Source organism: Parasutterella muris (genome assembly GCF_009767915.1).
Lineage (GTDB): Bacteria > Pseudomonadota > Gammaproteobacteria > Burkholderiales > Burkholderiaceae_F > Parasutterella > Parasutterella muris.
This window is the reverse complement of sequence record NZ_WSRP01000004.1, coordinates 56,304-106,738: the sequence shown is the minus strand read 5'-3', so window position 1 is coordinate 106,738 and position 50,435 is coordinate 56,304. Positions and strand designations below refer to the sequence as shown.

Here is a 50,435-nt window from a genome sequence, read left to right as displayed (position 1 = left end):
AAATCCCAGTCATCTTCCGACGTTCTGGGAATTTAAAATGGTGGAGGCGGCGAGAATCGAACTCGCGTCCAAAAGCTATCAGCAACAGCCTCTACGTGCGTATCTAATTCATTTAGATCTTACCGACAACCCTGCAAACTAGCGATGCCAGTTGCCGGCCAGTTGCTTTGTTTCGCCTCCGACGTCACAACTCCATCGGAGACTAGCTCTTATGCTATGTCGCTGCTGTCGGTTTCCCGACCCGGTCTAAGAGCAAACCGGTTGCAGCGTCTCACCGGACTTAGGCGGCGAGAGCGAAACGCTCATCGTTGGCGTTTATATTTTTGTAAGTGGTTTAGCGAGGAAACTACACCTCGGCACGCGTCCAATTACCTCATTGCCCCTGTCGAAACCATGTCGCCCCCACAGGAATCTTTCATTTTACATAAAATTCATCGCCCTATCAATTTTGAAGACCCAAAGCGACCCCGGGAACCTTTGTGTCGCCTTTTTGATCCTGCGGAGAAACGATAAACAAACGATCCGGATTGATCTTCTCAACATTGATCAGATAGTTCCTGACCGCATCCGCGCGCCTCTGCGCAAGCGATACATAATCCGCGGTCGCAACACGCTGATGCTCCAGCAGGAACTGATGCATCTGCTGTACGTCCGTAAGCTTTGGCTTGTCCGGAATTTCCGATTCGCTGTAAAGCGCTTTAATCGCTTGACTAATCTGCACCGGCGTAAGCTGCTTCATGTCTGTTGCGGCAGTTGAATCCCGATAAATGGCATAGCGCATCGAACGCATCAGCAGGCTCTCCTTCAGCCCCTGAGTGTCCTGCTTGTCATCGGCGATACCCATGATCTGAATCTTGATGCCCGGGCGCTCACTCATCGCTTTGGCCACAACCTTCAATGCGTCAACCGTCTTCGGACTCAGTTTGGCTGTGCCGGCGTCAAAGGCGAGATTATGAAGGTCTGCGTCACCGCCGCCAAACATCGAACCAATCAGAGCGAACGGCGCAGTCACCGCTTTGGTAATCAAGTTGGCAATGACTTTGACAATGATTCCGCCAATCGAGAACTCCGGATCATTCAGAGATCCGCTTACCGGAATGTTCAAGTCAATCTGACCGCTTCTGTCCTGGAGCAGGGAAACTGCCAGCCCGACAGGCATCGTGTTCTTGGCATTCGGTATCTCATTGCCGAATTCCAGTTTGTTGATGACCATGTTGTTCTCTGATTTCACTTCATCTTTGTGAACATCAAGGGAACCGTTGTAGGTAATCTGCCCCCGGACAATCGGGTAACCGGTAAATTCAGCAGAGAACGGAGAGAAGGTGGGAAGCGACAGCGACTGTACGGAGCCCTGCATCGCGACGGTCAGATTGGATGCAAACGGATTTACCGTGCCTTTCAGAGTCATCGGGGTTCCGTTTAGCGAACCATGTACGTCAACGTTCGCTTTCGAGTTCTTCGCTGTCGAGAAACCGGTCATGCTGCCGTCGATCTTGTTGGCGGTAATGTTAAATACCGGTGAGACGGAATTATCTGTAAAGCGAACGCGACCGGCGCTCAGAACCACTTTGCTAATGGTCATTGCGGGCAGATCGGCAGTGGGCGAAGAGAACTTAGCCTTTTTGCCGGTTTTCTTGGCGGGTTTTTCTGCGGGTTTGGAAGCAGGCGCCGCTTTTCCGCCCGGATCCGCTAAAGAGGCAAGATTGATTGCGCCGTTCTTCGCTCTGACAATCGTGACGCTCGGATTAGACGCCGTCAGCGAATTAATGTTGATTTGAAGCGGAGAAAGGCCGCTGATGCTGACGCCGGAAGCACTGAGCTTGGTAAGCGATGCGGCCGGTTCACCCTTTGCCGTCGTGACGTTAAGATTGCTTACGTCGCCTGAACCGTTGTAGCTGAAGCTGATCGGATCAGTTGCGGTGGAAAGCGTGACTTTGCCCTTGTTGGAGAAGGTGCCTTTGGTCACGTGGGCGCCGGAATACTGAGAGATATAGGGCGTCAGATCGGCAATGGACAGCGCGCTCGTAGTGACGTCCAAACTGGTCTTGAACGGGCTGATCACCAGATTTCCGCTCGCGCCGATATGCCCGCCGATAATGTTCATGTTCGCGCTGACCGCGGTCTGCGCAGATAAATTGTTACTGATCGGACCGGCCGAGGCGTTGATCGCGGAGATGACTTTGTGGAATCCGTTCGTTGCATCGGTAAAGTCGACAGAGCCTCCGCTCAGGCTGATCCTGCCGATCTGCCAGCCAAGCGGAGCTGATGAAGACGAAGAGGCTTTGGCTGGCGCCGGTTTCACCGCAGCAGCAGAGGCGGAAGGCTTTCTGCCCGGCTCGGCAAGCGTCATTAAGTTGATTGAATTGTCTTTTTCACGAATAACCTTGACGTTCGGACTTGCGATATTGATATCAGCAATCTTGACGTTGATCGGCGAAAGGCCGGAAACGTCGATGCCTTTGACTTCGGCACTCGCGACGGAAAGCGCTTGAGAGCCGTTCGGCTCATGAATCACAGCGCCGCTCAGACCTGCCTCACCGCTGTAATTGAACTTCAGCTCTTCATTCATGCTCAGGCTGAACTTGCCGCTGCTCGAGAATTTACCGCCTGCGATCTTGGCGGCGGAGAACTCCTGAATGTAGGGCGAGAGCTTCGGAACGGAAAGATCTTTTGTACCGAGATTCAGCTCAAGATCAAGAGGCGTTAAATCAAGCGTACCTTCGGCGGTAATGCTGCCCTCAAGCACATCAAGAGAAGCCTTGATGTCGCTCTTGTTTCCGGGCTGCGCGTTCAGCGAAGCCACTGAAGCGTTGATGTTTGTGACGTCATGATCAAAGCCGTTCGTCTTGTCAGAGAAATGGACCGTGCCTCCGCGAATGCTCGCTTTCTCAACACTCCACTTCCAGCCGGGGTCCTCCTGCGCGTTAGGTCCTTTGTCCGCGATGGATGGTTTGTCATGATTTACGTCTGACTGAGCTTCCTCACTCTTGGGCTCGATTTCATTCGGCGTGGGAGCTTCAGTCGGAACGGCTCCTGCACCAGTACTGCCGGATTCGGAGGTTTCCGCTGTCTTGCTCGATTCCGCGCCGGCAGTGGGTGCCTCAGGTGTTGATTCGGCAGCGTGAGCCGAACGCATCAGCATATTCAGAGCCGCTTCCTTCTGAGGCGTCATTTCTGTCGAGCTTTCTGAAGCCTTCTCAGGCAAAGCTTCTTTAGCTTTTTCCTCAGGCTTCGCGGGTTTCGTCTGCGCTGTCTCCGGCGGTGTCTCAGTCGGTGCGGCCGCATTGTTTTCTGTCGGTTCTGCCTTGGTTTCTTCCGACTTAGCGGCTTCAGGTTTTACTTCCTTGCCCGCAGCTGTCGGTTTTGCCTCAGGAGCCTTTTCCTCGCTGACGGCTTCAGAGTTGGCAGCTCCGGCGCTTTCTTCGGGTTTTGCGTCTTTCAGAATATGAGTGGCAAGCTCAGCCGCATTAATGCCTTTGGCCGTACGGATAATTTCAAATTTCGGTTCCTGAAACTGTACTTCGCCAAGCTCAAGAATCTGCCTGAATAGAGAGAACTCTTTCAGATTGATGTTGATTTCACGGAAGTTCGCGATCTGATAGCCGTTGGCGTCAAGATCATCCTGAATCGAAAGGTTCAGAATCTTTAATGTGCCTCTGAGTCTCAGATAGCCTTCCTGCTGATCGACAGTCTTGGCAAAGTCAAGATTCAAGGCGGCATCCATCGTGCCGGATGTGACCTTCGCGTTCAGCGGTATCGGATTAAAAGAAGCGGCGTTCTCAAGGTTGAGCCCTCTGAGAGTGAAGTCGACACCGGTCTTGAGCGAGGGAACAAAGAGTTCGCTTGAAGCGTTAATCGAGAAGGGCTCGCCGTTAAAGTTGAACTGAAGCTTCGGCTGCGTCGGGTTGTCCACCTCGGTCTTGAAATTCGAAATCAGAGGAACCGCTAAGTTGATGTCGGTGAATTTGTCGACCTTATCTCTGAACTTGTCATCGAGCGTGATGGAGGAATTGATCAGAGAAACATTATCAATTTCAAATCTGACCGGATCATCATCCTTTTTCTTGTCCTCATCTTTGTCTGAGGGCATTTTGGCGATCTTGTTGATGATGTCGCTGAAATTAAAAGTGTCAAGGCCCGTGCGGATGATGTTGGCTTCAAAACCGTCGAGCGTGACATGATCCACAATCGGAGAGAATTTGACGAGCGATTTCCAGTTGAGCTTTGTGTCAAGGGACTTCAGCGCCATAAAGGCCTGCGGTTCTCCTTCTTTTTGGATCCTCAGGCCGTTGGCGGTCAGCTGCAGTGTAAAAGGATTGAATTTGACCTCGTCAAGCGTGATTTTGCGGTCGGTAAACGGCTCTGCATACTTCTTAATAGCCCACTGTATGCCCGAAGGAACGCCCCAAAAACCGCCTGCTGTGTAGACAGTCGCCAGAGCCGCGGCCACGCCGGTCGTAATCCAAATCTTTTTACTCATACTTCTTATCCCTCGTGATAAAAAACCAACACGCAGAATCTTGCTAGTTAGAAGTATGAATGACGCTAGATGTTAATTTCCAAGATTTGACTCGGATTGCGCACGATCGCATCCGCTTTCCACTCCTCGACACCAACGGGAGAGCCGAGATAGCCCCATTGAGCGGCAATGGAAAATACATGAGCGGAATTCGCAGCCTGAATGTCTCTCAGGTCGTCTCCGACATATACCGCAGATTCGGCCGGTTTCTGAAGAAGACGAAGCGCGTGAATGATCGGCTCCGGATGCGGTTTGCTCACACTGAGCGTGTCGCCGCAGACTACCGCGCCGGGCGTAAGTTTGAGATGCTCAATCAGCGGCAGCACAAAACGAGCGTGCTTATTGGTGACGATGCCCCAGGCAAAGCCCTTTGCCTCAATCGAATTGATGAGCTCGAGAATGCCTGCAAAAAGCTCTGCGTGGTCCGTCATATGTTCCTGGTAGTAGTCCAGAAATTCGTTTGCGAGCGCTTTATAGCCGGGATCTTCCGGTTTGATGCCGAAGGCCGCGCCGAGAAGCCCGCGCGCGCCGCTCGAAGCGGTCTTGCGAAGCACTTCAAAGGGAAGCGGCTCAAGATGCCGAACTTCTCTGAGATGGTTGGCCGCCGCGGCAAGATCAGGCGCGGAGTCAAGCAGGGTACCGTCTAGGTCAAAAAGATAGGTCTGAGGTGTCATGACAAAAATAAAGGGGCCTAAAGGCCCCTTTTTCACAAGTGAATTAGCAATTACTTGTTGCGTGTGCCCTTAACTTCGATAACGGCACGACGGTTCGGCTGCAGGCATTCAACAAGCTGTTTGAATGTCTTGATTTCGCCCTTGGCGGACGGGTTCGGGCAGTTGACGACAGGGTCAGCCTGGCCTTTGCCTTCAGCGTGGATGCGAGCGGCAGGAACACCGTGTTCGGCAAGGAATGTCTTAACAGCGTCAGCACGGCGCTGAGACAGTTTCTGGTTGTATGCAGCACCGCCGATACGGTCAGCATAGCCGTCGATCATGACGACGTCGAGTGTCAGGCCGGACATGCGGCTTGTGAGTTCTGTCAGTTTGGCAACGCCTTCGGGTTTCAGAACGGCTTTGTCAAAAGCGAACAGTGTGTCAGCGGAAAGAGTAATTCTTTCAGCGCCGGCTTCGCATTTGATGATGTCAGTGTCGCACTGGCAGTTCTGGCCAAGAGCGCCCTGAGCTTCGGCAAGAGCCGGAGTCCAGTAGCCTGTGCGGACGCACAGACCGAAGTTAGTCATAAGAGTTTGTCCGGCTGCCTGAACATAGGGGTTGGCAGGGGCAACAGCTGCGCAAACAGCTCCGGAAGCGGCCATTGCAACAGAAGCAACGAGCAGTCCCAATTTTGTCTTTGTATTCATCATTTTCCTCTTTTGATGCAGATAAAACCACACAATATGATACGGCATTTTCAGGAAACGGCCGTAATGCGTTCCGAGTGCTTACCACCGGAACGTCATCGAGAGCCGTCCTGTAGTATCTCACACACCCTATTCTGCCACGACATTAAGTCACTTTTTGTCAGTAACTCGCCGAGATCAGATTTTTGTGCGGATTTATGTTGTTTTTTCACAACACATCCGCCTTTAACCCAAACCTGATATACGCATTGTGCTTCAACCGCGTAAACAAGGCAGGATAAAACATCCAAAACGGGCACGGTTACAAACCGTGACAAGTCAATGGCAATTAGGTCGGCATCCTTCCCGATCTCGAGAGAGCCGACCCGCTCATCAGATTTTAGCGCTTTGGCCCCGTTTATTGTTGCCATTTCGATAATTTGATTTACATTCAGCGCGCACGGATCCTTGGAAAATCCTTTGGCAATCATCCCGGCTGTGCGCATCTGCTCAAACATGCTTAACGTGCACGCGCTGGCGGCTCCGTCTGTGCCAAGCGCCGTATTGACGCCCGCTTCAAGCAGTTTGGCGACCGGGCTCGCGCCGCATCCAAGCCGCATATTGCTTACCGGACAATGGATAACGCTTGCACCTGATTTGCTCAAAATCTCAATATCACGATCTGAAAGACTTACGCAGTGAACCGCTGCCGTGCTCTCATTTAAGCAGCCGATCCGAGATAAGTATTCCACCGGTGAGCATCCGAACGCTTTGATGGCGTTTTCGCGCTCTTCATCGGTCTCCGACAGATGAATCTGCCATGTGGTGTCAAGCGTTTGCGCAAGTTGCATCGATGCCTGAAGCGCTTCTTTGGAAACAGAGTAGGGCGCGTGCGGCGCTAAATTAATACTGAGAAGATCATCGTCGGCGGCTGACGCAAAGAGCTTTTCCGCGCCCTGAAGACACTGCGCCTCTCCGCTGTACTCTTTGGACGGAAAGCCGATCACAAACGCGCCTTCGACAACGCGAAGCCCGTTTCCCCTTAGGCCTCTTGCGGCTTCAGCGCCGTAAAAATACATGTCGTGGCACATGGTCGTGCCGCCGTGAATCATTTCCGCTCCGCCTAAAAGCGCACCCTGATAAACAAATTCCGGACTCATCAGTTTGCCTTCAATCGGCCAAATGCACTCGGTTAGCCACTGCGGAGTGGTCAGATCGGGCCCGACACAGCGAAGCAGATTCATCGAAGCGTGCGTATGACAATTAATTAAGCCGGGCATCAGAGCGCAGTTTTCAAGCTGCTCAATTTCGTCAGCTTCAAAATCCGCTAATTCCGAGATCGGAGCGATCGCTGAAATCCGACCGTCCCGGATCGCCAGAAAATGTCCTTCAAGAACTGCGCCTCGGGGCACGACCGGAATTATCCAGCGAGGAATAAGAATTTTGTCAGCTTTCATCGTTTGTCTCGGCTGCCGGGTTGAACGGCTTAATGTGTCTAAGTTCATCCTCGATGAGAGGACGCGTCCTGCTTAGCTCGTAGGAGGCCTGAGCCACTAAAAAGAAATTATCGTCTAATCCGAAATAGCGCGACAGGCGCAGCGCCGTGTCCGCGCTCACGCTTCGTTTTTCCGCAAGTATCTGACTGATGCGCGTCTGCGGCACGCCGATGTCTTTGGCAAGTCGATAAGGCGTGATGCCGAGCGGCTCTAAAAACACTGTTTTTAAAATCGTCCCGGGATGAATGGAAGATAAATCAATCATTAGTAACGTAATACGATAGTATCGTCTTACAATATCACATAAAAATCGATCAAAATAAGTTTTAGCATCGTTTTCGGTATTATTTGGCGTTTCGTCACGTAAAATTGACAGGTTAATTTTTGATGTCATAAAAGGATTTACAGATGGCTGACAACGATCAGAACGAAGACACAAAAGAAAAGCCGGAAGGCGAAGAAGGCAAGCGCCGTCCCCGCGGCCGCAAGACCGACCGCAGAGGCGAACCCGATTGGGCGCTGATTCGTGAGCAGGTTAATAAAGCGGAACGCGTTTCGCTTGAAGAGGAAATGCGCCGCTCTTACCTGGATTACGCGATGAGCGTCATCATGGGTCGCGCGCTTCCGGACGTGCGAGACGGCCTGAAACCGGTACACCGCCGTGTGCTGTTCGCGATGCATGAGCTGAACAACACTTACAACAGCGCGCATAAGAAATCCGCTCGCGTCGTCGGAGACGTGCTCGGTAAATACCATCCGCACGGCGACTCCGCCGCCTACGAAACGATCGTTCGTATGGCGCAGAGTTTCTCCATGCGCTATCCGCTGGTTGACGGGCAGGGCAACTTCGGCTCAATCGACGGTGACGGCGCTGCGGCGATGCGTTACACCGAAGTTCGTTTGGCAAAGATTTCTTCTGAAATGCTTGTCGGTCTCGAAGAGGACGCTGTTGATTTTGTACCGAACTACGACGGTAGCGAAAAAGAGCCGACGGTTCTCCCGACGCTGCTTCCGGAGCTGCTGGTCAACGGATCGGCCGGTATCGCGGTCGGTATGGCGACCAATATTCCGCCGCACAACCTCTCTGAAACAGTCAACGCGTGTCTGCTGATGCTTGAGCATCCGGATGCGACGATTGATGAGATCATCAAGGTTCTTCCCGCGCCGGACTTCCCCACAGGCGGTATTCTTTACGGTCTTGCCGATGTGCACGAAGCCTACAGAACCGGTAAAGGCAAAGCGGTGCTTCGCGCCAAAACGCATATTGAAGAATGGGATAACGGCAACCGTGAATCCATCATCATCGACGAAATCCCTTATCAGGTGAATAAGCGCCTGCTGCTGGAGAAGATTTCTCAGCTCGGCAGTGAAAAGAAAATCGAAGGTATTTCCTACGTTCGCGACGAATCCGATAAAACCGGTATGCGCGGCGTTATCGAGCTCAAACGCGGCGCCAACGCCAACGTTGTTCTCAATCAGCTTTATAAGAACACGCAGCTTCAGGATTCCTTCGGCATTAACTTGGTCGCTCTGGTGAACGGTCAGCCGAAACTGCTCAATATCAAGGAAATTATTCAGGAATTCCTCTTCTTCAGAAGAGAAGTGGTGAACCGCCGGACACGCTTCCAGCTCGATAAGGCGATTTCCAAGATCTATTTGGTGGAAGGCCAGGCGGTCGCGCTCGCCAACCTCGATGAATTCATTGAGATCATCAAGACATCAGCCAACGGCCAGGAAGCCGAGGCTCGTCTGCTCGCGCGCGAGTGGCCGGCTGAAATTGCCGCTCAGCTGATTGAACGAGCTCAGATGGATAAGAGCGAAATGCGTCCGAAGGGCGAGGATCTCAATCTTGGTCTCACCGATCAAAAGACTTATCGACTGAGCTCGCTTCAGGCAAGAAATATTCTTCAGATGCGCCTGCAGAGCCTGACCGGTCTCGAGCAGGACAAGATTCGCGGCGACTATCAGGCACTTGCCGATCAGATTGTCGATCTCAACGATATTCTGAGAAAACCCGAGCGCGTGACACAGATCATTGCCCAGAGTCTGAGAGATATTCAGGCTCAGTACGGCGACGAACGTCTGACAGAGATCGTTCCGTTTGCCGAAGGTGTTAAGACGAAAGATCTGATTCCGCTTCGCGAAATGGTGGTCACCATGACCGATACCGGCTACATCAAGAGCCAGGCTTCGACCGAGTACCGCGCTCAGAAACGCGGCGGACAGGGTAAGAAAGCGGCTCAGATGCGCGAGGGCGATCTGATTAACCAGCTCTTTGTGGCGACTACCCATGACGTGCTGCTCTGCTTCACGAATAAAGGCCGCATGTACTGGCTTAACGTCTGGGATGTTCCGGAAGGCTCTTCGGCTTCCAAAGGCAGACCGATCGTTAACCTCCTTGAACTCGTGGAGGACGAAAAAGTCACGGTTGTCCTTCCGATCTCCGACGAGGACTACGACAAAGACTGGTACATCTTTATGGCAACCGCCTCGGGTACCGTTAAGAAGACTCCGATCGGCGACTTTAGAAATCAGCGCAGGGCGGGCATTATCGCCATCAACCTGCTTGAAGACGACGTGCTGATCGGCGCGGCTGTCACTGACGGCAGGCACGATGTGATGCTCTTCAGCGACGACGGCAAGGCGGTACGCTTTGCCGAAGACGAAGTCCGCAGCATGGGCCGCGCTGCAACCGGTGTCCGCGGTATGCGTCTTGAGTTCGGACAGAAACTGATCGCGATGCTGGTCGCGGGCGACGATGACATGACAGTCCTTACCGCTACCGAAAACGGTTACGGCAAACGTACTCCGATTGCGGACTACACCCGCCACGGCCGCGGCACTAAGGGCATGATCTCTATCCAGACGTCGGAACGCAACGGCAAGGTGGTCGCAGCGCTCCTCGTCAAGGATGAAGATGAAATCATTCTTCTTACCTCCGAGGGCAAACTCGTGAGAACACGCGTCAGCGAAATTCGCGTGATGTCGCGCAACACTCAGGGCGTCACACTGATTTCTATGGCTTCCGACGTTCACCTGGTCGGCCTGGAACGCGTGACGGAGAACGATGACGGAGATGCCGCTTCGGATGAAAACGCCGTAGAGGCCGAAGTCATTTCCGAAACAGCGGCAGAAGAAAAAGAGATCGAAGAGAAAGACCGCGAAATCATCGAGGAAGAAAAAGATGACGAGAATTTATAACTTTGCCGCCGGCCCTTCGGCCATGCCGCTCAGCGTGCTTGAGCAGGCGGCAGCGGAAATGACGGATTGGCACGGCTTAGGTCTGTCCATCCTCGAAATGAGCCACCGCAGCAAAGACTTCATTGGTATCTACCGTGAAACAGTCTCTCTGCTGCGTGAGCTTTACGGCATCCCTGATGAATACGAAGTCATGTTCCTTCAGGGCGGCGGTCACTTAGAGTTCGCTATGGTCCCCATGAACTTCTCCGTGGGCGGCTGCGGCAATTATGCGGTGAACGGGGTCTGGAGCAAGAAGGCCTTTAAGGAAGCTCAGAAGATCGGAGAAGCGGCCGAAGCGGCCTGCGTCGATCTCAGAGCGCCGCGTCAGGACGAAATCAAGCTGACGGAGAACGCTTCCTACCTGTACTACTGCTCTAATGAAACGGTTAACGGTATCCGCTACTGGTATACGCCCGAAGTGTCTGTGCCCCTGATTGCGGACATGTCAAGCGACTTTCTTAGTCAGCCGGTCGATGTCCGCAAGTTCGGTCTTATCTTCGCGGGCGCTCAGAAGAACTTCGGACCGGCGGGGCTCACCGTCGTCATCGCGCGCAGAGATCTGCTCGGAAGAGCCGATCCCTCGACACCGACGATGCTCGACTACGAAACCTACGCAAAGAGCGAATCAATGTACAACACGCCGCCCACCTTTGCGATCTACATCGCCAATCTGGTCGCGCGCTGGCTGCTCGATCAGGGCGGTGTCAAGGAAATGCAGCGCCGCTCTGTCATTAAGAGTCAGATCCTTTACGATCTGATCGATCAGTCCGAGGGCTTTTATTACAACAACGTGGAGAAGATTTCCCGTTCACGCATGAATGTCGTCTTCAACCTCAAAGACGAGTCACTAAATGACGAATTCGTACGTCAGGCCTATGAGAAGCGTCTTGCCAATATTAAAGGGCACAGAATTCTCGGCGGCATGAGAGCTTCTCTGTACAACGCCGTCAGTATCGAGGCGGTGGAAGTGCTTGCCGACTATATGAAGAAATTTGCCGAAGCTCACAGCTAAGGAGAAGACTCAGAATGAACATTGATGAAGAGCTAAAACCCCTTCGCGCTCAAATCGATGAAATCGACGCTCAGATCGTTGAGCTTCTGAATCGAAGAGCTGAAGTTGTAAAGAAGGTCGGTGCGGTTAAGGGAAGCACTAATGCGCCCGTTTATCGTCCCGACCGGGAGGCCGAAGTGCTGCGCAAAGTTTGGGCGCAGAGCAAAGGCGCTATGACGGAAAAGGGCATCAGCAGCATATTTAAAGAGATTATGAGCGCCTGCCGCGCGCTGGAACATAAGGCGCGCGTCGCTTACCTCGGGCCTCAGGGCACGTTCAGCGAGCTTGCGATGCTTCGTCAGTTCGGAGCGGGTGTGGACGGCATTGCCTGTGAACGCATTGATGATGTGTTTCATGCGGTGGAAGCGGGCAGCGCCGACTACGGTATCGTCCCGATCGAAAACTCGACTGAGGGCGCGGTCAATCGCTCGATGGACTGCCTTCAGCTCACGAATCTGACGATCATTGCGGAGACCTCAATCCCGATCAACCATAATCTTCTGACAACGTCCGGCTGTATGGACGGCGTCAAGCGCGTTTACTCCCATCCACAGTCGCTCGGACAGTGCGTGAGCTGGCTGAACCGCCACTATCCGCAGCTTGAGCGGGTCCCCGCGGCAAGCAACGGCGAAGCGGCTCGTCTCGCTTCTTTGGATCCGGAATCCGCCGCGATCGCAGGCGAAGCGGCTGCTGAGCATTACGGACTGAAGATTGCTTATCCGAGCATTCAGGATCAGTCCACCAACCGCACGAGATTTGTGGTGCTCGGTAAAGAAGGAACGTCACCCTCTAAGGCGCCGGGAAAAGACAAAACATCCCTGATTATTTCCGTACCGCATAAAGCCGGAGCGCTCTTTCAGGCGCTCAAGCCGCTCTATGACCACGGCGTTTCAATGACGCGCTTTGAGTCGCGCCCGGCCAAACGCGGTTCATGGGAATATTTCTTCTACGTGGATATTGAAGGTCATTGCGATGATCCCAAGGTACGCAGCGCACTGGATGATTTCCGCAGCAGCTGCGCTTCATTTAAGAATTTAGGCTCTTATCCGATTGCCAATGAAGAAAGCGGATCAGAAGACAAAGGAACAAAGTTATGAGCGAAGAACAAACAATCCAAACCCCGCTCTGGGTTCAGGAACTGGATAAATACAAGGCGAGCAAGCCGATTGAGGACGTTGCTGCGGATCTCGGCCTGAAGCCGGAAGATATTATCATGCTGGTCGCCAACGAAAACCCGAACGGCATGAGCGACAAGGTTAAGGAAGCGGTCTCTAAGGCGGTCTTCAGCCTGAACCGTTACCCGGACGCGGACTCCTACCATCTGCAGAAGGCGATTGCCGAGAAGTACGGCGTGCCTCAGGATTGGGTTGTGATCGGAAGCGGCTCGAGCGAGCTTCTCGGACTGGCGGCACAGACGGTGCTCTCCGTCGGCACAACTGCGATTTATCCGCAGTACTCCTTCTCGCTTTATCCGATGGTGGCGCGTCTTTGCGGTGCTGAAACGATTGAAGTGCCGGCAACAGACGACTACAACGCGGATCTGCAGGCGATGCTTGACGCGATTGACTCGAGAACCCGCCTGATTTTCCTGACCAATCCGAATAATCCGACCGGAACGTATTTGGCCGAGGACGACATCCTGCAGTTCCTGGATCAGGTTCCGCCGAATGTTATGGTGCTCTTTGACGAGGCGTATGTGGAATTTTTAGAGCCTGCGCTTCAGTGCGATTCTGTCGAAATGGTCCGCAGACACCCCAACGTGATGATCGCAAGAACTTTCTCCAAGGCATACGGGCTGGCGGGCGCCCGCGTTGGGTACGGTATTGCGCAGCCCGAGCTTCTTTCTCTGCTCAACCGCGTGCGTCATCCCTTTAACGTGAATGATCTATCTCAGATCGCCGCTCTTGCCGCGCTCAAGGATCAGGATTTTGTGAAGAAGACGCTCGAAGTTAACAAAGAGGGCATTAAATTCCTGACCGAAGCGTTCGATCAGCTTGAACTGCCTTATATGGGGCTTCATGCGAATTTCATCACAGTCCGCATCGGCAGCCATGCCGATGAGATTGTCGATTATCTGCTGAAGAAGGGCATTATCGTGCGCCGTATGCGCTCTTATGACCTTCCTGAATGGGTTCGCGTCACGGTCGGAACACCCGAGCAGAACGAGAGATTCCTCGAGGTTCTCAAGGAAGGTCTGAACAAGTTCGGAGAGTAGCTTTGGCAACAATGTCTGTATTGGGCTGCGGACTGATCGGCGGATCCGTAGCCCTGAGCTGGAAAAAGGCGGGTCTTGTCGATCATGTAATCGCCTTTGATATCAATGAAGAGAACCTGAAAACCGCGCTTGAGAAAAAGGTCGCTGACGAATGTACCCTCTCCCTTCGCGAGGCGGTTGAGAAATCCGATATTATCGTCGTGTCCGTGCCTGTCAAGGCGATGGAAAGCGTTTTTGCCGAAATCGGCAAGTACCTTAAAAAGGGCGCGGTGGTCACTGATGTCGGTTCCACCCGCGGCTCGGTCATTGCGGCCGCGCGCAAGGGGCTCGGAGATAAATTCAATCAGTATGCGCCCGCGCATCCGATCGCGGGCGGCGAGATGCCGGGCGTCGAGTACGCCGATCCCGATCTCTTTCTGAATAAGGTTGTGATCTCCACGCCTGCCGAGGGTATGGATCCGAAGGTTGTCGAACTGATTACGGAGAACTGGAAAAAAGCGGGCTCCAAAGTTCAGGAGATGACGCCCGAGGAGCATGACAGAATTTTTGCGTCCGTCAGCCACCTTCCGCATGTGCTTGCTTATGCGCTTGTTGACATGATCGCGAAGGAGCCTTCCGCGCACGTCAAATTGAAAATGGCGGGTGCGGGATTTAGAGACTTCACCAGAATCGCGGCGAGCTCACCTGTGATGTGGCGCGATATCTGCATCAGCAACCGCGACGCGATTTCCGAGGAGCTCCGCAGCTATCGCAAAGAGCTTGACGCGCTCCAGAAATATATTGATGAGGGCGACGCTCAGGCCATTGAACGCGTGTTTGAGAACGCGATGCGTAATCGCCGCGGACTGGTTTTCCCCGGCAAATAGCAGTAAAAAGGATTCTATTTATGAATGAATGTCTCAGAGTCAGTCCGATTTCAGCGGTTAGAGGCTCGGTGAGTCTTCCGGGTTCTAAAAGTATTTCCAATCGGGCGCTTCTCCTGTCGGCTTTATCCGACGGCGTCACTGAGGTGCGAAACCTTTTGGTGGCGGAAGATACCGAAATGATGCTTGGCGCGCTGCGCGGGCTCGGAGTCGGATTTGAGCAGAATGAAGACGGCATGATCGTTAAGGTGACGGGCTGCGGCGGAGCATTCCCGGTTAAAAAAGCCGATCTCTTTCTCGGCAACGCGGGAACCGCTATGCGTCCTTTAGCCTCTTCGCTCGCTTTCAGCGGCGGGGAATACACGCTTGACGGGGTTGCCCGCATGCGTGAGCGTCCGATCGCGCATTTGGTTGAAGCGCTCAACGCACTTGGCGCGAAAATTTCATATTTAAACGAAGCAGGTTTTCCACCGATCAAAATTGAACCGGCGTTTCACATTCGAGGAAACCTCGCGCACATTCGCGGAGATGTCTCCAGTCAGTTCCTCTCAGGACTTCTGATGGCTGCGCCTCTGCTTGCGCCGGAGGAAGGCCTGAGGATACGCGTAGACGGCGAACTGATCAGCTCGCCGTACGTCTCGCTGACGTGTCGTCTCATGGAGAAATTCGGTGTGACGGTAAAAACAACGGAGAAAGACTTCCTTGTTCCTCGTGCGCGCTACAAATCGCCGGGCGTTTTTGAAGTGGAAGCAGATGCTTCGAGCGCATCGTATTTCCTCGCGCTTGGCGCTCTTGTCGGACCTCTCAAAGTGGAAGGGGTCGGACAGGACAGCGTTCAGGGAGACGCTGCTTTTGTGGAGTATCTGGCAAAGATGGGCGCATCGGTTACCCGCGGTGAAAATTGGATCAAAACCGCACCGAATCCTTATGCGAAAAAACTCCACGGGATTGACGCGGATGTGAGAACCATTCCGGATGCGGCAATGACGCTTGCGGCTATTGCGCCGATGTGCGACGGCGAGACGACGCTCAGAGGAATCGGCAGCTGGCGGGTTAAGGAAACCGACCGTATCGCCGCGATGGAAAAAGAGCTGAGCAAAGTCGGCTGCAAGGTGGAAAGCGGCGAGGATTGGATTCGTATTACACCGCCAGAGAAACTGCAGAGCGCGACGTTTGACACTTACAAAGACCATCGCATGGCAATGTGCATGTCCCTGATCGCGGCGGGCGGTGTTCCTGTATTTATTAATGATCCGAAGTGCGTCGCAAAAACTTTTCCGGATTATTTCACTCGCCTTTCAACAGTGGTGGAGAATTAAGAATGGCAGATATTATCGCGATTGACGGACCGGTCGCTTCGGGCAAAGGCAGCGTTTCGGCCGGTGTCGCCAAAGTTTTAGGTTTTCATGTTCTGGACAGCGGCGCGCTTTACCGACTGGCGGGGACAGCCTGCGTGAAAGAAGGTGTATCGCTTGACGATCAGGCTGCCGTGACGAAAGTCGCAGAAAATATGAAACCGCTTTTTAAGGACGGCAGAATTTATCTGAACGACGAAGATGTGACAGATGTTATCCGTACTGAAGAAGCGGGATTAAACGCGAGTCAAATCGCGGCCTATCCTACGGTTCGGGACGCGCTTTTTCAGCTACAGAGACGCTGCGCGCAGGAGCCGGGGCTTGTGGCTGACGGCAGGGATATGGGCGCAGTGGTGTTCCCGGATGCCTGTCTTAAAATTTTTCTTACAGCTTCGGCCGAATCTCGTGCAAAGAGACGTTATAACCAGTTGAAAGAAAAAGGAATTGATAGTAAAATCGACGACCTTGTTTCTGACTTGAAGGAGAGAGACCGACGCGACACTGAGCGCGCGGTAGCCCCGCTCAAGCCGGCGGAAGGCGCGAGGATATTGGATTCCTCTGAACTTACGCTTCAGGAAACCATAGATAAAGTTCTCTCATGGTATCGGGAGATTAGGCCCTAAAAAGCCCTTTAATTTTGATGCCCCTATCGTCCATGGTGGCCGATGGGAATTTTTAACCGCTTTATTTCGATAAAGCAAACCATTTACATTCATGACCAACACTACAACCAAACCTACCGAAAGTTTTGCTGAGTTATTCGAGCAGAGTATCGCTAAGCAGGAAATGAAACAGGGCGAAGTCATCCCTGCAGAAGTTGTCCGCGTTGATTACAACTACGTTGTTGTTAACGCCGGCCTGAAGAGCGAAGCCTTCATTCCTGTTGAAGAATTCAAGAATGACCGCGGCGAAGTTGACGTCAAGGTAGGTGACTTCGTTTCCGTCGCTATCGAAAACCTCGAAAACGGCTACGGCGACACCATCCTGTCCCGCGATAAAGCTAAGCGCCTTGCCGCCTGGCTCAACCTTGAAAAAGCCCTCGAATCCGGCGAGCTGGTTACCGGTACCGTTACAGGCAAAGTTAAGGGCGGCCTGACAGTGATGACCAACGGCATCCGCGCATTCCTGCCGGGTTCCCTCGTTGATACACGTCCCGTTAAGGACACCACACCCTACGAAGGCAAGACCCTTGAATTCAAGGTTATCAAGCTTGATCGTAAGCGCAACAACGTTGTTCTTTCCCGCCGCGCGGTTGTCGAAGCCTCTATGGGCGAAGAAAGAGCCAAACTTCTTGAAACACTCAAGGAAGGCGCTGTTGTTAAGGGCATCGTTAAGAACATCACTGACTACGGTGCATTCGTTGACCTTGGCGGTATCGACGGTCTTCTGCACATCACCGACCTCGCATGGCGCCGCGTACGTCATCCGAGCGAAGTTCTTGAACAGGGCCAGGAAATCACAGCCAAGGTTCTCAAGTTCGACCAGGAAAAGAATCGTGTTTCTCTCGGTATCAAGCAGCTTGGCGAAGATCCCTGGATCGGTATCGCCCGCCGCTACCCGCAGGGTACACGTCTCTTCGGCAAAGTCACCAACATCACTGACTACGGTGCTTTCGTTGAGATCGAATCCGGTATCGAAGGTCTTGTCCACGTTTCCGAAATGGATTGGACAAACAAGAACGTCGATCCGAAGAAAGTTGTTGCTCTCGGCGACGAAGTTGAAGTCATGGTTCTCGAGATCGACGAAGAACGCCGTCGTATCTCTCTCGGCATGAAACAGTGCAAGCCGAATCCTTGGGAAGAATTCGCTGCTTCTCATCAGAAGGGCGACATCGTCAAGGGCCAGATCAAGTCCATCACTGACTTCGGTGTCTTCATCGGCCTCGAAGGCGGTATCGATGGTCTTGTTCACCTCTCTGACCTCTCCTGGACAGAACCCGGTGAGGAAGCTGTTCGCAAGTACAAGAAGGGCGAAGAACTCGAAGCTATGGTTCTCACCATCGATGTTGAACGCGAACGCATCTCCCTCGGTGTTAAGCAGATGAGCGGCGACCCGTTCACCAACTTCTGCTCTGCTCACGAAAAGGGCACTGTTGTGACAGGTACTGTCAAGAGCGTTGACGCCAAGGGTGCTGTTATTGACCTCGGCAACGACACTGAAGGCTATCTGCGCGCCAGCGAAATCGGCACAGATCGTGTTGAAGACGCCAGAAACGTTCTTAAGGAAGGCGATGAAGTCACCGCCGCCATCGTTAATATCGATCGTAAGAACCGCTCCATCCAGCTCTCCGTCCGTGCTAAGGACCAGGCTGAAACGCGTGAAGCGATGGCTAAGATCGGCAGCGATGAATCCAACTCTGGTACGACTAACCTCGGCGCTCTTCTCAGAGCAAAACTGGATCAGTCTAAATAATTACCAGAGAGCTTTAAGAAATGACCAAATCTGAACTCATCGCACTGTTGGCAAACGACCCCATGGTTATTGCCAATCGTCTGACGGTCAGGGATGTTGATGATGCGGTTAACTCCATCCTCAACGCCATGACTGCAGCTCTTGCGCAGGGCAGTAGGATCGAAATCCGCGGGTTCGGAAGTTTCTCGTTGAATTACAGACCGCCTCGTATCGGTCGTAATCCGAAAAGCGGTGCGACCGTTGAAGTTCCCGCAAAAATCGTGCCTCACTTCAAAGCAGGCAAGGAAATGCGTGAACGAGTGGATAACTCTGTTACTGAAGAGTAATGAGTAAGCGATTTCAATAAAGCGCCCGGCCCGGCTGAATAAGCCGGGCCTTTTTTTTGCCGAATATTTTGTTCTTTGTCCCGATATAAACATCATTAGCGCTCAGCGAGGTAATGAGAATTACAATGGCAGGACAGTGAAAGCTCCCTCGTGGAGCACAATGACAGATAGATTATTAGACAGAGTGCGTAAAGTTATGACAACTGAAAATACGGTCAATGATCCGCAAAAAGTTTTGGATGAAGCCGCGCAGCTGCGCGGACAGGGCAAATTCTCCGATGCGATAGGTCTGCATCAGCAGTTAAGCGTTGATAAGAATATCCCTCTTCAGGTTCGCATCGATGCCCTGAAAGAACTGGCGATTGATTTTCTGAAAGCGGGGATGTTTGATCGAGCGGAGGCTGCTTATGAAGAACTCGCCGATCAAACGGAAGAGCTTCGTATCGAGGCCGATAAACAGCTTCTCAAGCTTTATGAAATGACGAAGGATTGGAATAAGGCGGTCACTAAGGCTGAAGAGCTTCAAAAAATTACAAAAGAGCAGTATCAATCCCGTATTGCACAGTTTTACTGTGAACTTGCCGCCATCAGTCTGAAGTTAAAGAAACCCGAAGAAGCGGAAAAAAATGTCCTTGAAGCGTTAAAAGCGGAACCGACAAGTGTTCGCGCGCGAATCCTGCGGGGCGATATTCTGAAGGCTAAGGGTGAGACCGACGCGGCAGTTAAGGCCTGGCAGGAAGCGGTCAAAGATTCTCCTAATCTTGAGAGTCTCGTCGCAGTTAAGATCTTCCCGACGCTCGCACTTCAGGGCAAAATGCAGGAAGCGGTTGGATATGTGCTTCAGGCCGCTCAAAAGGATCCTGCAATCTTGAATTTGGCCGCCTTTATGATCGTAAAAGCGGGTAAAGGCGAAGATGCTGTCTCAATGCTTAAAGCCGTGCCGGCACAGGGGCCGGCTGCCAACGCGATTTCTGCGCTCATCAGCGCGGTTGAACAAACCTTGAAGCGGCAGGCTGCTGCCGGAAAGAATCCACTTATTCCGACCGGACTTTCCGAATTTAAGTGCAAAGAATGCGGCTTTAGAACCCACAGTTATTTATGGCGTTGCCCGGCTTGCGGAGCATGGGATACGATGGACTTGGAAAAGAAATAGGCGCCTGCGGGGGGATTTTTTAAAAAAGAGCAAAATTGGAAACAATTTATCATTCTTTTTTATGACAAAAATTCCTCTCAGTACCCGATAATAGTGGGATAAACATAACCTTTTTTAACCGAGGATTGATCAGTAGATATGTTAAAAAGAATAGGCTTTTTCCTTCTGACCAACTTAGCTGTTCTCGTCGTACTTGGCGTTGTCCTGAACATCGTTTCAGCTGTGTTCGGAATTAATTTCGCCAATGTTGCAGGCGCAGGCCAGAACTTAGGCACGCTTCTTGTCTTTGCCGCCATTGTTGGCTTCAGCGGCTCCATCATTTCTCTTCTGATGAGCAAAATGATAGCTAAACGCACTATGGGCGTTCAGATGATCGATGTCCAAAATCCGGCCAACAAGCTTGAAGCCTGGCTGGTCAATACTGTGCATTCACATTCTCAGAAAGCCGGTATCCCGATGCCGGAAGTCGGTATTTACGAAGGCGAAGCAAACGCCTTTGCGACCGGTCCGACAAAAAATTCTGCCATGGTTGCGGTTTCCACCGGTCTTCTTTCGAGCATGAATAAAGAAGAAGTCGAAGCCGTGCTTGCACACGAAATCGCGCACGTTGCAAACGGCGACATGGTCACTATGACTCTGATTCAGGGCGTGACCAACACATTCGTAGTCTTCCTTTCCCGAGTGATCGGTAACTTTGTTGACCGCGGCGTTCTGCGCAACGAAGACGACGCTCCCGGCATCGGCTATTACGTGACTTCGCTTGTCCTGGATATCGTGCTTGGATTCCTTGCTGCGATGGTTGTGGCTGCCTTCTCTCGTCACCGCGAATTCCGTGCTGATGCGGGTGCTGCTCAGATCATGGGTTCTTCTGCTCCGATGATCAATGCGCTTGCCAGACTCGGCGGTGTTCCGACCGAGGAGCTTCCGGCTGCAGTTAAAGGCTTCGGCATCATGGGCAACATCGGTGAACTCTTAGCGAGCCATCCGCCGATTGAAGCTCGTATCGCAGCGCTTCGTGAAATGCGCTGATCCCTGTACTAAATCAGCAGATAAGACAACGGCCGCGTAAGCGGCCGTTGTGCTTTTCAGTTACGGATTATTCCGTGTATTCCAGCTCTTCCCAGACATAGACTGAGGGAAGCTCTCCTGTGTATTTAACAACGTCAACCAAGCCGGAGGAGGCGATATTGCCGCAGGCGAGGTTTGATGTCGGAACGTCCATACTCAGCGTATTGGAGTTGCCGTGGATATCGAGCAGAGTACCGTCTTTCATCTTCTTCGGTGCGTACCATGCGCCGTGATGCAGAACGACAGCATCCTTGCGGACTCGATCCGTGACATAGGCGCCGGCCAGAGCCGCGCCTCGGTCGTTTTTGACCATGACGATGTCACCGTTCTTAATGCCTCGGGCAGAAGCGTTATCCGGATGAATCCAGAGCGGTTCACGGCCTCTGATATCCGCAAAGTAATGGCCGACAGCGCCGTCAAGCTGGCTGTGCATACGATAGCGGCTCTTGCAGGCCATATAGGAAAGCGGATACTTGCGGTTCGGAGTATTAAGGCATTCCGTCGGTTCGAGATAACTCGGATGACCTAAGCAGTCTTTGTAGCCGTAAGAGTGGATCTTCGGGCTGAAGATCTGAATCTTGCCGCTTTCCGTTGAGAGGTCGTTTGTTTCAGGATCCGCTCTGAAGTCGGCAAAGGCGACGAAGTCTCTGTCGGCCGGTTTCACGTCATAGAGGAAGTAGCCTTTCTTCCAGAAGTCTTCAAAACTCGGGAGCGCTACACCCATCTTGGTTCCAAGCTGACGGGATTCCTCGTAGACACGTTTAATCCATCCCATTTCGTCAAGACCTTCTGTGAACTGCTGTTCGCATCCCATGCGTTTAGCAAGCTGAGAGAAGATCCAATAGTCGGGTTTGGATTCCCACTGCGGTTCAATCGCCTGCTGCATCGCGACAAGACCATCATTGGAGTAGGTACCGATGTTGGTGATGTCGTTGTGTTCAAACTGCGTGGTTGCGGGCAGCACGATGTCCGCATGACGTGCAGTAGCGGTCCAGACGTTGTCTGTGACCACAACGGTTTCAGGTTTCTTCCAGGCTTCGGCAAGCTTATTGGTCTGAGGCTGATGCGCAAACGGATTGCCGCCTGCCCACATAACCATTTTCACTTCCGGATATGTGACCTTAGTGCCGTTAAAGTCGATAGTCTTGCCCGGGTGCAGGAAGCATTCAACAAATCGGGCAACCGGAATGACTTTGCTTCCTTTCCAATTCTGGTTAAAGGGAAGAACCGGCTTAACCGCGCCCGAGATACCGCCAAGGAACGGACCGTAAGCCACCGGCGAGCCGCCGTTGGAGTACTGATAGTTGGTTCCGATGCCGCCGCCGGGCAGACCGATCTGACCAAGTACGCTTGCAAGCGTAAAGCCCATCCAGTGCGGCTGTTCGCCGAATTGGATGCGCTGAATGCCCCAGCCCATCATGATCATGGTGCGGTTTTCCTGCAGCTCATGCGCCAGTGAAACGATCTTCTCAGCAGGAACGCCGGTGATCTTGGCTGCCCATTCAGGAGTCTTCGGAGTGTTGTCGCTCTTGCCGAGCACGTAGTCGAGGAATTTATCGTAGCCGGAAGTGTATTTCTTCAGGAATTCCTTATCCGCTTTACCGCTCTTTTCCAGTTCGTAAATCATACCGAGCATCAGGGCGCAGTCAGTGCCCGGAACCGGAGCGATCCATTCGCTGCCGAGGTATTCGCCGGTATCGGTGCGGATCGGATTGATGTCAATGGTTTTGATGCCGGATTCTTTAAGCGCACGGAAGTAGCCTGCGCCGTTATGAAGCGTAGTCAGCCAGTCAATGTCATTGGTGACGAGCGGGTCACACCCCCAGAGCACGACGCGTTTGCTGTTCTTGAGTACATTGTCCCAGCTTGTAGAGCGGGGATCGGCAACACCGATAACATAAGGAAGAATGCGGCCGATAGCAGCGGTCGAGTAGCTGTTGATGCAGCCGATAAAACCGCCGCAGAGATTCAGTAGACGCTGCTGCAGGTTGATTGCAGCATTGATCTTGCCGGTAGACATCCAGCCGTAGGAGCGGCCGAACATTGAGCTTGGACCGTAATCCTTGTAAACGCGCTTCATCTCTTTGGCAACAAGATCCAAAGCCTGATCCCAAGTGACGCGGACCCAACGATCGTTTCCGCGCTTATCGCGGGAGGCGGGGCCGTTTTTAAGATAACTTTCTCGAACCATCGGGAAACGAATGCGGCTCGGAGAGTAGGGTAGCTCGCAGAGGCTGTTCATGTTCGGAGTGGGCGCGTAGTCGTACTCGAAGGGCAGCAGAGCGACCATTTTGCCGCCTCTGACCTGAGGACGCACAAGCCCCCAGCGGCAGGCGGTAATGCACGATCCTTCATTAATCGGTGATTTTCCAAGACTGAATGTTTCTGTCAGCGCAAGATCGGGCAGCGGCTGCGGATTTGCTGCATACTGGGCAGCGCTTCCTGTGGCGGCCGGATAGTTGGCGGCGTTATTTTGTGTCGGTGCAGTCGGTTCGGCCGCGTGGGATGTGGCGGCTCCGACCCCTGCTGCCATGGATGCGGCAATGAATGTACGACGGGAGAGTTTCGTCATGCATTTCTCCTATGATCTTTGGGTTAAGATTAAAGGACTTCACGGTCCGATCTAAATGATAATGATTTTCGATTAGACTGGATATATAGTAGTTTTCTGAATTGTCTTTTTCTTATTTTTTTATTTATTTTTCAATATATTGGGTGATATATGAGAAAGAGCCTTTGTGCCGCAGCGCTTCTGTGTTTTGCCGCATCCGCATCAGCGGCTTATAAAGATGGAACCTATGTCGGTGTTGGAAACGGCAAAGGTGGAAGAACGAAAGTCAGCGTTGTGGTAAAAGACGGAAAAATCTCTGATGTCAAAATTCTGAGACACTCCGATACGGACGCAATTATGGCAGGACCTGCCGCGGAGCTTCCCGCAGCGATGGTCAAAAACAATACGCCTGACGTCGCGGATGTGGGCGGAGCGACGGAATCTTCTCACGGAATCAAACAGGCGGTAAAAGACGCGCTTTCCAAAGCGCAGTAAAAATAAAGGAGGCTCTTGGGCCTCCTTAACTTTTTTAGCGGATCCAAACCGGCTGACCAAGCTCCTTCTTTTTGGCCACACGGACCGCGAAGATGCCGACAATAGAACCTGAAAGAATCAGACCTCCCGTGATCGCAGACCAGTAGCCCGCAGCCCCGAGCGGCTCCGGTGTCAGATAATCGGTAAACGCCAGAATGCTTCCAAATCCCAAACCGAAGCCCCACAGGAAGACGCCGTAGAGCACCATCGGCAGTACTGTAATTCGATAGCCGCGCATTGCAAAGCTTCCGACACAGTTAATGGCGTCAAATACGTGGTAAATCGAGCAGAACGCAATCAGGGAGGCTGCAACAGCGATGACTTCCTGATCCTTGGTATAGAGACCGAGGAAGAAATACTTGAAGAAGTACAGCAACAGAGCGACGCAGACCGCCAGACAGATAGCAAATTTCAATGTTCTCTTGGTGGCTAGACGCGCATTCTGAGGACTGTTTGCTCCGATCGACTGCGCAACCAGCACCGAGCTTGTGACACCGATAGCGAGAGGCGCCATGTAAAAGAGTGAACTGAGGTTGGACACGATCTGGTGCGCTGAAACGATATCTGCGCCAAGACGAGAAATGAAAATCGTCATGAACGTGAAAGACGTCACTTCAAAGAAGGAAGAAAGCCCGATCGGAATACCGAGCCGCAGCAGATTGGCAAGCGCCTTGAGGTCCGGTTTGCAGATTCTTTCCTGACGCATCTTTGCGTAGAAGCTGTCATAGTGCCAAATGGCCCAATAAAGCGTGCAGCTGAGAAACGCATTAATGGTCGAAGAAATCGCGCATCCTGCGCCTCCGAATCCCGGAATGATCCACCAGCCGAAAATAAACGCGTAGTTTGTCGGGATCTTAAACAGCAGCATCAGAAGTGCAATCCACATCGCCACTTTCGGGCGAGAGACCGCGGCGTTAAGCGCCATGTAGGCTCTGCCGCACATCGCTGCAGGAAGTCCGATGGCGTTGATGATCAAAAAGCTTGAAGCGACTTCGGCGACGCGCCCTTGAGCATTGGTGAGAGTCATCCAAAGCGGCGTATATGTCATCAGCGCGATCGCAATGACCGAGAGACACATAGCGAGCCAAATGGTCTGATGAAGCTCATAGCCGATTCGTTTATGGTTTGCGGCTCCGAAATGATGTCCTGCAATCGGAGATAAGCCCTGCATGACACCAACCAGCGCAATAAATACGGAAACCGTAACGGCCAGGCCGATGGCTACGCCGGCAAGGTCCTGTGCTCCTAAGTGGCCGGTCATCAGTGTGTCAATTGTGGCGCCGCCTACAATCGCCAAGTTGGAAATCCAAATTGGCAAAGACAGCCTCAGGATTGACCAGTAGCTCGTGTCCGGCGGCTGCAGCCGCGGCAAAACTCGTGTTGTCATACCCTCCGGCCTCAGTCTGCGACTTTCTGAAGAATAAGGAACTGCTTACCGCTTCTCGGTCTGCCTTCAATGACTTTGACCGCTCGGTAGTCTGAGAGCGACTCTGGGGCTTCTTCAGAATCAGCGTTTACGCTTGCAACAACCCATTCGGGCTGTTCTTCCTCGTTAAAGGAAATGCCGCCCCAATAGTTGAATGCGGCGATATCGCTCTTGGTAAGGTTGTACTGCGCGACAGTTCCGCTTTTTGCGCCTTCGGCTGCGAGTGCCTTAGCGGCGCTGTCAGCAATTGGCTGCATGGAGCTTGCGCCGTCAATCAGGCTGACAAAGAGACTCATGACAATAACCCAGACGGCAGTAAGGCCGGCTCCGTTCAAAAGAGCTCCGCGCCAAATATAGATGGGACGACGGAATAAGCGCCAGAAAACCAGCGCAAGCCAGGCGACAGTCATCACAAGGGCAAGAATCAGCAGAATACCGCTTGTTCCGTGTTCGGTAATGTTGGGCGCCAGACGAGTCAGAGAGTAGGCCATCTTCTCAGGTTCTCCCTGAGTCCACGCATAGAAGTAGAACCACACAGCGCCGATCGCCAGTGTGTAGACGACGATGGCATAGGTATCCAGTACGTTTTCTTCCGAATGTTTGAGGCTCACAATGCCGAAAGCAGCCAAAATAGCGAGCGAAGGCACAATGCAGAGGATCGTGCTGTTGGCTTCCGTTCCTGTAAAGAGGACCGAGCAGAGCGCGACCAGGAAGAAGGAAAGCGGAATGGCTACAGGAGCCTGATGAATCTGATTGCGCCAGGAGTACACACCCCAAATCGCCAAGGGCCAAAGCGGGAACGTCAGCCAGATCAGGTTTTTGATCAGCCAGGGATAATCCGTGAGCGCAAGCGGAGCAAACGCACTGGTGCTGAGACCAAGCCAGGACCCGAACCAGTGATAGCCCTCGGCGGGATAGGCGAGGAATACCAGAGCCGGCCATATCATGGCGGTCGAAAAGGCGGACGCGAGCGTAACGATCGTACGCTTGGTGCGGCTGGTGTAATCCGGAGTGCAGATAATTGCGACCCATGCTGCAAGCGCACACCACAGACCGACGCCGGGGCTGCTGCAAAGCGCGATAGCGCCGAGCGAAAGTCCTGCGAGAATGGAACCCGTCCAAAGATAACGCAGCGAAATAACGACGCAGAAAAGTACGAAAGAGGAAAACGCGAGAACCGCTGTGACCACGGATAACTCGTGGAAGGCCGCGATCAGACCGTAGGTTCCGACTGTCATCAGTACCGCGATATCGGCTAACGCTCTTGCGTAGTCCCTTTGGTGAACTTCAGAGGCAAATACAAATTTAAGCGGAAGTGCTTCGTCTCGGCTCGCCAGAGAATAGGCTGTGTACCAGATGGAAGCGGTGGTAATCGCAAACCACAGACCGGCCGCGATGTGATAAGCGGCGACATCGCCGAAGATGCGGCCGAATAAGAGGATGCTGATCGCTTCAAGCCAATAGGAAAGAGGGCCGGCGTCAGCTACCGGAACGTCATTAATATTCGGCATCAGCCAGTCGGAGAAAGAGCCGTTCGCCATGTTCCAGGCGACACCGAACGAGGAAAGTGAGCGGCCGCTCCAAACGTCTGAGGAGAAGAACAGCGGCAATACAAAGGCGATAAGAACCGCGAAAAGAAGCCAGCGGGGGAGTTTGCGTGCCTCCGACTCATTGACGGAGGCCGGAGATGAATTTGTTGTAATCACATCAAACCTTTGTATGAGAATGGATAAATAACGACTAAATTCTAACGATAAAAAGAAGGGCAGCTTATCGCTGCCCACTCATTACAAGCGCTTACGTTTGAATTCGCAAGCGCTGCTGTCGAATATTTGCTATTACTTAGCCTTAGCTGCTTTAGCGGCTTCTGCGCTTGCCTTGAGGGCGGCAGACTTGGCAGCAAACTTCTGACGGAATTTTTCAACACGGCCGGCTTCGACGATACGAGTCTGGGCGCCAGTGTAGAAAGGATGGGATTCGCTGGATGTATCAAGCTTAACCTGCGGATAGGTAACGCCGTCGATTTCGATGGTGTCACGAGCTTCTGCGGTAGAGCGGATGATGAAGGTCTTACCGATGGACATATCGGTGAAGGCGACTTCACGATACTGCGGATGAATATTCTGTTTCATGAAAGTTCCAAAAAAATTGTCGGTCGCCACCAACCTTGCGTGACTGCCTGCCGGTGCAGGTCTTATGTCAGGCATGTCGGAACGTGCCTAAGTTAAAACAAGGGCGACATTATGCCCTAAAAATCGTTTGAAAGCAAACGGATAGATTAAGAAGAAACCGGCTTCTTCTGAAGCCGGCTGATGTCCGGGGACGGTTAGCGTCTCATCATTTCGAAGAATTCTGCGTTGTTCTTCGTGGGTTTCATCTTGTCGAGGAGGAATTCCATCGCCTGGATTTCGTCCATGTCGTAGAGGAATTTTCTCAGGACCCAAATCATCTGAAGTGTCTTCGGATCAAGCAGCAGATCTTCGCGTCGTGTGCCGCTCTTGGCCACGTTGATGGCCGGGTAGACACGTTTTTCAGCAAGACGGCGGTCAAGATGGATTTCCATGTTGCCGGTGCCTTTGAATTCTTCATAGATGACGTCGTCCATACGGCTGCCCGTTTCGACGAGAGCTGTACCGATAATGGTGAGTGAGCCGCCTTCTTCAAGATTACGCGCGGCGCCGAGGATGCGTTTCGGGCGCTGAAGCGCATTGGAGTCCACACCGCCTGTTAGGACTTTGCCGGAGGCAGGAACAACGGTGTTGTAGGCGCGGGCCAAACGTGTAATGGAGTCAAGCAGAATGACAACGTCTTTCTTGCTTTCAGCAAGGCGTTTGGCTTTTTCGATCACCATTTCGGCAACCTGAACGTGGCGAGTTGCCGGTTCATCGAAGGTGGAGGCGATGACCTCGCCTTTGACGGAGCGTTCCATTTCGGTCACTTCTTCAGGACGCTCGTCGATGAGGAGCACCATCAGAATGACATCGGGATGATTGGCGGTAATCGCATGCGCGATGTGCTGCATGAGAACCGTCTTACCGGATTTCGGAGAAGCGACCAAAAGGGCGCGCTGTCCTTTGCCGATCGGGGCGATGATGTCAATCAGTCGGCCGGTCAGGTTTTCTTCCGAAGAGATGTCGCGTTCGAGCTTGAGCATCTGATCGGGGAAGAGCGGTGTGAGGTTCTCAAAAAGAATTCTGTGTTTGAGCGCTTCGGGAGGCAGGCCGTTGACCTTATCCACTTTGACAAGCGCGAAATAACGTTCTCCGTCCTTAGGAATGCGGACTTCGCCTTCAACGGTATCGCCGGTATGAAGATTAAAGCGGCGAATCTGTGAAGGGGAAATATAAATATCTTCCGTGCTGGCTAAATATGAAGACACCGGAGAGCGAAGGAAACCGAAACCGTCAGGAAGAATTTCCAGCGTACCGTCACCGAAAATCTGTTCGCCCGCTTTCGCGCGCTTTTTAAGAATGGCGAACATCAGTTCTTGCTTGCGCAGGCGGCTTGCGTTTTCTACGTCGAGTTCGAGTGCGATATCCAGCAGCTCGGAAACGTGCTTAGACTTTAGATCGGAAAGATGCATAAGAAATATCGACAATCGGGAGATTAATAGCAAAAATGCTTCACCGATTGGGCTTAATTAAATAATAGGGAGGGAGAAAAAGAGAGGTGGGAAGTCTCGGTCGGAGCCGACCGAGACGATTCGAACAATTAGCCGATAAACTTCTGAAGGAACGCTGCGAACTGAGCAGTGTTCATAACGCCGGCCTGCTGAGCCTGAAGCTCGCCGTCTTTGTAGACAGCCAGTGTCGGCACTCCGCGAACGTTCAGCTGCTGAGCAACGCTCTGACTTTCGTCAACGTTGTACTTTACGATCTGAACGCCTTCCGGCAGCGATTCTGCGGCCTTTTCCAGAACCGGCCCAAGCATGCGGCAGGGACCGCACCAGGGGGCCCAGAAATCGACAACAACGACGCCTTTCTGATTGAGAACATCATCAACAAAGGACGCGTCCGTCACATTTTTCAAAGCCATTTTTTTAAATCTCCTATCAAAATTGGAATGCTCTGACAGAGAACTCTGTCGGAGCCCAACAGGGAAAATACTAACACCGAGGCAAATAGGAGCCGCCGGGTATTCCCCAAAAGGGGATTCTGTTGGGATTCATGTAACTATACACAGTTTGCATACTGCATGATATTGAATAGAACTGGATTTTACGCCGAGCGGTATCCAATTGTTAAGAGCCGCTTCCTATTTTTGTCTGTTCATATATAATTCTGCCTGCGAGCCCCCTCGCATATGGAAACCGTGAATCTGGTCAGGTCGGGAACGAAGCAGCCATAGCGGAGGAAGTAGTGCCGAGGTGTGGTTCGCTTTTTCTTTTTGTTTTCCGAAGTGACCGTTGATGCCGATTATCCTAAAATCGGACAGCTTGCCTTAATATAATTTTCTTCAGGAGAAAGGCACTCTTACAGCCTTGTCGGAGATTCTTCATGTCATATCAGGTACTGGCGCGTAAATGGCGTCCTCATGATTTCTCGTCACTGCTTGGGCAGGACCACGTCGTTCGGGCTCTGACTCATGCGCTGACTGAGAATCGACTCCATCACGCTTATTTATTCACGGGCACTCGAGGCGTCGGCAAAACGACGATCTCCCGTATTCTAGCCAAGTGTCTGAACTGCGTCGGGGAAGACGGCAAAGGCGGAATCACCGCCGAGCCCTGCGGAAAGTGCGAAGCCTGCCGCGCGATCGATGAAGACCGCTTCGTTGATTACATTGAAATGGACGCGGCAAGTACCCGCGGCATCGACGACATGGTCTCACTGCTCGAAAGAGCGAAATATGTTCCGACCAGCGGCCGCTTCAAGGTCTATATGATCGACGAAGTGCACCAGCTGACGAGCGCGGCGTTCAACGCCATGCTGAAAACGCTCGAGGAGCCTCCGGAATACGTGAAATTTATTTTGGCGACAACAGATCCGCAGAAGGTTCCCGTTACGGTGCTTTCCCGCTGTCTGCAGTTCAATCTGAAAAGTCTTTCTCCGCAGCTGATTTCCGATCACATGGCTGAACTTCTGGTGAAAGAGGGCGTCTCATTTGAAAAGCCCGCGCTGCGACTTCTTGCGAACGGAGCCCGCGGTTCCATGCGTGACGGACTTTCACTTTTGGATCAGGCGATCGCCTACAGCGCCGGCAATCTGACGCTGGATTCGGTGCGCGAAATGCTCGGTACCGTCGACTCCACAACTTTGGTTCGCCTGCTTGGCGCGCTTGCCAATCACGATGCTAAATCCATTATGGCGGTCGCTGATGAGATCGGCGCGCGAAGCCTTTCTTATAACCAGGCCATGAAAGATTTGGCAGTGCTTCTGCATCAGATCGCAATGGCGCAGCAGCTGCCCGATACCCTCAATCCGGAAGAGCCGGATGCGGCGGATTTGGCGAAACTCGCACAGGCATTCTCTCCAAGCGAAGTCCAGCTTTTTTATCAGATCGCGATTCACGGCCGCAACGAAATGCATTTGGCGCCGGACGAGTACGCGGGCTTTACGATGGCGATTCTGCGCATGCTCGCCTTTGCACCGTTTGAAGGCAATAAAGTTCCGGCGATACCGGCTCCGATCACGGAAAAGCAAGCGGCTGCGGCTCCGCTCCCAAAATCTGAGCCGGCGAAGGCTGAACCGCCGGCTAAAACAAACGTTCAGCCGGCTGCAGCGGAGTCTGCAGTTTCTCCTGTCGTTTCAGATCCGAAACCTCAGAAGGCAGAAGCGCCCGCATCGATGATCCCTCAGGGAGATCTGCCTCCGTGGGACATGTCAGAAAAGCGCGAAGTTGTTTATGTCGAAGGAATTCTCGCAGCTCGAGCACCGGCGCAGAAAAAAGCGGCTGTGAAAGAAGCGTCCGCACCCGATGCGACGGATAAGAGGGTCGCAGCGGTTCCTGCTCCTGCGGCGCCGGCAGCCGTCCCGAACGAATCGGACTGGGGAAATGATGACGGAGCGGCGTGGACTCCGACGGATTCAGATCTGAACTACGATGATTTAGTAGCGGCTGACCCCGTCGGGAGCAGTCCTTTTCCTTTTGATGACGTCTCGGCTCCGGATTTTCCGCCCGCAATGGACGACATCAGTTTTTCGGACGTCCCGTCAGCTCTGAAGTCCCTGCCTCGCAGAGCACGTGAAGAAGAAAAGCGTGAAGTCATCCCAGAGGAGCCGATTCAAATGAATCCTTGGCTTGAGGCGGCAGAAGCAATTCAGCTGGAAGATTCTGCTCAGCCGCTGGTGACGAGCGCCGAACTTGTCAGCTTTGAGAACAATCACATGGAACTCAAGGTGGATCTGGAGAAACTGACAGATCGGAATATGGTTGATAAACTTACCGCGAAATTGCGGGAGCGTTTCGGCGATAGTTTTACACTTTCCGTTTCAGTGGCCCGCAGCAGCGGACAGAATCTGCGCATGCTTTGGGCGCAGAAACTGAGAGACGAAAAGCGGGCGGCGTTCGCTTCGGTTAAGAACGAACCGCTCGTGAAGAAGGCTCAGGAGCTGTTTGGTTTTCAGGCGACTGCTGATGATCTCGAGCTTCTCGATGAGAACGGACAGGTCAGAAAGAATTAACTTTTTAAAAAGGATAGATAAATGAAAGGTTTTGGCGGAATGGGCCAGATGGGCCAGATGATGAAACAGGCTCAGCTCATGCAGATGAACATTCAGAAAGCTCAGAAAGAGCTTGAAACCATCGAAGTGACCGGTGAAGCCGGCAACGGTATGGTCAAAGTCACAATGACCTGCAAAAACGTCTGCCGTAGCGTTTTGATTGATGAAAGTCTGGTCGGCGCAGACGGCGATGTGGAAACACTTCAGGACCTGCTGCTTGTCGCTATCAATGATGCCAATAAGCAGGTTGAAGCAGAAACCAACAAGAAGATCAGCAAGGCAACCGGCGGCATGAAACTGCCGTTCTAATTGAATGGAACAGCCAGGTGCTATATCTGAGCTGATCGATGCGCTGAAGCGGCTCCCCGGTATCGGACCGAGAGCGGCTCAGCGCATTAGTTATCAGCTTCTCAGCGGAGATAGATCCGACGCGACTCGATTGGGCAGGGCTTTGCTCGAGGCAGTCGACTGCGTTCATAAATGTCCGAGATGCAACAGTCTTACGGATAAGGATCTCTGCATTTTCTGCTCGTCACCCAATCGTGACGACAGCCAGCTCTGCATCGTTGAAACCGTCGCCGATCTGATGGTCATTGAGCAGAGTCTTTCTTATAACGGCAGATACTTCGTACTTCAGGGCAGGCTCTCTCCGCTCAACGGCATCGGTCCGCACGAAATCGGACTGGACAAGCTGATTCAGAGAACCGCAGAGGACTCTTTGAAGGAAGTCATTATCGCAACTTCTTTTACCGCTGAAGGTGAGGCCACTGCGCTCGCGATCACGGATCTGCTGACCAAACATCATCCTCAGCTGCGTTTAACGCGTATCGCTAAAGGCGTTCCTGCCGGTGCGGAGCTTGAGTATACCGACGTGAATACCGTCGCTCAGGCGATGCTCAATCGTCGAGTGCGTGAACTCTAAACAGCATTCTTTTCTCATAAAACCGGATTTTCTGAAAATTTCTTTCGAGATTAAGGAAAATACTTATTCGATTTTTCGCGCAGAGCAAAGATAAAAGGTATTCTTATTTTGTAACGTTAATCAGCGGAAGAGAAAGTGAATACATTTCCAGGCCATCGAAATATGACAGCCCCGGTTAAAAAACCGGCGACTGCTGTTTCTTTTGCCTCTGTTTCTCTTCTCGGTCTTGCTCTGGGCCTGGCCCTGCCCCTGCTGCGACTGCGCCTACTTGCGTGAGCGGACTGTTTTTGATTAGCAAAAAAAGTTTCAGAGAAGTTTTAGTAAACAAGAACGGTCCGTAATCCAAAACGGGCCTTTTTTTATGGGGAAAACAATGATCACCTTTACTCGCAGAACTGTCATCGCCGCCGCGTTCGCGGCCGCAGCGATGATTGCCGCTCCGACAAGCTTTGCTCAGGCAGCGCCGGAAAAAACAGATGTCACCATCGCCGTCGGCGGTAAAAGCCTTTATTACTATCTTCCCTTAACTATTGCCGAGCGCCTCAACTATTTCAAAGACGAAGGTCTCAATGTCAAGGTTGTGGACTTTCAGGGCGGCTCCCGCTCTCTTCAGGCGGTTGTTGGCGGCAGTGCCGATGTAGTTTCCGGTGCTTTTGAACACACCCTTTCCATGCAGGCCAAGAATCAGCCGATGGTTGCCTTTGTGCTCCAGGGCAGAGCTCCTCAGCAGGCGCTTCTGGTTTCGAACAAAAAGATGAAGGATTACAAGCAGATTTCCGACTTGAAGGGCAAGAAGATCGGCGTTACTGCGCCCGGCTCTTCCTCTCAGGCGGTTCTGACTTACATCCTTGCTCAAGGCGGTCTCGGACCTAAGGATGTGGCGTTCATCGGAGTCGGCTCTTCTTCCGGTGCGGTTTCCGCACTGCGCAGCGGTCAGATCGACGCGCTCATCAACCTTGACCCGGTTGTCACAATTCTTCTGCAGAACGGCGACGCCGAAATGGCCGTGGATACCCGTAAAGTCAGTGAGGCTGAAAAGATCTTTAACGGCGACCTGGTTGCCGGAACGCTTTACGCTCCCGAAGCTTTTGTGAAGAAGAACCCGAACACGGTTCAGGCGCTGACAAACGCGATGGTTCGCGCCAATCAGTGGCTGACTAAAGCGAGCGCCGAAGAAGTCGCCAAGGTGGTCCCGGAATCCTACCTGATGGGTAACCGCGAAGTGTATCTCGCCGGATTTGAGGGCAATCGCGACGCGCTTTCTCCGGACGGAAGATTCCCCGACGGCTGCGCCCAGATCTCTCTTGATGTGCTCCGCAAGGTGAACGACAAGCTTGATCCGGCCAAACTTGACCTCGGCCGCGTCTACACCAATAAATTTGTTGACGAAGCCTTAAAAAAATATCCGCTCAGCAAATAAAATAGCGAATGTGGAGCTCGGGTTCCGAGCTCCGTCCTGTTTATTAGATAAGAACGAATAAAATGACTCAACCCGCATTGGAATTTACTGACGTAACCTGCAGTTTTGTCTCTGATGACAATAAGCACTACACAGCAGTCCGCGATGTCAATCTGACGATTGGCGACGGAGAATTCGTCAGCGTAGTCGGTCCGACCGGCTGCGGCAAATCAACGATTTTGAATATGGCCGCAGGCCTGCTTTCCCCGTCAAAAGGCACGGTCAAGGTTTTCGGAGAAGAACTGCAGAGCCTTAATAAAAGAGCAGGCTACATGTTTCAGGCCGAAGCCCTGATGCCCTGGAGAACCGCGATTGACAATGTCTCCGCAGGCCTTCAGTTCAAAGGAGTTGCGGAGAAAGAACGCCATGAGATGGCCAAGCACTGGCTTTCCCGTGTGGGCTTGAGCGGTTTTGAAAACAGATACCCGCATCAGCTCTCCGGCGGTATGCGCAAGCGCGTCGCGCTCGCTCAGACGCTGATTATGGATCCGGACATCATTTTGATGGATGAGCCGTTCTCAGCGCTCGATATTCAGACGCGTCAGCTGATGGAAAACGAAGTGCTTGAACTCTGGGCACAGAAGAAAAAAGCGGTACTTTTTATTACCCACGACCTTGATGAGGCGATCTCTATCTCCGACCGAGTCGTCGTCTTCTCGGCCGGCCCGGGTTCTCACCCGATCGGCGAGTTCTACATTGACATCGCTCGTCCGCGTGATGTGGCAGAAGTTCGAGTCACGCCGCGCTTTATAGAACTGCATAACGCCATCTGGGCCGACTTGAGAGAAGAAGTGCTCAAGGGCTATGAGAACATGAGAAACAGGGTGAAATAAAATGACAAAACATACAACCATTCTTCAGTCTCGTACCAAGCTGGTGACTTGTCAGCTGTTTCTTTTAGTTGCGATTTTCTTCTTCTGGTGGCTGATGACCAAGCCGGGTCTTGTTCCGCCCTTCATGTTTGAGGATGAAAATCAGGCCGCTTTCTTCTTTGGCGAACCTGTTCAGATCTTTAAGGTGATTTGGGATTGGTTCTTCGTAAACTATGAAATCTATCCCAATCTTTGGGTCACGCTGACAGAAACCGTTCTGGCGTTTGCGTTTGGTACCATTGCCGGCCTTTTCATCGGACTTTGGCTTGCGCTTGCTCCCACAGCCGCGGCGATTGCGGATCCCTATATCAAGGGTCTGAACTCGATGCCCCGCGTGATTTTGGCCCCGATCTTCGGCGTATGGTTCGGCTTGGGCATTGGCTCTAAGGTCGCGCTCGGTATTACGCTCGTATTTTTCATTGTGTTCTTTAACGTTTATCAGGGCGTGCGTGAAGTCAGTCCGAACGTTTTGGCGAGCGCGAGAATGCTCGGCGCCAATAAGAGTCAGCTTCTGCGCTACGTTTATCTTCCGAGTGCGACAAGCTGGGTGTTCTCTTCACTGCATTCTTCCGTCGGTATGGCTTTCGTTGGTGCGGTGGTCGGCGAATACTTAGGCTCTGCCAGCGGTGTCGGCTATCTTATTCTTCAGGCCGAAAGTACCTTCGATATCAATACCGTTATGGCGGGTATTCTGGTGCTGACCGGCTTTGCTTTGGTGCTTGACTGGGCGGTGTCGCTTGCTGAGCATCATTACATGAGATGGCAGCCTAAGGGCGGTAAGAGCGAAAAACTCTAACTCGTGTAAATTCACAAAAAGAGCATGAATGGCCAAAAGCCGCTCATGCTTTTTTTCTGTCTGCAAGCTTCACTTTATTGCGTAGCGCACGGAATCTGTTCGAAGAGATTTCAGACCGTTTTGTTTGAATTTTGAATAAAAGAAAAACTAAATTCTTAGGAATATGGCGCAGAAAATATAAATATATAACGTAAATACGCTATTAATAGAATTACTTGTCATTATATTTACTAAGGTAAACACTAAAAACGGGGATATTCTTTTTGAAAGAATTAATTACAATTACCCGTACTAATACCAAATTCTTGTATTAGTTGAAAACGAAGCTTATGACCACTTAGAAGCTTTGATTATTCAATCGTTTAGAGGAGAACACAATGTTATTAAAAACTATTGCCGCCGCATCTTTAGCCGCTGTCTGTGCGGCCGCTGCCGCCGCTCAGCCTGAAGTTGCTGTTTACGCCACAGGCGGTACGATCGCAGGTCAGGCCAAGGCCGCTGATCAGACCAGCTACTCCGCAGCTAAAGTCGGTGTCAATGCGCTGGTTCAGGCCGTTCCGGAACTTGCGAACGTCGCAAACGTTTCCAGCGAACAGGTCGCTCAGATCGGTTCACAGGATATGAGCGATCAGGTTTGGCTCACACTTGCTAAGAAAATTAATGCCGAATGCGCTAAAAAAGATGGTTTTGTAATTACACACGGCACAGACACGATGGAAGAAACCGCTTACTTCCTGAACCTGACCGCTAAGTGCGACAAGCCGATCGTTCTCGTTGGCGCGATGCGTCCTTCCAACGCCCTCTCCGCTGACGGTCCTGCCAATCTCTACAACGCGGTTGCCGTCGCTGCTGATCCTACCGCTAAAGGCAAAGGCGTGATGGTTGTGATGAATGACCGAGTTCTGGGTGCCCGCGATGTTATGAAGACCAACACAACCGGTGTAGAAACCTTCCAAAGCCCGAATGCCGGTCAGCTCGCTACGATCCACAACGGCAAAGTTCTTTGGGACGCAGCTCCTGTGACAAAACACACAACACAGACTCCGTTTGATGTCAGCAAGCTCGACAAACTGCCGAAGGTCGGCATCGTTTATCAGCACGCCGGTGTTGAAGGCGTTCAGGCCCAGGCTCTGGTAGACGCCAAGTACGACGGTATTGTGACCGCCGGTGTCGGCAACGGCAACCTCCATCAGTCCACTTTCCCGATCATCGAGAAAGCGGCTAAGAACGGCATCGCGATCGTTCGTTCTTCTCGTGTTCCGACCGGTTCCACAACTAAGGACGCAGAAGTTGATGACGCGAAGTACGGCTTTGTTTCTTCCGGCTCTCTGAATCCTCAGAAAGCTCGTGTTCTCCTGATGCTCTCTCTGACTCAGACAAAGGATCCGAAAGAAATCCAGAAGAACTTTGACCAGTACTAAGACTGGAAATCCGGCCGGATAAGTGCTTAAAGGAGGGCTCCCGCACAGTTTCGGCTCGATTCTGAAATCAAAAAAAGGCCGCTTGCCAAAATTGGCAGCGGCCTTTTTCAAGAAAGAAAAGATTATTCGTCCGCTTCGACATCCACAGGTTTTGTGTTGATATCGGCTTCAAGATGACGGCTGACAACACGAACCGTTTCAATGGCGCGAATCGCATTGATGATCTTGGAGAGATGATTCGTGTCTTTAACCAGCACCGTGATCTCAACTTTGGCACTGTCGGGACTCGGAGTCGACATGGAGAAACCGGTAACGCTCGATCCCTGCTTGGCGATCGTGCCGGTGATCTGTTCCAGTGTCGAATGAATATCCGTAATGTCGATATCAAGCTTGATATGGAAGCCCTCGTGATACTGGGGATTCCATTGGAAATCCGACCAGGTTTCCGGATCGCTTCTCAGACCTCTCTGAACGTGTGAGCAGTCCTTGCGATGGATGTGTACGGTGTTGGTCGCTTTAATATTGTGACCGACAATCGCGTCATCGCGCGCCGGAGTGCAGCAGGGCGAAAGTTTGCAGGTTCTGCCCCTAAGATTCAGCACCGGATCAAGCTCTCTTTGCTCGGGCGATTCGCCCTTGCTCCGCAGCGAATGACGGGCAGTGAGCTGATGCACCAGCAGCAGACTGTCTTTCTGACCGCTTCCGATTGCTTCGAGCACCGCGTTCTTATCAGCAAAACCGTTGGCCTTGCAGACGCGTTCCCAATCTTCATCCGTAACCTTAGAGATCGGCAGATGGTGTGTCTTGGAAAGACGCGCGATCAGTTCTCGGCCAAGTTCGATCTTGCCCTCAGCAGAGAGCGAGCGCATGTACTGACGAATCTCGGCTCGGGCTCGGCCGGTTCTGACGCTGCTCAGCCAGGAAGGATTGGGAGTGGGCTTGTCGCCCTTGATGATGTTGATCATCTCGCCGTTCTTCAGCTGCTGAGTGAGCGGCGCTCTTTCTCCGTTGATTTCACAGCCGACGCAGCAGTTGCCCAAATCCGAGTGGATCTGATAGGCGAAGTCAACCGCGGTCGCGCCCTTCGGCAGCTGAATAATTTTGCCCTGCGGAGAGAATACATAGACTCGGTCGGGGAAGATGTCGACCTTGATGTTCTCCATGAATTCAAGCGAAGTTCCGCTCTGCTTCTGAATCTCCAACAGACTGTTCAGCCAGTTGGTAGTCGAGCGCTGAAGTGCTTCGGCCTGGGAACGGTCTCGATAGAGCCAGTGGGCGGTGATGCCGTCTTCACAAATGTGGTGCATCTCCTCGGTGCGGATCTGAAATTCCACCATCAGTCCGCCGGGACCGATAACCGTGGTGTGCAGACTCTGATAGCCGTTCGCCTTCGGAATCGCGATAAAGTCCTTGACGCGGCCGGGAACCGGCTTGAAGAGTTCATGAATCACGCCAAGCGCACGATAGCAGTCGTCTCGAGTTGAAACCAGTACGCGGAAACTATGCACATCCAGCACTTCGCTAAAGTGGATGTGGCGCTCTTTCATCTTGGTGTAAATGCGCCAGAGTGCCTTGCTCTTGCCCTGGACTTCGCCGGAGATCTTGCGTTCGGCGAGTTTGTCGCTGGTTTCATGGAAAATCTGATCAAGCTGATTTTTCTTACGAGCCCGAGCATCCTCAACTTTTTTCTCCAGAACTTTGTATCGAATCGGATACATGTAGGAGAAACTCATGTCGGTGAGTTCCCGGTAGACCGAGTACAGCCCGAGTCGGCTTGCGATCGGCGCGTAAATGTCCATCGTTTCTTTGGCGATGCGGAATTTCTTATGCGGCTTGACCGCGCCGAGCGTACGCATGTTGTGCAGGCGGTCCGCTAGCTTGATGAGAATGACGCGGACGTCCCTGGACATCGCGAGCAGCATCTTGTGAAAACTTTCCGCCTGGGCCTCTTCGTTGGAAGAGAATTTGAGCTTGTCGAGCTTTGAGACACCGTCAACGAGATCGGCGACCTTAACGCCGAATTTTTCGCTCATCTCGATTTTTGTGATGCCGGTATCTTCAAGAACGTCATGCATAAGGCCCGCTTCAATGGCCTGTGCGTCCAAATGCCAGGAAGCAAGAATTTCCGCGACAGCGATCGGATGCGTAATGTAGGGGGCGCCTGAGTTTCTGAACTGACCAAGGTGTGCCTCGTCCGCATAGCGGAATGCTTCTCTGATTTTGTTGACGTCGGCAGTAGAAAGGTAAAGACGGCAGCGCTCAGCAAGTTTGTTTGCAGAAGCGACCGGACTCAGTTTCTCGACGACGAGCGCTTCGGAAACAGGTTTCTCCTCCTTCTGAACTGCCGGCTTTTCTTCTGTAGTAAGCCCGACAGCTGACTTAAATAAATTTGCAGCTCTCTTGGCGACACTCTGTCGCTGCGGCTTGCCGGTTTGATCCATGGGCTGCTCTCCTGTGCTGGAAGTGTTGTTTTCTTATATTCTGCACCAATTGACCAATAAAAAAGGGTTCGGCCTCTTGCCGAACCCTTGGCGTCGATGCAGATAAACCCTTATTTTATCTGACTCAGCATCTCCAATCCTGTTACGCCTTCTGCGATTTCACGCAGCGCCGCAACACTGGCCTTGTCCTTGCATTCGATCTTGGGCGCATGTCCCTGAGAAAGCTGACGGGCGCGGACGGAAGCCACAAGAACCATCTGGAAACGGTTCGGGATCTTCTTTAAGCAATCTTCAACTGTAATACGTGCCATTTAATTCATCCAATGTTCAGCCGGGAATACCCAACTGGATAAAAACATCACGACAACGAGCCGCCTGCTTATCAAATCGCAGTCGGCTGGCTGTAACGATGGCGCTGAATTCCTTCAGCGCGTCTTCAAAAACTCTATTAATTATAACGTAATTGAATTCTGAGGCATGAGCCATCTCTGCGCCCGCGCCCAAAAGGCGTTTTGTGATGGTAGTCTCGGAATCCTGACCTCTCTTGTGAAGGCGGTCTTCCAGCGCCTGAATGGAGGGCGGGAGAATAAAGATGCTGACCGCTTCCGGGAAATGCTTGCGCACTTGGCGAGCGCCCTGCCAGTCGATTTCCAGGAGCACATCGCCGCCCGCGAGCATGCGGTCTTCAATCCATTTGCGGGAAGTGCCGTAATAGTTTCCGTGAACCTCGGCCCATTCTAAAAATTCGTTTCTGTCGCGTGCGGCGAGGAAATCCTCAACCGTTGAAAAATGATATTCGCGCCCGTTCACTTCGCCCGGGCGCGGCGCGCGGGTTGTGGTTGAAATCGATAAAGCGATGTCGGGCATTTGAGCAAGCAGAGCGTTGACCAACGAAGATTTGCCGGCTCCGCTCGGCGCGGAAACCAGAAACAGCGAGCCGTAGCCGCTCGCCGGTTCTTTCCGAGATTGTTCTGTCAATTCAGTCTCCTCAATACGAGCATCGCTGTCTTAATTTGCCCACGCTTTGCCGCGGGCAGCTTCAAGGCTGCGAAGAATTTCTTTGAGCTTCATGGTGTCTTTCATGAAAGCTCGGATACCTTCGTCAAGTTTGAAGGACGCCATTTCGTCCTCACACATGGCGAGACGCCATTGGGATTCGGTCATCGGTTTGCGGCAGAGCGGCTGTACCTTGGCTTTGTCAAGCTGCGGCTCAAACGCTTCTTCACTCTCAGAGAGCTCCTGAATGAGCGCAGGAGAGATCGTCAGCAAGTCGCAGCCCGCGAGCGCGATGATCTGATCCTTATTGCGGAAGCTCGCGCCCATGATCTGAGTCTCGGATCCCATGCCTTTAAGCAGATGGAAGATGTTTGTCACGCTCTTGACGCCGGGGTCGTTCACGCCGCGGTTTTCGGATTCAACCCAGCTTTCGCCGGCTTTTTTCTTGTACCAGTCATAGATGCGGCCGACAAATGGCGAAATCAGAGTCGCTTTGGCGTTTGCTGCGATTTCAGCCTGAGCGGCCGAGAAAATCAGCGTCAGGTTGCAGTGGATGCCTTCCTCTTCGAGAACCTTGGCGGCCTGCACGCCTTCCCAGGTTGCAGCAATCTTAATAAGTACGCGTCCTCTGCCGATGCCTTTTTCCTGATAGAGCGCGATAATGCGGCGCGCTTTCGCAACGGTCTTTTCGGTGTCAAAAGACAAAGAGGCGTCGACCTCTGTGGAAACACGTCCCTTCACATGCTTGAGAATCTCAGAGCCGAAATTGACCAGCACTCGGTCGGCGGCGTCTTCAAGAGATTCGGCGCTGAGCGCGGCCTCATTAAGAAGCGGCTGATAATCAGCGACATTGGCCGCCTTGAGAATAAGAGAAGGATTAGTGGTCGCATCCTGAGGCTGAATCTTAGCGATGGAGGCGATGTCGCCGGTGTCGGCGACGATGGTTGTAAAGGATGAGAGTTTGTCAACCTGTTTCATGATTTTATGTTCTTCAGATACGCTGAATAGTCAGCCAAAATGCAATTAATCTAAGCAGATTATCACAGATGAAATCAAAGAGATACCTCCGGACTGCTTAGAGTGCGTTCTCAAGGATGCGGGAAAGCCTTGGTGAAGACTCCGTAAAAACAGTACTGAGAGGCATAAAGGCACGTAAATTGCATTGATATAATCAAAAAGTTTAGTCGGAGAATGAGCTTCGGCTGACGCAATCTCAACAAATGCGATCGGGACCGAAACGGCGTCTCGATGGTGATACGGAGTCATAGTGAAAACAAAACTAATTGATGACACCCGACCCGAAGCAGCCTTAGTGCTTGCGGACGGAGCTGTTTTTATAGGCCGGTCGGTCGGAGTTCCCGGCATGACTGTCGGAGAAGTGGTTTTTAACACAGCGATGACCGGCTACCAGGAAATCCTCACAGATCCCTCTTATACAGGTCAAATAGTTACATTAACTTATCCGCACATTGGTAATGTCGGAGTTAATCAGGAAGACGTCGAGTCTTCCGATGTTCATGTCGCCGGACTGGTGATTCGCAGCGAATCCCCGGTGGTTTCCAACTGGCGAAGCCAGCGAAGCCTCGGCGAATATCTCAAACAGAACGGCATTGTGGCGATCGCCGAAGTCGACACAAGACGCCTGACGCGAATTCTCAGAACGAAGGGCGCTCAGCCCGGATGCATTGTCGCTGCGGCTTGCGGCAAACTCACCGAAGCGCAGATCGCGGAGGCTGCCAAAGCGGCAGCTGAGGCGCCGCGTATGGTTGGTCAGGAACTCGCCAGTCAGGTCAGCACCACCTACCGCTACGAATGGGGCGAAGGAACATGGCGCATGGATAACGGCTACGGCCGCCCCGGCTCCTTCCAGCCCGAGGAATATCCCTACACCGTAGTGGCATGGGATTTCGGTATCAAGGAAAACATCCTTCGTCTTTTAGCCGATCGCGGTGTCCATGTGGTCGTCGTGCCGGCTAAGACAACATTTGAAGAAGCGATGGAAGTCAATCCTGACGGTATTTTCCTTTCAAACGGTCCGGGAGACCCCGAACCGTGCGATTTTGCGATTGAAGTGGCTCAGAAAGCGATTGCCGCGCGCATTCCGCTCTTTGGCATCTGCCTCGGGCACCAGATCCTGGGTCTTGCCTGCGGCGGCCGAACACTCAAGATGAAGTTCGGTCACCACGGCGCGAACCATCCGGTCGTTGATCTCGAAACCAAGCGTGTCTATATCACCAGCCAGAACCACGGCTTCATGGTGGACGCCGATACACTGCCCGAGAACGTGAAAGTGACGCACCGCTCACTTTTTGACGGCTCTCTGCAGGGCTTCGAGCTGACAGACGCGCCGGTTTTCTGCTTCCAGGGACACCCGGAAGCGAGCCCCGGACCGCACGATATTCAGGATCTCTTCAACCACTTCCTCGACAAGATTCAGGAAGCTAAGAAAAGTCTATGAAAGATCAAATTCAGCAAGTAAAAGCTGCGCTTGAAGAAGCGCGCTCCGGTCTCAATAACCTGATTGCCAACGAAGAAGCGCTCGAGCGCGTCGCTCAGGCTGCGAACCTGATGATCGCCTCGCTTAAAAACGGCGGCAAAGTCATGTCCTGCGGCAACGGCGGCTCGCTCTGCGACGCAATGCACTTTGCCGAGGAACTTTCGGGCAGATTCCGCCAGGATCGGCCCGCGATCGCCGCGATGTCGCTTGCCGATCCTTCACATATGTCCTGCGTGGCCAATGATTTTGGATACGAATATGTGTTCTCCCGCTTTCTTGAGGCGGTAGGAAAAGAAGGCGATGTTCTTCTTGCGATCACAACGAGCGGCACAAGCAAAAACGTGGTTAAAGCCGCTCAGGCTGCAAAGGCGCGCGGTGTGCGTGTGGTCGCGCTCACCGGAAAAAGCGGCACCCCGATATGCGAACTCGCGGATGTGGCGATCGTGACGCCTGCCGGGCGCTTTGCCGATCGTGTGCAGGAGCTGCATATCAAGCTCATTCACATCATGATCGAGCTCATTGAAGCCGGACTTGCAGAATCAACCGAATCTAAGGAAAAAGAAAATGCCTAAGCGCACTGATATTAAATCCGTTCTTATTATCGGAGCGGGTCCTATTGTCATCGGCCAGGCCTGCGAATTCGACTATTCCGGCGCGCAGGCCTGTAAGGCTCTTCGCGAGGAAGGCTATAAGGTCATTCTCGTCAACAGCAACCCCGCGACGATTATGACGGACCCCCAGACAGCCGATGTGACATATATTGAGCCGATTACCCGCGAGGTGGTGGAACGCATTATCGCTAAGGAACGCCCTGATGCGATTCTGCCGACCATGGGCGGCCAGACCGCGCTGAACTGCGCGATGGATCTTGCCAAGCACGGGGTACTCGAAAAATACGGAATCGAACTAATCGGCGCTTCTCCCGCCGCGATAGAAAAGGCCGAAGACCGTCTGAAATTTAAGGAAGCGATGGACAAGATCGGCCTTTCGAGCGCCCGATCCGGCATCGCTTACTCGCTGGACGACGCTCTTAAAGTGCAGGTCAAGATCGGATTTCCCGCGATTATTCGTCCGAGCTTCACGCTCGGCGGAACCGGCGGCGGTATCGCCTACAACATGGAAGAATTTATCCAGATCTGCACACGAGGTCTTGAACTTTCTCCGACGCATGAGCTGCTGATTGAAGAATCGCTGCTCGGCTGGAAAGAGTACGAGATGGAGGTGGTTCGTGACAGCAAAGACAACTGCATTATCGTCTGCTCGATCGAAAACCTGGATCCGATGGGTGTTCATACCGGTGATTCGATTACCGTGGCGCCGGCTCAGACTCTGACCGATAAAGAGTATCAGGTCATGCGTGACGCCTCGATCGCGATTTTGCGCGAGATCGGTGTTGATACGGGCGGATCCAATGTGCAGTTTGCGGTCAACCCGAAGGACGGCCGTTTGGTCGTTATCGAGATGAATCCTCGCGTGTCCCGCTCTTCAGCTTTAGCCTCCAAAGCGACCGGGTTCCCGATCGCTAAGATCGCCGCGAAACTTGCGGTGGGCTATACACTTGACGAATTGAGAAATGAAATCACGGGCGGCGCGACACCGGCCTCATTTGAACCGACCATCGATTACGTGGTTGTTAAAGCTCCGCGTTTTGCTTTTGAAAAATTCCCCAAAGCCGATAAGCGTCTGACGACTCAGATGAAATCCGTCGGCGAAGTCATGGCGATCGGCAGAACGTTCCAGGAAGCCCTTCAGAAAGCGCTGCGCGGCCTTGAAACCGGTAAAGACGGTCTCAATGAGATCAGCACGGACAAGGCTCAGATTCATCACGAAATCAGTGAGCCCGGTCCTGACCGTCTCTGGTACCTGGCGGATGCCTTCCGTTTGGGTTACTCCGTTAAAGAGGCCCATCGCGTCACAAAAATCGATCCGTGGTTCCTGGTTCAGATCAAGGAACTTGTGGATATCGAAGGACGCCTCAAGGAGATGGAATTTGCCGAACTGACCAAGGAAGAGCTTGTTTATCTGAAGAAGAAAGGTTTCTCCGACAGACGTCTGGCAAAACTGCTCCGCGTGACGGAAGACGGCGTACGCACACTGCGTCATAAACTCGGAGTTCGTCCGGTTTATAAGCGCGTGGACACCTGCGCGGGAGAATTCCCCACGGATACCGCTTACATGTACTCCACCTATGAAGAGGAGAGCGAAGCGAATCCGACCGACCGCAGAAAGATCGTTGTGCTTGGCGGCGGCCCCAATCGCATCGGTCAGGGTATTGAATTTGACTACTGCTGCGTGCATGCTTCCATGGCGCTGCGCGAAGACGGTTTCGAAACCATCATGGTGAACTGCAACCCGGAAACCGTTTCCACGGACTATGACACCAGTGATCGTCTCTATTTCGAGCCGGTGACGCTGGAAGATGTACTTGAAATCATCGATGTGGAAAAACCAGAAGGCGTGATTGTTCAGTACGGCGGCCAGACTCCGCTGAAACTTGCCCGCGCGCTCGAAGCCAACGGCGTGCCGATTATCGGTACAACACCGGACTCCATTGATGCGGCAGAAGACCGTGAAAGATTCCAGCATCTGCTTCAGGATCTCGGTCTGCACCAGCCGCCCAACCGTACCGCTCATACCGAAGAGGAAGCGATTCGCAAAGCCGAAGAAATCGGCTACCCGTTAGTGGTCCGTCCGAGCTACGTGCTTGGCGGCCGCGCGATGGATATCGTGCATGAAAGAGGCGAGCTTGAGCGCTATATGCGTGAAGCGATCAAAGTAACGTTTGACTCTCCGGTTCTGCTCGATCGATTCCTTGATGATGCGGTTGAAATGGACGTGGACGCGGTTTCCGACGGCAAAGAAGTTCGTATCGGCGGCGTGATGCAGCACATTGAACAGGCAGGCGTCCATTCGGGCGACTCCGCCTGCTCCATTCCTCCGTATTCTCTTGATCCGCAGATTGTGGAAGAGGTCAAGCGTCAGACTCGCCTGATGGCCAAAGCGCTCGGCGTGGTCGGCCTGATGAACGTTCAGTTTGCGATTCAGCACGCCTTTACGGATCATCCGGAAATCTTCGTGCTGGAAGTGAACCCGAGAGCCTCGAGAACCGTTCCGTTTGTCTCCAAGTCCACCGGTCAGCAGCTCGCTAAGATTGCGGCCCGCTGCATGGCAGGAAGAAGTCTTGAAGAGCAGGGCCAGCCCGTTGAAGTGGATCTGGATCACTACAGCGTTAAGGAAGCCGTCTTCCCGTTTGCCAAGTTCTTGGGCGTCGATCCGGTCCTCGGACCTGAAATGCGTTCAACAGGTGAAGTCATGGGTGTCGGCAGAAGCTTCGGCGAAGCGCTCTTTAAGAGCCAGATCGGCGCGGACTCCGCGATTCCGAGAGAAGGCCGCGTCTTTATTTCCGTTAAGGATGAAGACAAGCCGAGACTGCCGCAGCTTGCCAAGCAGTTCGTCGATGCGGGTTACCAGCTTGTCGCGACACGTGGCACCGCAAAAGTGATCCGCGAAGCGGGCTTTAAGTGTGAAGTCGTCAACAAGGTTTCCGAGGGTCGTCCCAACGTGGTAGACGAACTGAAGAACGGCAATATCAATCTTGTGATTGCTGTTGCCGCCGAAAACCGCTCGGAAATTGCCGACGCCTCCGCAATCCGTATCGCGAGCCTTGCCAACCATGTGACTTTCTATACGGCGATGGCAAACGCGCTGGCGGTCATAGAAGGCATTCAGCATATGGACGACACCGAGGTGTACGCCCAGCAGGAACTGCACGCTAAACACAGTTAATTATTGAAACGCGCCCGCAAGGGCGCTCTATGAAGTAAAGGAAAAGCAAAATGCCTTTTAATCTTAAAAATCGCTCACTTCTGAGCCTTGTCAATCACACAGCTGAAGAAATCGATTATCTCGTCAGTCTTGCTGAAAATCTTAAAAAGGCAAAACAGACCGGTACTGAAGTACAGCATCTGCAGGGAAAGAGCATCGCTCTGATCTTCGAAAAGACCTCCACTCGTACCCGCAGCGCTTTTGAAGTCGCTGCCTATGATCAGGGCGCCAACACCACTTTCTTTGATCCGCAGAGCTCGCAGATCGGCCACAAGGAAAGCATTAAGGATACAGCCCGCGTACTCGGATCTATGTACGACGCGATCGAATTCCGCGGCTACAAACAGGAAACTGTGGAAGAACTGCACGAATACGCAGGCGTTCCGGTCTTTAACGGTCTGACAGACGAATGGCATCCGACACAGATGCTGTGCGATCTGCTCACGATGAAAGAAAGCTGTGGCAAGCGCTGGAAAGACATCTCTTACGCTTATGTCGGCGACGCTCGCTTCAATACCGGCAATTCTTTACTGCTCGTCGGCGCGAAGATGGGTATGGATGTTCGTATCGCCGCACCGAAAGAATACTGGCCGAGCCAGGAACTCATCGATATGTGTGAAGAATTTGCCAAGCACTCCGGTGCTCGTCTGCTGATCACGGAAGACGTGAAGGCGGCCGTTAAGGGTGTTGACTTCATTCATACCGACATCTGGGTTTCCATGGGCGAACCCAAAGAAGTCTGGGATGAACGCATCAAAGCGCTGCTGCCGTATCAGGTTAACAAAGCCATGATGGACGCGACCGGCAATCCGGATGTGAAATTCATGCACTGTCTGCCTGCTTATCACAACACAGAGACCAAGGTCGGAGAAGCGGTGATCGCGGCTCATCCGGAACTTGCCAACGGTGTTGAAGTGACGGAAGAGGTGTTTGAATCGCCCGCTTCCATCGTGTTCCATCAGGCCGGCAACCGCCTGCACACGATCAAGGCGGTTATCGTCTCCTCTTTAGCGTAAGCAGATAGAAGACCGCTTTCTTACAGCGCTTTTTGGTTTCAAAGAAGCGGCGGGAAGGGAGCGGTTGCGCTATCATTATGCATCCTTAAATGTATTTGGGCGGTTAGTTTTGACCGCCCTAGATTTTTTTTGTAGAAGATGGCTATTCCAATTACTGCCCGCGGGGCAAAAATGCTTAAAGATGAGCTTCATCGTTTGAAGACGCAGGATCGTCCTGCTGTTGTTCAGGCGATTGCCGAAGCTCGTGAAAAAGGGGACCTCTCTGAAAATGCGGAATACGATGCCGCCAGAGAATCTCAGGCCTTTATTGAAGGCCGAATCATGGAGCTCGAAAGCAAGATTTCGCAGTTCCAGGTGATTGATCCGACGACGCTGCCCAACAACGGTCGTGTTGTGTTCAGCGCGACTGTGACGATTGAGGATGTGGAAACAGGAGACCGTCAGCGCTTTCAGATCGTTGGTGCCGACGAAAGCGACACGAAAGCTGGCCGTATTTCCATCGCCAGCCCGATCGCGCGTGCGCTGATCGGCAAAAATGAAGGCGATGTCGTAGAGGTTCAGGCCCCGAAGGGCGTGAGCGAGTACGAAATCATCGCCGTTGAATTTATTTAAAGCGAGAGCTAGGGCGTTTACTCTTCTTCTTTGAGGACGCCTTTGTTTTTCATGTGGGAGCCGAGCGCTTTGCCCTTGGCTCCGACCGCTTTGACCTGACCCTTCGGGGTCTTTCCCTTTTTAAGGGTCTTGGCCCAGGGCGCGTTCTTTGCGCCGCTCTTCTTGCTGTTGATCTTTTCCGTTAGACGTTTGCGATTGTTGCGCGCTTTTGCGCCGGTCTTGCGCACACGGTCCATCGGAGCGGGTTTCTCTTCGTCTTCTTCCTCCTTTTCAGGAATCGGGCGATAAAGAACAAAGAGCTTACCGATCAGCTGGATTTTGGCGGCGCCGAGTTTTTCCGCGAGTTCTTCATAGATCGCGACGCGTTCTTCGCGGTCGTCGCTCGGAACACGAACTTTGATGAGGCCGTGAACATTCAGTTCGCGGTCGACTTCTTTAATGACAGCGTCTGTCAGGCCGTTGGAGCCGAGAAGGACGACCGGGTCAAGGTGATGCGCCTGGGCTCGAAGTGCGATGCGCTCGTCCCTTGAGAGTTTTAATTGTGTCATGATTGATGAATCTCCTTATAAATTTTGTAAGAGTTTAACCTTATGCCGGTCTCAGAAAAGAAATTACGCTCAAATCCAGCGTGGATAAAAAGACATCTCACGGATCCGTTTGTAAAACGCAGCGTTCAGGAGGGCTACAGAGCCCGTTCGGTTTACAAGCTCATGGAGATCGATGATAAAGACAAAATCATTAAACCCGGAATGTCTGTCGTTGATTTGGGCGCCGCGCCGGGTTCATGGACCCAGATTGTGAAGGAGCGCCTGACGGATAAAGAAGGCAGGCTCGACGGAAAAGTCATCGCAATGGACATTCTGCCGATGGATCCGATCGAAGACGTGCATTTTCTGCAGGGTGACTTCAGAGAGCAGGAAGTTGCGGATCAGCTCACAGAACTGCTTGAAGGTGAAAAAGTCGACGTGGTGCTTTCGGATATGGCGCCGAATCTCTCCGGCGTAGCCGCCGCCGACGCTGCGCGCTGCCTGCTTTTGAACGAGCTTGCGCTTGACTTTGCCAAAGAGAATCTGAAGCCTAACGGCTTCTTTGTCTGCAAGGTGTTCCAGGGCAGCGGCTACTCGCAGTATATCGAGGCCTGCAAAAAGACCTTTAAGAAAGTCTCCGTGCGTAAACCGGAAGCCTCGAGAAGTTCTTCGGCGGAAGTTTATGTAGTAGCGAAGAACCTGAAATAACGCGGTTTGAAAACGTTCTTTTTAAATTCCCGCTCCTGACGAACAATCGAGGCGGGAATATATTTTTATATACCGCATCAAAGGCCTGGTTTCATGCAGCTCGGCTTTTCAGAGGACAATCGTTTGGTTTGTA

At 52.6% G+C, this 50,435-nt stretch carries 41 protein-coding genes, 2 other RNA genes and 1 pseudogene; 27 read left to right on the top strand and 17 right to left on the bottom strand.

The window, feature by feature from the left end; all coding sequences use genetic code 11:
- Window positions 1-38: 38 nt before the first annotated feature.
- From ssrA to E5987_RS02215, 6 genes are all read right to left on the bottom strand, one after another.
- Window positions 39-404, bottom strand: a transfer-messenger RNA (tmRNA) gene (gene ssrA / locus E5987_RS02240).
- A 38-nt stretch (window positions 405-442) separates the two neighbouring features.
- Entirely contained in the window at window positions 443-4,480 is a 4,038-nt protein-coding gene (locus E5987_RS02235; RefSeq protein ID WP_160334459.1) for a DUF748 domain-containing protein, read from the bottom strand.
- Window positions 4,481-4,545: 65 nt separating this feature from the next.
- Window positions 4,546-5,229, bottom strand: coding sequence for an HAD family hydrolase (locus E5987_RS02230; RefSeq protein ID WP_338143615.1), 684 nt, complete (start codon window positions 5,227-5,229; stop codon window positions 4,546-4,548).
- Between the two features lie 14 nt (window positions 5,230-5,243).
- On the bottom strand, window positions 5,244-5,879 hold the full coding sequence (locus E5987_RS02225) for an OmpA family protein (protein WP_237178686.1): 636 nt from the start codon (window positions 5,877-5,879) through the stop codon (window positions 5,244-5,246).
- A 95-nt stretch (window positions 5,880-5,974) separates the two neighbouring features.
- Window positions 5,975-7,315, bottom strand: a complete 1,341-nt coding sequence (locus E5987_RS02220) for an amidohydrolase family protein (RefSeq protein ID WP_160334457.1) — start codon at window positions 7,313-7,315, stop codon at window positions 5,975-5,977.
- Window positions 7,305-7,619: a HigA family addiction module antitoxin gene (locus E5987_RS02215; protein WP_160334456.1), complete on the bottom strand. Its 315-nt coding sequence runs from the start codon at window positions 7,617-7,619 to the stop codon at window positions 7,305-7,307. The genes E5987_RS02220 and E5987_RS02215 overlap by 11 nt, the downstream gene beginning before the upstream one ends.
- Window positions 7,620-7,762: 143 nt before the next feature.
- Between E5987_RS02215 and gyrA the strand changes: the two genes are divergently transcribed.
- From gyrA to htpX, 11 genes and pseudogenes are all read left to right on the top strand, one after another.
- Window positions 7,763-10,555 carry a DNA gyrase subunit A gene (gene gyrA, locus E5987_RS02210; protein WP_160334455.1) on the top strand — a complete coding sequence of 931 codons (2,793 nt, stop codon included), beginning with the start codon at window positions 7,763-7,765 and terminating at the stop codon, window positions 10,553-10,555.
- Window positions 10,539-11,606, top strand: a complete 1,068-nt coding sequence (serC, locus tag E5987_RS02205; RefSeq protein ID WP_160334454.1) for a 3-phosphoserine/phosphohydroxythreonine transaminase — start codon at window positions 10,539-10,541, stop codon at window positions 11,604-11,606. Before gyrA ends, serC begins: the two co-directional genes overlap by 17 nt.
- A 14-nt stretch (window positions 11,607-11,620) precedes the next feature.
- Window positions 11,621-12,742, top strand: coding sequence for a prephenate dehydratase (pheA, locus tag E5987_RS02200; RefSeq protein ID WP_160334453.1), 1,122 nt, complete (start codon window positions 11,621-11,623; stop codon window positions 12,740-12,742).
- Entirely contained in the window at window positions 12,739-13,860 is a 1,122-nt protein-coding gene (gene hisC, locus E5987_RS02195; RefSeq protein WP_160334452.1) for a histidinol-phosphate transaminase, read from the top strand. The genes pheA and hisC overlap by 4 nt, the downstream gene beginning before the upstream one ends.
- A 2-nt stretch (window positions 13,861-13,862) precedes the next feature.
- Window positions 13,863-14,726 carry a prephenate dehydrogenase gene (locus tag E5987_RS02190; protein WP_371873822.1) on the top strand — a complete coding sequence of 288 codons (864 nt, stop codon included), beginning with the start codon at window positions 13,863-13,865 and terminating at the stop codon, window positions 14,724-14,726.
- A gap of 20 nt (window positions 14,727-14,746) precedes the next feature.
- A complete protein-coding gene (gene aroA / locus E5987_RS02185; protein WP_160334450.1) occupies window positions 14,747-16,042 on the top strand; it encodes a 3-phosphoshikimate 1-carboxyvinyltransferase in 1,296 nt (431 codons plus the stop codon).
- A gap of 2 nt (window positions 16,043-16,044) precedes the next feature.
- A complete protein-coding gene (gene cmk, locus E5987_RS02180) occupies window positions 16,045-16,701 on the top strand; it encodes a (d)CMP kinase (protein WP_160334449.1) in 657 nt (218 codons plus the stop codon).
- 91 nt (window positions 16,702-16,792) lie between these two features.
- On the top strand, window positions 16,793-18,490 hold the full coding sequence (gene rpsA, locus E5987_RS02175) for a 30S ribosomal protein S1 (protein WP_160334448.1): 1,698 nt from the start codon (window positions 16,793-16,795) through the stop codon (window positions 18,488-18,490).
- A gap of 20 nt (window positions 18,491-18,510) precedes the next feature.
- Window positions 18,511-18,810: pseudogene (locus tag E5987_RS02170) on the top strand (integration host factor subunit beta); the annotation flags it as partial.
- A 166-nt stretch (window positions 18,811-18,976) separates the two neighbouring features.
- The gene (locus E5987_RS02165; protein ID WP_160334462.1) at window positions 18,977-19,969 is read left to right on the top strand and encodes a tetratricopeptide repeat protein; all 993 of its coding nucleotides are present in this window, start codon (window positions 18,977-18,979) and stop codon (window positions 19,967-19,969) included.
- A gap of 138 nt (window positions 19,970-20,107) precedes the next feature.
- Window positions 20,108-20,998 carry a protease HtpX gene (gene htpX, locus E5987_RS02160; protein WP_160334446.1) on the top strand — a complete coding sequence of 297 codons (891 nt, stop codon included), beginning with the start codon at window positions 20,108-20,110 and terminating at the stop codon, window positions 20,996-20,998.
- 67 nt (window positions 20,999-21,065) lie between these two features.
- On the opposite strand, the gene E5987_RS02155 is transcribed toward htpX, so the two are convergent.
- Window positions 21,066-23,609: a molybdopterin-dependent oxidoreductase gene (locus E5987_RS02155; protein ID WP_202074525.1), complete on the bottom strand. Its 2,544-nt coding sequence runs from the start codon at window positions 23,607-23,609 to the stop codon at window positions 21,066-21,068.
- 150 nt (window positions 23,610-23,759) lie between these two features.
- Between E5987_RS02155 and E5987_RS02150 the strand changes: the two genes are divergently transcribed.
- Window positions 23,760-24,083, top strand: coding sequence for an FMN-binding protein (locus tag E5987_RS02150; RefSeq protein WP_160334445.1), 324 nt, complete (start codon window positions 23,760-23,762; stop codon window positions 24,081-24,083).
- A 34-nt stretch (window positions 24,084-24,117) separates the two neighbouring features.
- On the opposite strand, the gene E5987_RS02145 is transcribed toward E5987_RS02150, so the two are convergent.
- From E5987_RS02145 to trxA, 5 genes are all read right to left on the bottom strand, one after another.
- Window positions 24,118-25,509 (bottom strand): MATE family efflux transporter, encoded by a 1,392-nt coding sequence (locus E5987_RS02145; protein ID WP_160334444.1) that lies wholly within the window; start codon window positions 25,507-25,509, stop codon window positions 24,118-24,120.
- An 11-nt stretch (window positions 25,510-25,520) separates the two neighbouring features.
- Window positions 25,521-27,254, bottom strand: coding sequence for an ArnT family glycosyltransferase (locus tag E5987_RS02140; protein ID WP_160334443.1), 1,734 nt, complete (start codon window positions 27,252-27,254; stop codon window positions 25,521-25,523).
- A 132-nt stretch (window positions 27,255-27,386) separates the two neighbouring features.
- Window positions 27,387-27,680: a type B 50S ribosomal protein L31 gene (locus E5987_RS02135; protein WP_160334442.1), complete on the bottom strand. Its 294-nt coding sequence runs from the start codon at window positions 27,678-27,680 to the stop codon at window positions 27,387-27,389.
- 194 nt (window positions 27,681-27,874) lie between these two features.
- Window positions 27,875-29,131 (bottom strand): transcription termination factor Rho, encoded by a 1,257-nt coding sequence (gene rho / locus E5987_RS02130; protein WP_160334441.1) that lies wholly within the window; start codon window positions 29,129-29,131, stop codon window positions 27,875-27,877.
- Window positions 29,132-29,259: 128 nt separating this feature from the next.
- On the bottom strand, window positions 29,260-29,583 hold the full coding sequence (gene trxA / locus E5987_RS02125) for a thioredoxin (RefSeq protein ID WP_160334440.1): 324 nt from the start codon (window positions 29,581-29,583) through the stop codon (window positions 29,260-29,262).
- Window positions 29,584-29,833: 250 nt separating this feature from the next.
- Between trxA and ffs the strand changes: the two genes are divergently transcribed.
- From ffs to ansB, 9 genes are all read left to right on the top strand, one after another.
- Window positions 29,834-29,929: signal recognition particle sRNA small type (ffs, locus tag E5987_RS02120), an RNA gene on the top strand.
- A gap of 115 nt (window positions 29,930-30,044) precedes the next feature.
- Window positions 30,045-32,171, top strand: coding sequence for a DNA polymerase III subunit gamma/tau (gene dnaX / locus E5987_RS02115; RefSeq protein ID WP_160334439.1), 2,127 nt, complete (start codon window positions 30,045-30,047; stop codon window positions 32,169-32,171).
- Window positions 32,172-32,210: 39 nt separating this feature from the next.
- A complete protein-coding gene (locus E5987_RS02110) occupies window positions 32,211-32,519 on the top strand; it encodes a YbaB/EbfC family nucleoid-associated protein (RefSeq protein WP_304879052.1) in 309 nt (102 codons plus the stop codon).
- Window positions 32,520-32,523: 4 nt separating this feature from the next.
- Window positions 32,524-33,132 (top strand): recombination mediator RecR, encoded by a 609-nt coding sequence (recR, locus tag E5987_RS02105; protein ID WP_160334437.1) that lies wholly within the window; start codon window positions 32,524-32,526, stop codon window positions 33,130-33,132.
- 135 nt (window positions 33,133-33,267) lie between these two features.
- Complete coding sequence (locus E5987_RS02100) at window positions 33,268-33,408, top strand: hypothetical protein (protein WP_160334436.1); 141 nt, start codon at window positions 33,268-33,270, stop codon at window positions 33,406-33,408.
- A gap of 97 nt (window positions 33,409-33,505) precedes the next feature.
- Window positions 33,506-34,552: an ABC transporter substrate-binding protein gene (locus tag E5987_RS02095; protein ID WP_160334435.1), complete on the top strand. Its 1,047-nt coding sequence runs from the start codon at window positions 33,506-33,508 to the stop codon at window positions 34,550-34,552.
- Between the two features lie 62 nt (window positions 34,553-34,614).
- Entirely contained in the window at window positions 34,615-35,424 is an 810-nt protein-coding gene (locus tag E5987_RS02090; protein WP_160334434.1) for an ABC transporter ATP-binding protein, read from the top strand.
- Window position 35,425: 1 nt separating this feature from the next.
- Complete coding sequence (locus tag E5987_RS02085) at window positions 35,426-36,259, top strand: ABC transporter permease (RefSeq protein ID WP_160334433.1); 834 nt, start codon at window positions 35,426-35,428, stop codon at window positions 36,257-36,259.
- Between the two features lie 377 nt (window positions 36,260-36,636).
- Window positions 36,637-37,680, top strand: coding sequence for an L-asparaginase 2 (gene ansB / locus E5987_RS02080; protein WP_160334432.1), 1,044 nt, complete (start codon window positions 36,637-36,639; stop codon window positions 37,678-37,680).
- A 122-nt stretch (window positions 37,681-37,802) separates the two neighbouring features.
- Here ansB and E5987_RS02075 read toward each other — a convergent pair whose 3' ends face one another.
- The 4 genes from E5987_RS02075 to tal all read right to left on the bottom strand — a co-directional run bounded on the left by E5987_RS02075 (window position 37,803) and on the right by tal (window position 42,098).
- A complete protein-coding gene (locus E5987_RS02075; RefSeq protein ID WP_160334431.1) occupies window positions 37,803-40,121 on the bottom strand; it encodes a RelA/SpoT family protein in 2,319 nt (772 codons plus the stop codon).
- Window positions 40,122-40,231: 110 nt separating this feature from the next.
- A complete protein-coding gene (gene rpoZ, locus E5987_RS02070; protein WP_160334430.1) occupies window positions 40,232-40,432 on the bottom strand; it encodes a DNA-directed RNA polymerase subunit omega in 201 nt (66 codons plus the stop codon).
- A gap of 16 nt (window positions 40,433-40,448) precedes the next feature.
- A complete protein-coding gene (gene gmk, locus E5987_RS02065) occupies window positions 40,449-41,099 on the bottom strand; it encodes a guanylate kinase (RefSeq protein ID WP_160334429.1) in 651 nt (216 codons plus the stop codon).
- Window positions 41,100-41,129: 30 nt separating this feature from the next.
- Window positions 41,130-42,098 carry a transaldolase gene (tal, locus tag E5987_RS02060; protein ID WP_288319267.1) on the bottom strand — a complete coding sequence of 323 codons (969 nt, stop codon included), beginning with the start codon at window positions 42,096-42,098 and terminating at the stop codon, window positions 41,130-41,132.
- A 286-nt stretch (window positions 42,099-42,384) separates the two neighbouring features.
- Here tal and carA point away from each other — a divergent pair, with 286 nt between their 5' ends.
- The 5 genes from carA (at window position 42,385) to greA (ending at window position 49,067) form a co-directional block, all read left to right on the top strand.
- Complete coding sequence (gene carA / locus E5987_RS02055) at window positions 42,385-43,575, top strand: glutamine-hydrolyzing carbamoyl-phosphate synthase small subunit (protein ID WP_160334427.1); 1,191 nt, start codon at window positions 42,385-42,387, stop codon at window positions 43,573-43,575.
- Window positions 43,572-44,186, top strand: coding sequence for a D-sedoheptulose 7-phosphate isomerase (gene gmhA / locus E5987_RS02050; protein WP_160334426.1), 615 nt, complete (start codon window positions 43,572-43,574; stop codon window positions 44,184-44,186). The genes carA and gmhA overlap by 4 nt, the downstream gene beginning before the upstream one ends.
- Entirely contained in the window at window positions 44,179-47,400 is a 3,222-nt protein-coding gene (gene carB, locus E5987_RS02045; protein ID WP_160334425.1) for a carbamoyl-phosphate synthase large subunit, read from the top strand. Before gmhA ends, carB begins: the two co-directional genes overlap by 8 nt.
- A gap of 50 nt (window positions 47,401-47,450) precedes the next feature.
- Window positions 47,451-48,455: an ornithine carbamoyltransferase gene (locus E5987_RS02040; RefSeq protein ID WP_160334424.1), complete on the top strand. Its 1,005-nt coding sequence runs from the start codon at window positions 47,451-47,453 to the stop codon at window positions 48,453-48,455.
- A gap of 138 nt (window positions 48,456-48,593) precedes the next feature.
- Window positions 48,594-49,067, top strand: coding sequence for a transcription elongation factor GreA (gene greA / locus E5987_RS02035; protein WP_160334423.1), 474 nt, complete (start codon window positions 48,594-48,596; stop codon window positions 49,065-49,067).
- 17 nt (window positions 49,068-49,084) lie between these two features.
- On the opposite strand, the gene yhbY is transcribed toward greA, so the two are convergent.
- Complete coding sequence (gene yhbY / locus E5987_RS02030) at window positions 49,085-49,615, bottom strand: ribosome assembly RNA-binding protein YhbY (RefSeq protein WP_160334422.1); 531 nt, start codon at window positions 49,613-49,615, stop codon at window positions 49,085-49,087.
- A gap of 42 nt (window positions 49,616-49,657) precedes the next feature.
- On the opposite strand from yhbY, the gene E5987_RS02025 reads away from it, so the two are divergent.
- On the top strand, window positions 49,658-50,302 hold the full coding sequence (locus tag E5987_RS02025; RefSeq protein ID WP_160334421.1) for an RlmE family RNA methyltransferase: 645 nt from the start codon (window positions 49,658-49,660) through the stop codon (window positions 50,300-50,302).
- Window positions 50,303-50,435: the final 133 nt, after the last annotated feature.

Bases quoted from the DNA above. Each gene is read 5' to 3' on its own strand.
- E5987_RS02235 (WP_160334459.1), bottom strand. From the start codon at position 4,480: ATGAGTAAAAAGATTTGGATTACGACCGGCGTGGCCGCGGCTCTGGCG.
- E5987_RS02225 (WP_237178686.1), bottom strand. From the start codon at position 5,879: ATGAATACAAAGACAAAATTGGGACTGCTCGTTGCTTCTGTTGCAATG.
- E5987_RS02220 (WP_160334457.1), bottom strand. From the start codon at position 7,315: ATGAAAGCTGACAAAATTCTTATTCCTCGCTGGATAATTCCGGTCGTG.
- E5987_RS02215 (WP_160334456.1), bottom strand. From the start codon at position 7,619: ATGATTGATTTATCTTCCATTCATCCCGGGACGATTTTAAAAACAGTG.
- gyrA (WP_160334455.1), top strand. From the start codon at position 7,763: ATGGCTGACAACGATCAGAACGAAGACACAAAAGAAAAGCCGGAAGGC.
- serC (WP_160334454.1), top strand. From the start codon at position 10,539: ATGACGAGAATTTATAACTTTGCCGCCGGCCCTTCGGCCATGCCGCTC.
- pheA (WP_160334453.1), top strand. From the start codon at position 11,621: ATGAACATTGATGAAGAGCTAAAACCCCTTCGCGCTCAAATCGATGAA.
- hisC (WP_160334452.1), top strand. From the start codon at position 12,739: ATGAGCGAAGAACAAACAATCCAAACCCCGCTCTGGGTTCAGGAACTG.
- aroA (WP_160334450.1), top strand. From the start codon at position 14,747: ATGAATGAATGTCTCAGAGTCAGTCCGATTTCAGCGGTTAGAGGCTCG.
- cmk (WP_160334449.1), top strand. From the start codon at position 16,045: ATGGCAGATATTATCGCGATTGACGGACCGGTCGCTTCGGGCAAAGGC.
- rpsA (WP_160334448.1), top strand. From the start codon at position 16,793: ATGACCAACACTACAACCAAACCTACCGAAAGTTTTGCTGAGTTATTC.
- E5987_RS02165 (WP_160334462.1), top strand. From the start codon at position 18,977: ATGACAGATAGATTATTAGACAGAGTGCGTAAAGTTATGACAACTGAA.
- htpX (WP_160334446.1), top strand. From the start codon at position 20,108: ATGTTAAAAAGAATAGGCTTTTTCCTTCTGACCAACTTAGCTGTTCTC.
- E5987_RS02155 (WP_202074525.1), bottom strand. From the start codon at position 23,609: ATGACGAAACTCTCCCGTCGTACATTCATTGCCGCATCCATGGCAGCA.
- E5987_RS02150 (WP_160334445.1), top strand. From the start codon at position 23,760: ATGAGAAAGAGCCTTTGTGCCGCAGCGCTTCTGTGTTTTGCCGCATCC.
- E5987_RS02145 (WP_160334444.1), bottom strand. From the start codon at position 25,509: ATGACAACACGAGTTTTGCCGCGGCTGCAGCCGCCGGACACGAGCTAC.
- E5987_RS02135 (WP_160334442.1), bottom strand. From the start codon at position 27,680: ATGAAACAGAATATTCATCCGCAGTATCGTGAAGTCGCCTTCACCGAT.
- rho (WP_160334441.1), bottom strand. From the start codon at position 29,131: ATGCATCTTTCCGATCTAAAGTCTAAGCACGTTTCCGAGCTGCTGGAT.
- trxA (WP_160334440.1), bottom strand. From the start codon at position 29,583: ATGGCTTTGAAAAATGTGACGGACGCGTCCTTTGTTGATGATGTTCTC.
- dnaX (WP_160334439.1), top strand. From the start codon at position 30,045: ATGTCATATCAGGTACTGGCGCGTAAATGGCGTCCTCATGATTTCTCG.
- E5987_RS02110 (WP_304879052.1), top strand. From the start codon at position 32,211: ATGGGCCAGATGGGCCAGATGATGAAACAGGCTCAGCTCATGCAGATG.
- recR (WP_160334437.1), top strand. From the start codon at position 32,524: ATGGAACAGCCAGGTGCTATATCTGAGCTGATCGATGCGCTGAAGCGG.
- E5987_RS02095 (WP_160334435.1), top strand. From the start codon at position 33,506: ATGATCACCTTTACTCGCAGAACTGTCATCGCCGCCGCGTTCGCGGCC.
- E5987_RS02090 (WP_160334434.1), top strand. From the start codon at position 34,615: ATGACTCAACCCGCATTGGAATTTACTGACGTAACCTGCAGTTTTGTC.
- E5987_RS02085 (WP_160334433.1), top strand. From the start codon at position 35,426: ATGACAAAACATACAACCATTCTTCAGTCTCGTACCAAGCTGGTGACT.
- ansB (WP_160334432.1), top strand. From the start codon at position 36,637: ATGTTATTAAAAACTATTGCCGCCGCATCTTTAGCCGCTGTCTGTGCG.
- E5987_RS02075 (WP_160334431.1), bottom strand. From the start codon at position 40,121: ATGGATCAAACCGGCAAGCCGCAGCGACAGAGTGTCGCCAAGAGAGCT.
- rpoZ (WP_160334430.1), bottom strand. From the start codon at position 40,432: ATGGCACGTATTACAGTTGAAGATTGCTTAAAGAAGATCCCGAACCGT.
- gmhA (WP_160334426.1), top strand. From the start codon at position 43,572: ATGAAAGATCAAATTCAGCAAGTAAAAGCTGCGCTTGAAGAAGCGCGC.
- carB (WP_160334425.1), top strand. From the start codon at position 44,179: ATGCCTAAGCGCACTGATATTAAATCCGTTCTTATTATCGGAGCGGGT.
- E5987_RS02040 (WP_160334424.1), top strand. From the start codon at position 47,451: ATGCCTTTTAATCTTAAAAATCGCTCACTTCTGAGCCTTGTCAATCAC.
- greA (WP_160334423.1), top strand. From the start codon at position 48,594: ATGGCTATTCCAATTACTGCCCGCGGGGCAAAAATGCTTAAAGATGAG.
- yhbY (WP_160334422.1), bottom strand. From the start codon at position 49,615: ATGACACAATTAAAACTCTCAAGGGACGAGCGCATCGCACTTCGAGCC.
- E5987_RS02025 (WP_160334421.1), top strand. From the start codon at position 49,658: ATGCCGGTCTCAGAAAAGAAATTACGCTCAAATCCAGCGTGGATAAAA.